This is a genomic window from Aquirufa sp. TARAVU-A1A (assembly GCF_054558675.1).
On record NZ_JBPXKP010000008.1, the window covers coordinates 57672 to 115342 of the forward strand.

Here is a 57671-nt window from a genome sequence, read left to right on the forward strand (position 1 = left end):
ACGAGGTTTTGTGGATTTAGTGAATAAGTCGGAAAGCTATGAAATCTGTTTCGTCCCCGACAATGATTACCGTGGATTCTTGAAGCGTCGCTTGCCGGAATTAGAGGAACAAGTTGCTGGCGGAAATTTCGTGGATGTTGCCGGAAAGGTCATTGGGAAGCATGAGGGATATCCATTTTATACAGTAGGCCAACGGAAAGGTTTGGGTAAGGCATTTGGATTCCCAGCTTATGTGATTGAAATCCGTAAGGAAACGAATGAAGTGGTCATCGGTCAAATCGAGGATTTAAATCGGACGGGTATGTGGGTAGGCCAGTTAAATATGCAGAAATACGCAGAGATTCCTTCAGAAGGATTGGAAACCTTAACGAAGGTGCGCTATAAAGATGCTGGAACAGATGCGATCATTCATCAGTTTGCTGATAAAATAAAGGTCGACTTCCATGATGCCGTAAGTGGCATTGCACCCGGTCAGGCAGCTGTTTTCTATGAAGGAAACGATGTTGTGGGGGGTGGATGGATCCTGAAATCGTATCAGAAAGGCTCGGTCTTTGAAAATTATCAGTCTTTTGAAGTGAATAAAGCGTAAATTGAAGAACGCAGCGGCGTGGAATCACGCTGCCGGAGTCATAGCAGTTTTGCTTCTTCAGGCGTTAATTTTACCTTTATCCGCGGCATTTGAATGACTTCCATGTCAAATATCCGGGAACCATCAATCTTAAATCGGAGTGCCGTTTGTTCCGGGTGAAAGCCATGTTGGCCCGCTGCCCCCGGATTCAAAAAAAGCATATTATTACGCTTCGCATCCCTTTTTACTTGTAATATATGCGAATGTCCACAGACGAAAATCATGGGTAATCCCATGGAAAATGCCTCCAATGCATCCGGTTTGTAATTAGAAGGGGCACCTGCGATGTGCGTCATCGCAACGGTCACATCCTCCACCCGAAAACGCTTGATTTTGGGATACATGTTGCGAATCGTCCGGTCATCGATGTTCCCATAAACTCCTGCGATGGGCTTTCCGTAAGCCGCTAATTTATCGGCTAATTCAACCGAACCCCAATCGCCCCCATGCCAAATCTGGTCACATTCTTTCAAATGTTCATCTAAACGAGGATCCAAATAACTATGCGTATCCGAAAGTAACAAAACCTTAACCATGTTATTCCGCGCGTTTATTTTGCAAGGAAATCAGACGACCCGCGCTAATCAATTCATTTTTCTTCCAAATCACCTTCTCTTGATTCAAGGCATTTACCACCTGCGCATCTTGTTTCACCCAGGCCGGTGAACCCGCATCTTTCCAAGCCGAATACCAAAAAGAGGCAACACGCGAAGAAGCTAATAGCATACGATCAGGAATCGAAGCGCCTAATTTTGCACCATAGGCTTGGATAAAGGCTTTGGTATAATACCGCTGCTTCCGACCGTATTTTTCCACCATCTCAAAAGATCCCTCCTCACCCAAAGCAGCACGCACTTCTTTTTCAGCAGCAAACATGGCTGGTAACATCGCATGCGATTCCAACAAAATATGAAAGATGAAATCTTGCGGCTTAGCAATGTACTGAACGCCAGCTACTTGATTCAAGGCATATCCCTGTAATTGCGCTTCGGGTACTAAACTTTCCCAAAGGACGTGCATGCCTTTTTGGCCAGTCAACTGTCCATCATGGTTACGCGTCGTATGTAGAGGTACGTGTGCATCTGCCACATAATGACCTAAATCCGCCGCATAAAAGAGAACAGAATCACGCTTTTCAGCTTTAAACGCCTCAACTAAGCGACCAAATACTCGAACTACTTCCCAAGGGACTAATCCTTCTTTGCGCAAGCTGTCCAAACCATATTTGGCAATGGCCTTGTTGAAATCATGTGGGATTGATGTCTTATAATCCGTCCCAAAAATCGGCGCATCCAAATCCAAATAATGCTTCGCATCTTCTTGTTTATCATCCTTACGTCTCACATCCGGACGAATGGATTGTTGGACTAAGTATTCCTGATTCGCATAAAAATAGCCAGCCAATTCATCGGGTAATTGATATATCGAAATCTGCTGTAAGGTTTTATGCGCTAAAAAGCCCCAAGAGGCACAAATAATCAGGACGAATACACTAATTTTTTTCATGGTTGATAAGGGATTTTGGCGTTCGGCCATATTGTTTTTTAAATGCTCTTGTAAAATAGGCCGGGTCATTAAACCCAACATGGTATGCTACTTCTGAAATGTTCAAGCTACCTGCTTCTAATAAAACTTTAGCCTGTTGCAAACGTATCGAACGAATAAACTCGTTTCCGGCAAGGGAGGTTAGATTCTTCAACTTCCGATATAACTGCATTTTACTCATATCAAGGCCTTTTTCAAGGTCTTCGACATCAAATTCCGGATCACTTAAATGATCAATGATGAGCTGAGTTGCTTTCACCAAAAATGCATCCTCAAAAATAGGCATTTTCCCCTCGCTTAATTCCTGCTGGATCATTTGTTTCTGCCAATTGTTGCGGAGACGGTCTTTCGCTTCCAACAAGGTATTAACCCGTATTTCAAGGATATCCGCGTTAAATGGCTTACTAACAAAGTCATCCGCACCAGATTGCATACCTTCTATTTGGCTTTCTTGAGAGCTTTTCGATGTCAAAATTACGATCGGAATGTGATTCGTTTTTGGGTTTTGACGTAGGGCCCGACACAAATTAATCCCACTCATACCGGGCATCATCCAATCGGTGATCACCAAATCTGGCAAATAGGTATTTGCCTTTTCCAAGCCATCCTCTCCCCGATCCGCATAAATAACTTGAAAACGGGTATCAAATATTCCCCCAATGAATTCTCGCATTTCCGCATGATCATCCACGACCAATAAGATGGGTTTTTCTTTTTCAATTGCGGATAAACTTGGTAATTCTTGCGCAGGAGCTTTTTGTTGACCTGCTGCTTGTACCCAAGATTGATCAAATGCCTCCAATTCTACTGGAAAATGCAGGATAAAAGCACTGCCTTCTCCCAGTTTACTTTTGACCTGAATATCGCCGCGATGCAACAACATCAATTCCTTACATAATGATAAACCTACTCCCGTACCTACTACCTGAACGGCATCCGGAATTTGATAAAAACGATCAAAGACATGCGGCAAATGCGCTTCCGAAATTCCTCGACCGGTATCGAGTACTCGCAAGGTAACTTTACGAACATGCGATTGCGTGCCAACAAAAACCTGTTCCAATTCCAATTCTACCCCAATCTTACCATCTTCAGCCGTGTGCTTAAAAGCATTCGAAAGCAAATTACTCAAACATTTTTCAAGAATATCTGCATCGTAATAAACCCAAAGCGAATCAACAGGAAAATCGTAACGAAGCTTAATTTGTTTTTGCTGCGCATAGCTCTCAAAACCTTGCAGGATGTGTGTCAACTGCGAAATCATGTCATGTTTCGCAATGACTGGATGCTGCTTCCCAGCCTCAATCTTCGACAAATCTAGCAATTGATTGATCAAGCGTAATAATTTCTGTGCATTCTGATGGATGGATTGCAAGCGGCCTACCTGCTCCTTTGGCATCGTTGTATTTTTCAAAAAATACTTTTCGATCGGGCTAATGATGAGCGTCAAAGGCGTACGCAGCTCATGCGATATATTCGTGAAAAACGAAGTCTTTATTTGTTCTAATTCTCGAATTCGCTCCTTCTCAATTTCCTTCAGACGTATATCCGTCTTAAATGCCTCTCGAATTTGAATCTCCCGCATAAAACCATAGATAATAGCACCCAAAGCTATTGCATACAGCAGATAGGCCCACCACGTTCGATACCAAGGTGGTAATACCTCGATACGCAGTTCCAACGGGTTTTCACCCCAAACTCCATCTGAATTCGTGGCCTTCACTTTAAAGACATAAGAACCTGGACTTAAGTTGGTATATGTCGCCGTCCGTTGCGTCCCCACAAAATTCCATTCCTTATCAAAGCCTTCTAAATAATAGGCATATCGGTTATTTTTAGGTCTTTGGTATTCCAAAGCCACAAAATCCAAGCTAAAAACAGATTGATCAGGTTGCAAAACTAAGGTTTTCAAATCTGGCAAATCCTCCGTCAAAGGTGAATTCTCCTCGCCCACCTGAACCGTTTTATTGAAAATTTTTAAACCTGTTAAATAGACATTCGGGACATCTAAACGCATCCGCAAACTATCCGATTTTAAATAGTTCAATCCATTAACCCCACCAAAAAATAGCCATCCTTGATTATTTTTCGCATGTGCCGTAATGATGAATTCTTTTCCTTGAAGTCCATCGGCATCATCATAATTGACAAATTTGAACGTTTTCGCGTCCATTTTGGAAATACCCCCATTCGTAGTAAACCATAAATCGCCTTTCTTATCTTCCTCCATCCCGCGGAGCGTATTGCTACCCAGTCCATCCGCCACCGTGAATACGCGAAAACCTTTTCCTTCTCCTTGATATAAATGCAAGCCGCCTCCATTCGTCAGCACCCAAATGCGATGTTGGCGATCTTCTTTAATACAGGTAATGTGATTGTATTTTAAACTATTTGACGAATTTGTTCGAACCAAATGCTGCAATTTGTGGCTGTTTAAATCATAAATAAACACGCCATGCATGGTTGTCCCCACCCAAATTTGACTATTCGAACTCTTTAGTATCGTATTAATATTTTTGTTTTTCAGTTCCTGAGAACTGAATTCGCCAAAAGGATTGTAAAAGTTCTTTTTTATCAAATCAAAAGCGAAAATCCCTTTGGCCTGCGAACCCAATAGCAGTCGGTTTTGATCCATCAACAAACTAGTCCATTTCATGCCCGTTTCGTCCAATCGAAATGGATAGGCCTTCAAATCATTCGGCGGAGTAAAATGAAATAAACCCTTACCCCAGGCACATACCCAAACAGAACCATCCGGCATCGCTTGAAGTAAATTCACGTCAAATCCGGAAGTGACATTGAGCTTGTTCACCACCGCCTGATTGATCATGTGTTCCACTTTGCCCGACTTATGTTCAAAATAAGACAAGCCCACATTACTCCCGACCCACACACCTCGATCTTCACCAGCACTCAGCGAAGTAACTTTATTGCTTAATAAACCTTGAAACGTATTGGGCTTATAGCGTAACACAGAAAAGCGTGACCTCTGAAAAAAACTGATATTCAAACCTGCCTCCCACGTCCCTATCCACGTATTCCGATTGGAATCCGTGAACATACTCATGACAGAAAACGAAGTAATCCCTAAATCAGGATCAGGATTTGAAGGAATGTGTTTGGGATGTTTAAAATCCTCCCCCTTTAATGTATAAACCCCATTATCTGTCCCAATCCAAAGATTCCCCAATGCATCTCGTACGAGCGAAGTGATGATATTTTGCCGACTAAGCGGTTCACTTTCCTGGTAGAAAACATTTTGAAATTGCTGGTTTTGCGGATTAAATCGGAATAAACCTTTACCTTCGGTCCCAACCAACATATCCCCATTTTGAGCTTCAAACAATGCACGAACCCGAAAATTTGTGGCATTGCTTTTTCCGGAAAAATCAAACGGAATATAATTATGATTGCTTACAAAAGATATTAATTGGCCCGTTCTAGTCCCCATCCAAATCGAGCCATTCGAATGCTTGTACAATCTAACAATTTCTTTGAGTAAGGGATTTTTCAGTTCGGATTCTTTGGGCAAAAAGACATTTTTTTGTGAATCAAACACCAATAAACCCAATCCATTGACAGAGGCATATATCCGATTCTTCCCTACGGCCAATAAAGAAGAAATCGTCAAGGAAGAGAAATCGATGCCTTTCGGCCCATGCGTAAATCGGGTAATTTCCCCGGTCTTTAGATTAATTTTATTTAATCCAGAACTACGCGCAGCAACCCATAAATTTCCTTCTTGATCTTCCAAAAGTGTCGAAATATCACTTCCACTTAAGGTGTTCGCGTCCCCCGGATCATGCCGATAAATAACAAAGGAATGCCCATCATATCGATTCAAACCATCCGCTGTGGCGAACCACAAAAATCCCCGTCGGTCCTGAATGATTTTATTGATCGTACTCTGTGATAGCCCGGAAACCGTACTCAAACGTTCAAAACGCTGCGTTGCCTGACTGAAACCTGGAAGGCTCAGACTAAACAATAACAAGAAACGGATAAGCTGATATTTCATTTCGAATAGCTAAAATAGAAAAATATTCATAGAGTCCTTGCGGATTTATGTGGTCTATTCAGAATAAAATCCTTGCACAAGCATTTCATATGGCCCCTTTTGCAAGATATATCCATGTATTTGTAAGATTTGTCCCAATCCTTCCACGAGCCAGCCTGTAGATTTGTATCAAGCTTTGAACATCGAATCAATCCGTTTAATTCTTGTAAGCAAATGGTTAAGACATTTATTTCATTTTCGGCGAAGAATGCCGACAATAAGTTGCCAAAATACCAACAACTCATCAATTCGTTGTTGCGCGACATCGAGATGGGTGAGTTGAAACCAGGTGAACGATTGCCTTCGATCAATGAGGCATCGGAAGAATGTTATTTATCACGTGACACCGTCGAACGCGCTTACACGGAATTGCACAAAATGGGTGTCATCACATCTATTTTCCGGAAGGGATATTTTATTTCAGATGCCAAAGTCAAAACGAAAACCAAAGTTTTGTTTTTGGTAGGTAAGATTACAAATACGAACAAAGTCGTGTTTGATTCTTTCTGTGAATCCTTGGGGAAAAATGTGATGGTGGACATTTACACCTATCAATACAAGACGAGTCAATTTCAGGAGATCATGTCTCAGCAATTGGGTAATTACCATTATTATGTGATTATGCCGCATTTGATTGAGGAAGAAGAGGAGAATATCAAATGTCTCAAAAAGATTTCGGGTGACCGATTGATTCTTTTGGACCAAAACTTTAATAGCATTTCGCATGCACACGCGAGTATCGTGACGCAACCGAAAGAGCAATTAATCGCTTTATTAGAAAACCAACTAAACCTGTTTAATAAGTACCATTCATTTAATTTGGTTGTTTCGGAGGAGGATTATTTCGACCCGGCGCTGATTAATGGATGTAGTGAATTCTGCGAAACCCATGGATTGGATTTCCAAGTATTAGATGGCCTCGAAACGGAAGATGTTCGTGCAGGTGTGATTTATTTCACTTTGGACGATCAGGATTTGGTTCGGGCCATCAAATACGCAGAAGCAAACAACTTAGAGATAGGCCAACAAGTGGGGCTCATTGCATTCAATGATTCGCATTTCAAAGAAATATTGGTGGGAGGCATTTCCGTCTTATCGAATCAGCCGATTCGGATGGGCGAAATGGCCGCACAACTCATCAACGAAAACGATAAGGGTAGCCATGAACTCGCGCTACAATTCATCCCAAGAAAATCACTTTAGGGTTTAATTTGCAAAAAGGGGTCATGATATTCATGGCCTCATTTTTTTTGCATGGGCAATGTTGCGGCGAATGCCGCCTAGTTTCGTCCGACTGATCGCTGAATAGCGAAATAGGTTTTTAAACAATTCCTCCGACATATCCTCCCAATCGCTTTTGGATAAGCCAAGCATTTCGGGCAAGGGCTCAAAACGCGACTCCGAATGGGCTTTGGCATGTCGGTTCCACGGACAAACATCCTGACAGATATCACAACCAAAAATCCAGTCCTCAAAGCCTTTGTTCAGTTCGATGGGAAGGTTTTCTTTTAATTCAATCGTGAAATAGGAGATGCATTTCGATCCATCGACCACATAGGGCGTGATAGCTTCCGTGGGACAGGCATCGATGCATCGGGTGCAGGTTCCACAAAAATCCCGAATCGGACCATCTGGCACAGCAGGTAAATCGATGATTAACTCGGCAATAAAATAGAAACTCCCCTGTTTGGGAATAATCAGGTTAGCATTTTTACCTACCCAACCAATGCCTGACATTTTTGCCCAGGCCTTTTCCAATACAGGCGCTGAGTCGACGAACATCCGCCCATTTATTTCACCCAATTCATTTTGCAAATCATCCCAAAGTACCTGCATTTTGTCCTTGATCACCCGGTGATAATCTTCACCCAATGCATATTTGGAAACTTTAAAGGAATCCGACAGAGGTTGAAATTGGGTCGATGGAAAATAATTATAGACCAAAGAAACGACCGTTTGGGCGCCATCAACCAACAAACGAGGATCTAAACGTTTATCGAAGTGATTCGCCATGTAAGCCATTTCCCCATGCATGTGTTGGTTTAACCAGTTCTCTAAATGCGGGGCTTCAGCCTCTAAAAAATCAGCCTTGGATATGCCACAAAAAGCAAAGCCGTGTTGTTGGGCTAATCGCTTAATGACTTGAGAATGGGTCGAAGCTGTCTGATTCATGTGCCATAAAATTACGAAGGTATGGGAATTTATGCCAAACTGTCAGAAAATAGTTTTTGGTCTATGATTTGCGTAGCCAAAATCCGTATTAATTTTGCCTTATGAAAAAGAAAGAGAACGAACAGCCGGAAGTAGACGAAACGAAGATAGATCCAACAGCGGAAGCGCAGACAGCGGAATCAACAACAGAAGAACAAGCGGCGCCGGACGAGTTGGAAGAAATGAAAAAGAAATACCTGCTATTATATGCAGATTTCGAGAATTTCAGAAAAAATAAAGCCAAAGAACGTATCGAATTATTGCAAACGGCCGCATCTGGTTTAATCACCGATTTGTTGCCTAGCATCGATAATTACGAGCGTGCCTTAGCGAATGCGCCTGAGGGAGAGATTTCAGAAGGGATTCAACTGATTTTCAAAGGAATTTTAAACACGCTTCAAAGCAAGGGATTGAAAGAATTGCCAGCTTTGGGAGAGGTTTTCAATGCTGATTTTCATGATTGCATCACGCAATACCCAGCACCTTCTGAGGAGGATAAAGGCAAGGTATTAGACGTATTGGAAAAAGGATATACATTAAACGAAAAAGTCATTCGCTTTGCAAAAGTGGTGGTAGGAAATTAATCAAACAATGGCTCAAAAAAGAGATTATTACGAGGTATTAGGTGTAGCGAAGTCGGCAAGCGAAGAAGAAATCAAAAAGGCTTACCGGAAGTTGGCCGTTAAATACCATCCAGATAAGAACCCGGACGATAAAGAATCTGAGGAGAAGTTCAAGGAGGCGGCGGAAGCATACGAGGTATTAAGCAATAGCCAAAAGAAAGCGCAGTATGATCGTTTTGGTCATGCAGGTATGGGCGGAGCAGCTGGCGGTGGATTCGGAGGCCAAGGCATGAACATGGACGATATTTTCTCTCAGTTTGGCGATATATTCGGCGGTGGAGATGATAGTCCATTTGGCAGTTTCTTTGGCGGAGGAGGTCGAGGCGGACGTCGTCAGCGGAAAGGAACCGATTTGCGCATCAAGTTGAAATTGAACTTGGAAGAAATCGCAAACGGCGTAGAAAAGAAAATCAAAGTAAAGCGCCATGTGGCGTGTAAAGTTTGTTCGGGCAATGGTTCGAAAAACGGAACGGATTTAAAGACTTGTGGCACTTGCCAGGGATCGGGTCAGGTAAAACGTGTCCAACAAACCATGTTGGGCCAAATGGTTACTTCCTCTACCTGCCCTACTTGTTCGGGTGAAGGAAAGAGTGTAGGGGCTAAATGTGATGCATGTTTCGGAGAGGGACGTGTTTTAGAAGAGGAAATCATCCCAATCAAAATCCCAGCAGGTGTTTCGAATGATATGCAATTGTCTATGTCGGGCAAAGGAAACGTTCCCCCACGTGGTGGCGTAGCGGGCGACCTGTTGATCGTTATAGAGGAAGAAGCACATGAAGTATTGCATCGCGACGGAAACAATGTCATTTACGATTTATACGTGAGTTTTGTGGACGCGGCATTGGGAACTTCAGTGGAAGTACCGACCATCGGTGGAAAAGCGAAAATCACGTTAGAAGCCGGCACACAGGGAGGAAAAATTCTACGCTTAAAAGGTAAGGGAATCAAAGAATTGAATGGATATTCGATCGGTGATCAATTAGTTCATGTCAATATCTGGACACCTAAACAAGTCAACAAAGAGGAGCGCGAATTATTAGAAAAATTACGCGATTCGGAAAACTTTGCACCGCAGCCGGGTAAATCAGAGAAAGGGTTCTTTCATAAGGTGAGGGATATGTTTTCGTAGACCTTAGACGTTAGACGTTAGACGTTGGACGTTAGACGTTAGGAAGCTTGTAGAGACGCGATACTTCGCGTCTTTTTTTTGCCAATTTTTCAAAACATTCAGGAAAACCAAAGTCTAAAAACGAATTTCATTCGATAAATCAAATATTCATAACACTAGGTAATATTCTAAATCAACACAATTTAACAAAAAGCTTCCCTTAAATCCTTTTATACTCTACTCAGACAAAACAAAGGTAATAGGCTGAGTGAATCTAGAACGAACAGGCCGACCAGATTGCTTTCCAGGAGTCCATCTAGGAACTGATTTAAGAACTCTTACAGCTTCTTCATCACAACCAAAACCAACAGATTTCAAAACTTGAAAGTCTTGAGCAGTTCCATCCGTATTTACGACAAATTGCACATATACTTTTCCTCCAACATTTGCACGTTGTGCAGCAGAAGGAAGACGTAAATTTTTCTGTAAATAAGACCCAAAGGCGCGTGGTCCTCCAGGAAATTCAGCTTGCTGTTCAACGGCGGTAAATAATTCATCATCTGAATTAGTCGATAAGTGGCTATTGCTGGAATTAGTCAATTTAGTAGTGATAATTTGATTATTCAGCAAGGCTTCTAATTCGGTAGATATTTTAACTTCAAAAGATTCAACACTAGCACCCGAGATTGCGGGTTCAACCTTCATGGATTGTACTTGAAATTTAATCCTATTTGATATTCCATCTTCATTTGAGCAATTTAAACCATCTTTATTTCCTGAAATACTATTTTTCAACACTAACTTCACATTAACTTCACGGTCACCTTTTAAGCTACTGACAAGACTTCTCGCTAAATTTGGTTCAATTTTATAGTTAATTGAACCAAGTTTAGACTTAGATATGAATTCTTCAACTGTAATTGGTTGTTCACTAGTTGATCCAAAAAATCTACTTTTAATTTCTACCCGACTACCATTAATTTCAAAATAAACATCAAATGGCATGTAGGTTAACGAAGGAGAAAAGTCAATTAAATCAAAAGAACGAATTAAAAAACTACTAGTTTGAAAATCATATTCGCTTAATTTACCTCGAAAAGTCACATAATATTCTTTGTATTGATTGACTGGTTGATATTTATTCTGACTTAATTGATTGATAACATTTTGAATATAATCCTGTTTTTGAAACTCATCATACCAATAATAATTTCCAGAAGATTGATTTAATAATCCACCGAAAAAACAATTCAATTGGCTAGTAGAAATGGGATTAAAATTCGATAATAATGAAATCAATTCAGCATTTGAAAAGCTTAGCTCAATAGGTATTAAAGATATTTCATCATATTTTGAAACGACGTTGACATGAACTAAATAATACTCCTCTTGATTTGGTGCATTTTTTCGAGGTCTATTGACACAATAAACAATCTCATCAGTAAGCATTTCCAAAGGAAATAATTGTAAATTCTTTGAACGAGCAACAGGATATTTTTTATTATTTCCATCTAAATATACAATCCCATTATAATACTGATTATCAATATTATTATTGCCAACATGAATCTTCCGAATGATATTCGGTTTGGAAAAAACTGGTACATGAGTGCCAATTATTTGTTTGAAGTCAACTGGACCAGCATATGCTCCACTAGTTAAAGAGAGCCCAATAAAGCATCCAACTAAAGATGATATTAATAATAGCTTTTTCATCTTATTCATTTAGAGTAACTAATTATAAAGAAAATACTTGGGCTAAGAAATAAATAATTTAAAGACGAACAATTTCAAAATTAATACTTTTTAATCTCATGGTATAAATTAAACTTCAGTCAAATCATCTGAAATACGACCGCTTAATAACTAAAAAAAAATTAAACGGTTAGTATAAGTTAACCAATGTCTAAAGTCAAACCTCTAATAGACGCTAAGTATCGCGTCTCTACAGTCCAACGTCTAACGTCCAACAATTAAAAAGCCCCAAGATATCTCCCAGGGCTTATCAAATTCTTCCAACTACTATTTTTCCGGATCAAATATATTTTTCCATTTTAAAAACTTGGAAATAAGCTCTTGATACTGATTCACAGGTAACTTCGATTGTGATAAAGTAGAGGCAATGATTGTCATCTCATAATAAGCAATCTGAATATCGCGATCGTGCGAACGTATACCGCCCGACAAATAATAATCTAAAGCTTTATCATTACGATCCATCATCGTTTTGGCTACAGCTAAAGCTTTTGATGTATCTCCTACCTCAATCAATAAACTCACCATGCTCGCAGAGAATTGATCATAAGGAATAACCTTATCCGGCATTACCTGATCCAAGTGATTAAGCACTTTCTTGGCCAAAGGAATATTTCCCTCACGAATCAATTGATCTGCCAAACGATACGTACTCAAACGTAATGTTACACTCGGGATACCCATGTAAAAGTCTCCATGGTAATAGATCTTATCATCATTCAATCCACGCCAATACATCTTGTTCAACATGTTGTCGGCCATGATTTTTGAATTCACAAAACCATCTTTGGCACCGGAAATCTTAAATGGCATTAATCGGTACGCATAACCTTCCAACTGCATGCTTTCCTTTAAGCCTAAATACTGATCACCTGGCAATGTCGAAGCGAAGTAAATCGGACGCTTCCAACCCTGCTGCGCATTGTTGGAGATAATTTCCAATTGGATTAATTCCCCCTTGAAAATGTTTTTCGCAGGTAATTTCCAAGCCAATTGATTCGACAAAAAACCCACAAATTCTTTCGGGAACCAAGCTGAATTCGCCACCTGTGCTACATTCACAGGAATAATCAAGGAATCCGATGGGAAGGTATTAATCATTTCACCGCCTTGCGTTTGCGCCTGAATCGATGGACTATCACGATGCAACAAATCCAAGAAATCAGGCAATGACATCGCTGCAATGTTTGGACTCTCATTGTACATGATTTGATCATTCACACCTTCCAAGAACTGATCCTTCTTTAAGGCGATTGGTAAAGCCTCCGACTCGTAAGTCTTGCGCTTCATTTGGTCGATGTACCAATCCGTCCCTAATAATGACAAATTACATACCCGAACATCTGTACGGAAACCCTCTACCTCTTGCACATACCACAATGGGAAGGTATCATTATCGCCACCCGTAAACAAAATGGCATTCGGTGCACAAGAATTCAATAGATTCTTCGCAAAATCGATTTGGTGGTAGCGACCGCTACGATCGTGATCATCCCAGTTTTGTTGGGCCAAAATAGCAGGCGCCGAGAAACTTAAAACGCCTAATAAACCCCAACGAACCTGCGGAGATTTGATCAATTTCGTTAACCATTCGGCTAATTGCATGACACCCAATCCAGCCCAAATTGCTAAGAAATAGAAAGATCCCACATAAATATAATCACGCTCACGAGGCTCTGCCGGCGGAGAATTTAAGTATACCGCTAAGGCAACTCCCGACAACACAAACATCATGATGGTCACCAAAAAGTCCTTCTCATCCTTGCGATACAATAAATAGAAGCCTAATAGCACCAAGATGATTGGCAAATAATAGTAATTGTTACGCGCCTTGTTGTTCTTTAATACATCGGGCAATTTGGACGTATCCTCAAAAGGATTTGAAATCGCATAGGCGCCTTCTAGGTCATTTTCCCGACCGATGAAGTTCCATAACAGGTAACGCGTGTACATGTTGCCCAACTGGTGTGTAAACATGAAACGGAGGTTATCGCCAAAGCTCGGTTTTTGACCTGCAGGAATGCCCAACATATCCTGATACATCTGCACATGTGAGCCTGAATTACTCCAAACACGCGGCAACAACATTTGTTGGTCCTTCTGATAAACATATTCTGGCTTATTCGTATAAACCACATATTTACCATCCTTCATCTTGTAAACATCCTCCCCTTTCTTGAAATCCTCAATTTGGGCCGTATAAACAGGACCGTACAACAAAGAACGAGAACCATATTGCTCACGCTTTAGGTATTTCAAGAAGTTCAAAATGTTACTCGGATCATTCTCGTTGATCGGTGGATTATAGCCCGAACGCACCAAGGCAACTGTATATGTCGAATACCCAATCAATAAAAACACAAACGAAAACAAGGCCATGTTCAATAGCAATTTCCCATGTGCATATGAATAACGAATACCAAAAACCACAGCCGCTAAAAGGCAGATCAAGAAGAAAATTGCCCCAGAACCATAACCCATTCCTAAGTTGTTCACAAACTGTAATTCAAACCAGAATGCCACCGATGGCAAACCTGGAATAATACCTGAATTGATAATTCCCAGAATGAATAAACCAGCCATTACCGCAATGAAACCACCTTTGTAGGTAGGCTTGCCCTCCTTCTTAAAATACCACAATAAGGCCAAAGCAGGCAAGGTAACCAAGTTCAATAAATGGACACCGATGGACAAACCAACCAAATAAGCGATGAATAATATCCAACGATTAGCAGTCGCCTCATCTTCCACCAATTCCCATTTAAACGCAGCCCAAACGACAATTGCAGTAAAGAAAGAGGACATCGCATACACCTCAGCTTCTACCGCAGAGAACCAAAATGTATCTGAAAATGCATAAACCAAGGACCCAACAGCTCCCGAAAGCAATAAGATTCCTCCTTCTGATTTCGATAATTCAGCGAAGGGTTTATTCAACACTTTCCGACCGATCATCACAATCGTCCAATGCATGAACAAGATTGTGAAAGCACTGGAAACGACCGACATCATGTTGATCCAGAAGGCTACACGCGTCACATCGCCCATAGCAAGGAATGAGAACATCCGACCAATCAACAAGAAAAGTGGTGCCCCAGGAGGGTGCGGAACTTGTAATTTATACGCACAAGCGATGAATTCCCCACAATCCCAAAAGGATGCGGTAGGCTCAACCGTTAAGGTATACGTGACAAGTGAAATGAGAAAAACAATCCAACCGACGAGGTTATTATTGCGTTGAAAATGCTGCATAGTTTGAAATTAAAACTCAAATAAAAGGGATTGAAATCAATCCATCAGGTTAATTCTTGTTAATTAAATTGGCGTAAGAAACGAACGTCATTTTCCGTAAATAATCGAAGGTCTTTGATTTGATATTTAAGCATCGTAATCCGCTCAATTCCCATACCAAAGGCAAAGCCTGAATATTTCTTCGAATCAATCCCTACGTTTTCAAGGACATTGGGATCCACCATACCGGCTCCCCCAATTTCTACCCAACCTGCTTGTTTACAAACATTACAGCCATCGCCTTTGCAAAGCAAACACGTAATGTCCATCTCAGCGCTTGGCTCCGTAAAAGGGAAATACGATGGACGGAAACGAACTTTGGTATCCTTTCCAAACATCTCTTTCGCGAAATGGTATAAGCTATCTTTTAAGTCTTTGAAACTTACCTCTTCATCCACATAAAGACCTTCTACTTGATGAAACAAGCAGTGTGCACGCGCTGAGATAGCCTCATTACGAAAAACACGACCCGGCATAATCGAACGAATTGGCGGCTTTTGGTATTGCATCAAACGCACTTGGACGTTGGACGTATGCGTACGCAATAAGACATCATCTTGAATTTCACCCTTCCCTTTTTCAATGAAAAAAGTATCCTGCATTTCACGCGCCGGGTGATTTGGCGGAAAATTTAAGGCTGTAAAATTGTAAAAATCGGTTTCAATTTCAGGACCATCTGATACGGAAAAACCCATCCGATTGAAAATCTCCAAAATACGTGCACGAACAATCGTTAACGGGTGCATCGAACCGTGTTGGACCGGATCCGTTAAGGTCAAATCATCCGGAACTTGTACAGATGAATTACTATCTGCAAAGGCCTCTTGTGCCAAGGCAAACTTCCCTTCCGCCAATTGTTTCAAGGCATTCAAGGCTTGACCTACTTCCCGACGATTCTCTGCAGGTACATCTTTTAACCCATCAAACAATGCCGCCAATCGGCCTTTTCTTCCCACATATGCAATTCGAAATTGCTCTAATTCCGATTCATTGCTAATCAAAAATGATTCAACTTCCGCTTGAATCGCTTGTATCTGTTCGTTCATAAAAAATTATAATATTTTCATCCCCAAAGTCGCTTGCCACAAGGAAGCCTTTTGAGAAAAATTCACACCTTGAGGTAAAGGGATTGTCTTAGACAAATCCGTAAAATTACCTTCATATCGCACATCAAGCGTTAAGCCCAACAAATCAATTCCTGCACCCGCTGTGTATGAAAAGTATGCCTTTGTCGTAGCCGCCTGCAAGCTTCCTAAATTCGTACCTATGGCTTCTGCGATCGAATTATCTGCATTTAAACTATATGAAGCCACTGGCCCAGCCATTACGTGTAATGGACCCAAACGATAACCTATCAAAATAGGCACATCCAAACTCACATACTTGATATCCAACTGCAAACTTTGCGTAGAAAGTGACTTTAACACATTGATTGAGCCATTTTTATAAGATACCAATAACTCAGGTTCAATGTAAATTTTACGCCCCAAACGCATGTAGGCACCCGCCACATATCCCGTCTTAGCATTCAAATTTTCTACCACATAATTACCAAGGCCATTGTAAGTCAAACCCTCCGTTTTTAACGAAGCCATATTAACCCCTCCTTTAATCCCTAAACGAAAAAAATTACCCGTAATCTTTTTAGCGGGCATTAAAAATTGAGCCGAAACTTGGGTAGAAATACTACTCAAACTTCCCAAGAGTAGCAGAAAACAAAATTGCTTACGCATAGATTTTGACAGCTTTTAAAATGAAACAGTAAAATTATCCTTTTTCAACCGAAAAAAAAGAAAAAACCAACGAAAAGCGTATTTTTGGAGCTTAATAAAATGTACCTGTGGCTAAAGCTAAAACTTCCTTTTTCTGTCAATCTTGTGGGCATCAAGCGCCCAAATGGTTAGGCAAGTGTCCATCCTGCAAGGAGTGGAATACTTTTGTCGAAGAACTGGTAGAAGTAAGCAGCCATCCCGCAGAAGTTTGGAAGACTTCCACGCAAGCTCGGAGCAAACCCCAACCGAAATTATTACAAGACGTAGACTTCGAAAGCCTACCAAAAATCGCCTGCCATGACACCGAATTCAGTCGGGTCCTGGGTGGCGGAATCGTCCCTGGAAGCCTCGTTTTAATCGGCGGTGAACCAGGCATCGGGAAATCAACCTTGTTGTTGCAAGTTGCTTTATCATTAACGGAAACCAAAGTCCTTTATGTGACTGGTGAGGAATCCGAACAGCAGATCAAATTGCGCGCCGACCGGCTTGAAAAAAAATCAGATAGCTTATATATCCTGACGGAAACGAATACCCAGGCGATTTTCAAGCATTTAGTGGACCTTGAACCTGAGCTAATCATCGTCGATTCCATTCAGACACTTTTCTCGGATCAAATCGAATCCGGCCCAGGATCAGTTTCCCAGATTCGCGAATGCGCTTTGGAATTAATGCGTTTTGCCAAAGAATCGAATACCCCTATTTTTCTTGTTGGGCACATCACCAAAGAAGGATCTATCGCTGGACCAAAAGTCCTCGAACACTTGGTGGATACCGTATTGCAGTTTGAAGGTGACCGACACATGATCTACCGCATCCTACGCACGACAAAGAATCGTTTTGGAAGCACGTCAGAATTAGGCATATATGAGATGTTGGGCTCCGGCTTACGCGCCGTAACGAATCCATCTGAAATCTTATTATCCCAGCGGGACGAACCGGCTTCGGGCGTCGCGATCGGGACATTGATGGAAGGCAACCGCCCCCTATTGGTGGAAATTCAATCATTGGTTTCGACCACATCCTACGGAACTGCACAACGAACCGCCAATGGTTACGACGGAAAACGCTTAAATATGCTACTCGCTGTGATTGAAAAGCGTGGCGGATATAAACTGAGTTCGCAAGATGTATTCTTGAATATTACCGGTGGAATTCGCGTAGATGATCCCGCTTTGGATTTGGCAACCTGCCTTTCGGTCGTTTCCTCGTATGAGGACAAAATTATAGATTCCTCCAAATGCTTCGCGGCGGAGGTGGGCCTAGGTGGCGAATTACGTTCCGTAACGCGCATCGATCAACGCATCGCTGAAGCAGAAAAATTAGGATTCAAGGAAATTTGGATTTCAAAATACAATTTGAAAGGCTTGAATTACAAACCCAAAAGCATTCAGATTAAATCAGCAGCCAGCTTGATGGATGTCATCATGAACATTTGGCGCCAAAACTAGCCTCCGGATAGGTCACTTTCACGAGATGCAAACCATGGGCAGGCACCGCCCGACCGGCTTCTTGTCGGCTTTTCGAGGCTAATATACGTTGTAAATCGGCCGCGGTCCATTTCCCCATCCCGATTTCCATCAGCGTCCCAACAACCGCTCGGACCATCCCACGGAGGAAACGATTACCCTCGATCGTAAAGACTAAATGATCTCCTTGCTCCTCCCAAAAAGCACGCATAATGGTGCATTCAAAGGTATTTACTTCCGTTTTCACTTTGGAAAAACACTGGAAATCCGTGTGAGACAAGAGTAATTGGGCCGCTTCATTCATCGCCTTTAAATCCAAATCCGCCTCATACCAATAGGCAAAATCACGCAAAAATGGATCCTTATGCCGCGTGATTCGGTATTCATAGGTACGCGATGTCGCGTCAAAACGGGCATGAAAATCATCTGCCACCGCATAGATGGCTTGTGCTGTTAATGCCGGCGAAAGCATGCGATTCAAGCGGTAGATGAGATTATCATCGATAGAAACCGATGTATCAAAATGGGCGATTTGATGCGCGGCATGCACGCCGGTATCCGTCCGACCGCTTCCCGTGATCGCAACTGTTTCCCCCAATAAAAGACTTAATTTTTCCTCTAATTCCGCCTGCACGCTGTGTGCATTCGGTTGGATCTGATATCCATGAAACGAGCCGCCATCATAAGCGAATTGCAGTGCATAGCGGCTCATCTTGAATTATTTTGTTAAGGCAGTTTCTAAAGCCGTAAAATAAGAACCCGAAGCCTTCGCTAAGGAACTTACCACTTGGCCATCAACCACCATATCCGTACCTTTTACGGTACCTAATTGGGTCGACTTAACGCCTAAACCAGCTAAATGTGCTTCGAAAGCTGCTTGCTTCGCTGGAGCAACAGATACAATCACACGAGATTGTGCCTCACCAAACCACATCGCATCTTGACGAATACCTGCTACCGATTTTACATCGAAACCTAAACCACGTGGGAATGCAGATTCAGCTAACGTAACTAACACACCACCATCTGACACATCGTGTGCGGATTGGATTAATTTACCTTCGATTAAGCCTAAGATTCCTTTTTGAACCAATTGCTCAGTTGGCAAATCAAAATGCGGTGCTGGCGAAGCCTTCACCTTGCGGTATGAATATAAGAACTCAGACGAAGCGATGTCATTGACAGACTCTCCTACCAAGTAAACTAAATCTCCTTCAGCCTTGAAATCCAAGGTCATCTTGTTTTCAGGTTTCTCCAAGATACCCAACATACCGATTGTAGGCGTTGGGAATACCGGACCTTCATCCGATGATTGGTTGTAGAAACTCACGTTACCACCTGTTACCGGCGTTTCGAACGCCTCACAAGCCTTTTTCATGCCTTTGATCGCTCCTACGAATTGCCAGTAAACCTCTGGAACGTATGGATTACCAAAATTAAGGCAGTTGGTAATTGCCACAGGCGTACCACCCGAACAAACAATGTTACGAGCCGCCTCCGCAACCGCCATCGCACAACCTTCTTCTGGATCTGCGTTCACGTAGCGAGAATTACAATCTACCGTAATCACGATCGACTTGTCTGAACCATGTACTTTTACAACACCTGCATCCGATGGCGCATTCGTGTTGCGATTCGCCCGACCGATTGATGAATCATATTGTTCCGCCACCCACTTCTTCGAAGCGATGTTCGGGTGATTCATTAAGAAATCAAATGCCTTTGGCAATTCTGCCACTGGAATATCTTGTACTGAATTAATGTCAAATTTCTTAAACTCTTGGAAGTAAGCAGGCTCTTTGTATTCACGGTGATATACTGGTGCGCCTCCACCCAATACTAAATCATCCGCTGGAACATCAGCAACTAAAACGCCATCTTGATAGAATTCCAAACGTTTGGTATCTGTTACGGTACCAATTTGCTCACAATTCAAATCCCACTTATCGAAAATCTTCTTAGCCTCCGCTTCACGTCCATTTTCTACGACGATCAACATACGTTCTTGTGACTCAGATAATAAAATCTCAAAAGGCTTCATGTTTGCTTGCCGCGTTGGAACCTTCGAAAGATCGATGATCATTCCGTGCTCTCCTTTGGCAGACATTTCAGAAGTGGAACAGATAATACCTGCCGCACCCATGTCTTGAATACCAATCACACAACCCGCTTCAATGATTTCCAAAGACGCTTCTAGTAATAATTTCTCTTGGAAAGGATCCCCAACTTGAACCGCTGGTAATTTCTCTGTCGACTTTGCTGTAATATCCTCTGAAGCAAAACTTGCACCACCAATTCCGTCTTTTCCAGTCGCAGAACCTACGATAAATACCGGGTTACCTACACCATAAGAGATAGCTGAAGCTTGCGTTCCTACTTTTAATATACCTGCTGAAAAGGCATTGACCAAAGGATTTACGTTGTAGCAATCATCAAATTGCACCTCGCCACCCACTGTTGGGATACCAAAAGCATTTCCATAATCCCCAATTCCTTTCACAACACCTTTTACCAACCATTTCGTTTTGGCCAAATCGATGTTTCCAAAACGCAAGGAATTCAACTGAGCAATTGGCCGAGCACCCATCGTGAAAATATCACGGTTGATACCCCCTACCCCTGTTGCAGCACCTTGATAAGGTTCTAACGCGGACGGGTGATTGTGGGATTCAATTTTAAATGCGCAACCTAAACCATCACCTAAATCCACTAAACCTGCGTTTTCTTCGCCGGCTTTGGCTAACATACGCGGTGAATCTTTTGGTAAAGTCTTCAACCAAACAATGGAGTTTTTGTAACTGCAGTGTTCTGACCACATGACAGAGAAAATCGATAACTCCGTAAAATTCGGTTTACGACCTAAAATCTCCTGAATACGATCATATTCTTCAGGCAATAATCCCAATTTTTTGGCTGTTTCTACGGTTGGTAGGCTTTCGTTAGATTCCACGCTTATATGTTAATTAAGAAATGTTGTTGCATCGACGCAATAAGCCACAAAGGTAATAAATTTCGTTAAGAGAGCCGAGAAAAATGTCTGGTAAAAATCAAAAATGTAGGGAAGTGATGAACATTTATAACCCCAAAACCCTAGGCTAAAGCCTAGGGCTATAAAATAACCCCAGACTTCAGTCTGGGGACTAGACGCGAAGTATCGCGTCTCTACAGTCTAACGTCTAACGTCCAACGTCTAATTCTCATATCCCCCAATATTCCCGATCCTCCGGAACATCGACATCCCTAAACTTATCCGAGAAGTGTACAATTTCACAAAGCATGGGGTTTTGGCGCCAAAATTTACCCAATCCTTGATCTCCGCTCCAATGGGCAAACAAATGCCTCAATGCTGCCGGAATTAATACAGGTGGAGAATTAACTCCCTGGAATGAGGCTACGATGGCTCGATTCGGATTTGCCAACGAAGTCAAATTCCTCAGATGAGCATTTGTCAAAAATGGCAAATCACATAATAAAACCAATACATCGCGAGACATATCTACTGCTCTGAGTCCAGCCGCAAGCGTCTCCCCCATCCCTTTCTCCCATTCAATCACCTGAACATAAGATAAGTTGGGAAACTCTTTTTTCAAATTTTCCACAATTTGAACAGACTGAACCACCTCTGATCCCAGGCAAACCAACACATCTTGACACACAGAAAAAGCCAAGCGAATTGATCGCTCTAACAGACTTTGGCCTTGATAAACCAATAGTTGTTTCGCTTCTCCCAAGCGAGATGATGCCCCTGCGGCTAAAATTATGCCAACCATCTATATCGAACTTAAATCGAATGGAAGTGTACGCACACGTTTTCCCGTAGCTAAGAAAATGGCATTACATAAAGCTGGAGCAATAGGTGGCAAACCGGGTTCTCCTACCCCGCCTGGTTCATCCTGACTTGGCATTACATAAATGGTTGATGCCGGAATTTCACCTTGGCGTAAAACGGTATACTCATGAAAATTACTTTGATCAGTTTTTCCGTGTGTCCGTGTAATTTGATTACAAACCGCAGCGGATAAACCATATACAATATTACTTTCTACCTGCGCTTTAATATTATCTGGATTCAAAGGGAATCCACAATCAATTACAGAATAAACATGCTTAATCTTTACACCACCAGATTTTTGCTTTTCAACAACAATGGCATGCGCGACGATACTCGCAAACGAACGAGCAATGGCAATTCCGATGGAAACACCTTGCTTACGTTTGGTACGATAATCAGAGATTTCAGCTAATTTATTTAAAACCGCCACAAACTTAGGAGCATCGCGCAATAAGTGTAAACGTAAATCCAATGGATCTTTTTCTCCCTCGACTGCCAATTCATCCATGAAGGACTCTTGCGCAAATACGTTGGTTGACGCATATACAGAACGCCACCACAAAACAGGCATTTGAGGATCTATCCAATTAAATGAATTCCGACGAGCCGGAAAAGCATAAGGACTATCCTCTAAATTGATTCCCTCCCCCGCCCAAGGATCCGGATTATTACGCATGTCGGCCTTAAATACTGACGCCATGATCGATGCGCCATTCAAACGATGTTCAAAAGCCAACACATTTCCATCCTTATCCAATCCTCCTTGCATGGCTGATATCATGCCTGGTCGGTAAGGGCCTTGTTGGATATCATCTTCACGTGTCCAAATAACCTTCACTGGCGCATTCACCTGCTTGGATAAATGGGCCGCTTGCATCACGAAATCAAACACCGCTTTCCGACCAAAAGCCCCACCCATAAAGGTGACATTTATCTTGATATTTTCACGCTTGACACCCAAATAGGTAGCTAAATCATTGACCAATCCGTCGGGGCCTTGAATCGGTGCCCAAACTTCTACTTGGTCCCCTTGAACAAATACCGTTGCATTACATGGCTCCATAGGTGCATGCGACATGAAAGGCGTTTGATAGGTACCCTGAACTTTATAATCTGATAATTGTAAGGCCTTCGCAAAATCACCCACTTTGGCATCTTTATATTCATTGCCTTCATGTAATGCGGCAGCTTTGGCCTGATTAAAATATTGCTCTGTTGCCGTTTCGCCAAAGCCTAAAGCATTCCAAGAAACCTGAATGAGTTTCTTTGCTTTTAATGCCGACCAATATGATTCGCTGACAACGGCAATCGCTTCAGCTTTTCCTCTAAGTTTTTGGTCAAATCCATTCGATTCCGAATAAGGACCATGGAAAAACACACGTTCGGTTTTCAATACAAAACGAACGCCTTTAACAGCCATAGCTTTAGTCGCATCATAAGACTGCACCTTGCCATAGATCGTTGGCGAATGCACAATACTCGCATACAACATGCCAGGTAATTGTACATCCATACCAAAAATAGCTGTACCATCTACTTTCGCAGGAACATCCGGACGCATGGATGGTTTCCCCAACTGCGTAAACTCGGTAAATGATTTTAATTTCGGTTTTGTAGGTACCGGTAGATGTGACGCCTCTTCCACTAATTCGCCATAGGACAATTTAGCTTGAGAAAGCTTATTGATGACAAATCCATCCTTTGTAGAACAATCGTCCAAGGAAATTTTCCAACGATTTGCCGCGGCTTGCACAAGCATTTCACGTACCGTTGACCCAGCTGTACGCAAAGGAATCCAACGCGTACGAACAGAAGAAGAACCGCCAGATAGTTGTGAACCAAAACGATCGGAACCATCCGTCATTTGAATCTCTACTTGTTCCAAAGGAATATCTAATTCCTCGGCCAATAACATCGGAAGGATTTGGTAAGTCCCTTGTCCCATATCCGGACGCGGATTAAATAAGGTTACTTTTCCTGCCTCATTAATATTGATATACGGGTTAATCTGAACCCCAGTTGTACTTACCTTTTTTAATAACTTTCCTTTGCTGTCGGAAGAAAAGCCTAATGCCAAAACGAAAGCAGATGTCGTGCTAATGCGTAAAAAATCACGACGTGAAGATGATGTTTTCATGTTTATGATTTTTTAGTGTTTTGAATTTTCTTGGCTGCTGAATGAATCGCTTGACGCATCCGAGTGTAGGTACCGCAACGACAAATATTTCCCGCCATGGCTGTATCGATATCCTCATCACTTGGATTCGGATTTGAAGCCAATAAAGCAGAGGCAGCTAAGATTTGACCTGATTGGCAATAGCCACATTGAGGAACTTGCGCTTCCACCCACGCTTCTTGCACAGGATGGGTAGCCTTTTCCGACAAACCTTCAATGGTCGTAATTTTATCAGTTGGCTTTAACGTAGACACCGGAGTCGAACAAGAACGAATGGGTGAACCATTCAATAAGACGGTACAAGCCCCACATAATCCCATCCCACATCCAAATTTTGTACCGGTATATCCGATGACATCACGAATGACCCAAAGTAAAGGTGTATCAGAATCGACATCGACGCGATGCTTTTTCTTATTAACAGTTAACTGATAAATCGACATATGAATAAGTTTATACAGCTAAATTTACAATAAACATTCTATTTTTGTTGTATGCTTCTACCCGAAGAAATAAAATTCATTCAGGAACATCTACAACAAGACGCGAGTCGTATCGCTTTGTCGGCAAAAAAATATCCCGAATTGGATATCAAAAAACTGGCAGGCCAAATACAGGCTCGACAAAAATTAGCCGAAAAATTACCCGTTTGGACCACTAATCTTGCCATCTGTTTCCCCCAACAAATATCATTGGAACAGGCATCCTCTGAGGCTACTGCCCTTTTCAAGGCAAGGCTTGTTCAAGGGAATTTGATTGACATTACAGGAGGCATGGGTGTGGACACTTGGGCATTTGCTCAAACATGTAAACATGTTACCTATGTGGAGCAACAAGCTGAACTTGCGGAACATACACGATACAACCACCAAGTTTTATGCTTGCAAAATGTCACGCATATTCAAGGGAATGGGTTAGATCATTTGGAGCAAGATTTTGATTGGATCTATGTGGACCCCGCTCGAAGGGATTCGCAAGGAAATAAAGTCATCTTGTTTAAAGATTGCCAACCGAATGTATTAGACCTGCTCGATAAGGCTTCAAATACTTGCAAGATTTTAATTAAAACAAGTCCTGTTTTGGACATCAGCAGGGCGATACAGGAATTAGGAGGTGTAGAAAAGGTGTATGTAGTTGCATACCAACAAGAAGTCAAGGAGTTGTTATTTATCAAGTCGGGACAATCCAGTTTAGATCCTGACATTGAAATCGTTGAATTAGCTAATTCACCTGAATCGTTTTTCAGTGGCAAGCTTTCTGAAGAACGCGAAGCAAACTTGCGCATTGAAAAAGTGGGGGCTTATGTTTATGAGGCACATCCCGCGCTCTTAAAAGCTGGTTTTTTCAAATTAGTACAAGGGGGAGAAATTTGGCAATTAGGTAAGCATACGCATTTATATAGTTCAGATGCTTATCAGTCGGCGTTCCCAGGAAAAAAATTTGAACGAATTGCGACAGGGCCCGTGCAACCCAATTGGTTGAAAGCGCATCTTCCCGACTTTCGTGCCAATATTAGCACAAAGAATTTTCCTTTAAAGGCAGATGCACTCAGGACTAAACTAAAATTAAAAGATGGAGGCGAATTCACTCTATTTGCCATCCAAAACAGTGAAGAAAAAAATGAGTTAATCTTGTGCAAAAAGTGTCCTTAAAGATATACCTTTGCTCATTACATTCCATAAAATCAACGTTCCATGAAAAGATTCATTCTAGCAAGCGTCCTAATTTTTTCAAGCATTTCCCTTTTTGGTCAAGTATTCACGGGTATGGACGAAATTGAAAGAGCTAAAAAAGAAGGATTCTATACCTACATCAATTCAGAAGAAAAATATGTGATTGAATCGTGGAAGAACTATTTGAAAAAGTTTGGTAAGGTAGAAGCCGGTCGAGGCGGTGCGATAAATGTTTATCAAGCGAAGATTTCCGATATTTCAAAGGATGGATTAACCTTGTTATCGAAGACTAGCGAAGAGAAAAACAAGACCAAACTATTTGTTTCTATATCTACAGGACCTGACACCTACATTCAAAATGGGCATGAAAAATACCGCGATGCGAGTGATTGGTTGGAAGAATTTGTCAAAATCATCAATTTAGAAGAAGATGTTCGTACGCAAGAAAAGGCCTTAAACGACTTAATTGCTACAAAAACAAAGCAACAAAAAGCTGCTGAGCGGATGATCCGCGAATTGGATTCCAACAAACGCCAAACAGAATTATTGACAAAGCGTCTAGAGGAAACTAAAATAGAGAAAGAGAAAATTCTTGCGAATCAAGAACAAAATAAACTGGATCAAAAAGCAAATGAAGAAGCGATTATCCAGCAAATGCAAAAATTTGAAGCAGCAAAGAAAAAAGTAAACTAACACGATGAAAAAAATTCGTCTAATTCTTTTCATGTTGGCAGCTCCCCTATTGTTCGGCAATTTTGGGATGGTTGAATATGCCGTATTGCATCCTAAAACAAAAACCATACAAACAGATTCACTTGCACGGAAACAAAAACAGGTTAATCTGTACGCACAGGAATCGGCAACTACGCAAGTTAAATCAGAAGAAGAAAAATCTACTAATTCGCCATGGGGTGCATATTTGATTATGGGTATGAAGGCCATTGGCGGATTCTTACTTAAGATTTTGGCACACTTTTAATGCCGAACTTCCAAATCACTTGTCGGGTCCCTGCCTCCTTACCTTATGTCTGGAGCCAATTTGACCAACATTTATTAGGCAAACTTTCGCCTCCATTTCCGATCGCTCGAATTATTCAATTTGATGGCTGTCAGGTAAATGATGAAGTATGCATTGAATTAGACTTTCTTATTTACAAAACGCGTTGGCATTCCCGAATTACGGCATTTCAAGCAGATGCAACTTCGTATGTTTTTGTTGATGAAGGTACTCGTGTACCCTTTGGCATGAAGACTTGGCGACATGAACATCGAATCGAGTCGATTTCAGCAAAAGAAAGTGCTATCATTGACAAAATTCAATTTCAAACAAATTACAAACTTTTAGATTGGCTATTATTTCCTTTAATTTGGGGAATGATTGTATATCGATTACCTCTTTATAAAAAGTACCTACATCAACCTCAATAACATGAAACTAAGTTTAACGCAAAAAATCATCATTGGATTTGTCTTAGGACTCGCTCTAGGTGAATATTTATTCATCACCCTTACCCCAGAAGTGAGCCATGATATTGCGAGTAAAGTTCAAGTGATCTCCAAGATCTTTTTGCGCTTAATCAAAATGATTGTAGGCCCATTGGTCTTTTGTACCTTGGTCGTAGGTATTGCCAAATTAGGCGATTTCAAGGCCGTGGGACGTATCGGTATCAAAACCATTGGGTATTTCTATTTTGCTACAATTCTTTCGCTTGTGACTGGATTGGTCGTGGTGAATGTAACGAAACCTGGAAGTTTACAATCATGGCCTAAACCAAGCGCAGGGACCGAAACGGGAATTGATGCAAGTAAAGCAAAGAGTTTAGAAGATTTCATCTTACACATCTTTCCCGACAGTTTCTTTAAAGCATTAGCTGAAAATGAAATTCTACAGATTGTGATCTTCTCGCTATTCTTTGGGGTTGCCTTGGGATCCATTGGTGAAACAGGTAAACGCCTAATCCATGTCATTGAAAACTTGGCAGAGGTGGTTTTCAAAATGGTGAATTATGTGATGGAAGTGGCACCTTATGCGGTATTTGCTGCCATGACAACCGTTGTAGCTAATAAAGGATTGAGTATACTTATCAGTTATGGTTACTTAATGATTTGTTTCATGGGCGGCCTTTTGTTCTTTACAACGGTCATCCTGTGGATAATCGCTGCCGTGAACGGAATCAATTATTGGAAGTTAATGAAGGAATTAAAAGAGGCCCTATTGATCTCTTTTTCTACCGCAAGTTCGGAAGCTTCATTTCCTCAGACCATCGCAGCTTTAGAGAAATTTGGTTGTAGTCGTCGGATTGTAGGATTTGTTTTACCGCTAGGTTACAGCTTCAACCTGGATGGTTCGATGTTGTACATGACATTCGCGACGGGATTCATCGCGCAAGCCTATGGCGTCCATTTAAGCTTGGAGCAGCAAATCACCATGTTATTAACCTTGATGATTACGTCCAAAGGTATCGCTGGGGTTCCACGTGCATCCCTTGTTATCATTGCAGGGACCTTAACCATGTTCAATCTACCTGCTGAAGGCATCGCCTTATTATTGGGTGTGGATCCTTTCTTAGATATGGGTAGAACAGTGACTTCAGTCGCTGGAAATGGAGTAGCGACTTGTGTGGTTTCGAAGTGGGAAGGAGAATTTACGCCTACTACTTAATTTCAAACGTCATTTGAACCGCTTTGCGGGCTGGAAAAATGGATGCGATGAAGGTGATGATGATGACGGCAACGGCTGTCCAAACAAAATCCATCGCATGCAATTGAATCGGGTAGGCATCAATTAACGCATTCGGAATTCCTAAAGGAACTATCCCAAATTGTTGCTGAGCCCATGCCAGTGCGAATCCAAACAACATCCCTACGATAGCTCCAGAAAAGCTGATAATCAAGCCCAGAAAAAGAAAGCTTTTAAGTAATTGATTCGGTGTGATTCCCATGGCCATGAGCGAGCGAAGATCTTTTCGCTTTTCGATCACCAATAATGAAAGCGAATAGAAAAGGGTAAAAGAAGCAATTCCCATGACAAAAGCCATGATTAGAAATACGAATAGTTTCTCGATTTTGATGGCTTTCAAGAGCAATTCATGCTGCTCATCACGCGTTTGAACTGTGTAATCTTTACCCAATATTTCACTCAGTCTTGCTTTTACTTGAATATCATCAACATTTTCAGCTAACATGATTTCATAAGCAGAGCGACTTCCTGGTGAACCTACAAGTGATTCCATCCAGGCCAAAGGAACGATTACCGTTTGGTTATCAAAATTCTGTTCCACTTCCAGCACAGCGGACGGAAAAAAGGTCTGACTACGGATCGTATTTTCGCTAATTGCAAAGCGACGCAGGCGATCATGATCCGGATACCAAGCTTGAATCGGTTCCACCGTATTCTCAAAGCTCATCCCCATATTCAAGAACACCCCAATGCCCACGAGTGCGAAAGCCTGGGTAGAATCGCCAATAAAATACTCCCCTTCCACTACTTGCCTTTTAAGACGATTGGCAGCAAGAAATGAGGAATCTACCCCTTTGAAACGGACAACCAATTGTTTTTGATCAAAGCGAATGAGACCTTGATCTTCTAACACAGGATTAATGTAAGCGATGCCCGGGACAGCACGTATAGACGCAACTTGGGAGTCGTTCAATTGTAACCGTTGATGTTCAGCAGATAAAATGCGTAAATCAGGGTCAAAGGTTTTGAAGAGTCCCTTTTGAAAATCCTCTAAACCATTGAAAACGGATAAAATTAGAATAAGTGCCATCACTTCGACTCCCACACTGATCATGGAAATTCGAGAAATGAGGGAGATAAAACTCGCCTTACTTTTTGAAAAAAAATACCTTTTTGCAATAAATAAGGATAGATTCACGGGAAAGCGAATTATAATTCTTCAGATGGAATTCCGTCCGATGGCGGAATAACTAAGCCCTCGAACAAAGCTTCGATTTTAGCAGCATAGGCGGCCGTATCATCCAAATAGAACCCTAAATGTGGAATAATACGTGCTTGTTTCCGGATCCGATTGGCCAAGGCATTTCGAATAGCTTTGTTCTTCTCGGATAAGGCATACATGATTTGATTGACGTTGTCGGCCAACAAGAAACTCAAGTAAACACGAGCAACTGACAAATCTGGACTCACTTTTACATCCGTCACCGTGACCATCGCGTTGCCGAACAGCTCTCTAAATTCTTTTTGAAAGATATCACTTAAATCCTTTTGGATTTGTCTCCCAAACTTTTGTTGACGTTTACTTTCCATATTTGCTCCGATGCTTTTCTACTCAAAAATCTCACAAATTTCACAATAATAATTGGAATCACCGTAATTTAGCGAATTCAAAATTCAATTATGTTCCAATTTCTACGTTCTAACGCATCTATTCCACTAATAATCATGTTGGTGATCTGGGGATTGGCTACATTTCTCTTTGTGCAGGCGGACATTGAACCTTTTTATTGGGAATTAAAGAACCATTTGATCGGGCAAAAACTGAATGAAGGCTTTCGGATGTATCAAGATATTCGGGATAATTCAGGGCCTTTTGCGGTAGGTTTCTTTCAACTGCTTGATGTCCTATCGATTCCACTTTCGATGAATGCATATTGGGCAACAGGATTAATTATTTTTCAAGCTTTTATTTTCCAGCGTACGATACAACGCTTTGAATTAATGCCTCCGATGGGCTATTTACCATTTTTCATCTATGCCGTATTTTTCCATTTCTCTTTGGAATTCATCATACCCTCGGCAGCTCTTCTAGGTTTGACATTTTTGATGTTGGCCTGGCAAGAAATCGTCAAGCAGCAAAGTACCTTAAATGTAGATGACCGTGTTTTCTTGATTGGACTTTTCATTGGCGCTGCGGGATTATGTTACCCGAGCTACTTTCTATTTATCTTTTGGGGGATTTTAAGTTTGGTATTTTACTCAGGGATCAATATCCGCCAAATGCTTTTGGTGCTCGTTGGTTTCCTGATCATCAATATCATAACTGGCTTAGTTTCCACATACCATGGCAATTTCCCCTATTTGATTCAAGTATTTCAGGACTCAGCTATTCAATTTCATGCACCTGCTTGGGAACAAGTAAAAGAAATGGCTTGGGCGTATATTCCTGCCTTAGGCTTTGCCATATTTGGCTTTTGGAAGGTAGTCGAGAATCCTAAGATTAAATCCACAGGCCAAAAAGCTCAACAAACTAATTTGATTTGGATCTTCACAGGCTTCATCGTGATTTTCACTTTGCCAGCTACCTCGAGTAATAATGTACTTTTCTTCCTACCAGCATTAGCCTATTTCAGTTTGAATAGTTTTTTCTTGTTGAAGAAATATTGGGTTCGAGAATTGATGCTTTGGCTTATGTTGGGATTGACATACATCTCCCTTCAATGGGATTGGAAGCTTCAAGAAAATAAACGTATTAAAGCTTCTGAGATTTCAATTCGCAATGAAAAACTGATGGTATTAGGACCCCAAATCGAGGCCTATCGCTACAATCAAATGGCTGGTCCATTTGTCAATTGGGAATTATCCAAATCCATTTTTGATGAATTAGATCAATTTAAAACAATCGTATTGTTGGATCAATACATGACGCAAGATCCTCCTAACTACATCTATGATCCTTCCGGAAAATTTAAGCGCGTGCAAATCTACCTCCCCTACCTACAATCAAGGTATCAGGAAATGAATAATCACCTATATAAACGCGTAAATTAGCAACAAGCAATTTTACCTACACGCCCTGCGTGCCGACCACCTTCAAAAGGCGTATCGATAAATGCTTGCAAACAAGCTTTAGCTTCTTCCAAGGAAATAAAACGAACAGGTAAACAAAGTACATTCGCATCGTTGTGCTGACGAACTAATTGGGCTACTTCCACATTCCAAGCCAATCCCGCACGAATACCTTGGTGTTTATTGGCCGTAATCGCCACCCCATTCGCACTGCCACAAAGCAATAGACCGAAAGTTGATTCGCCCTTTTCCACAGACTCCGCAACCGGATGTGCAAAATCAGGATAATCCACAGAATCAGCGGAATAGGTACCGCAGTCTTTTACCGAAATTCCTTGGGCTTTTAAAAAATCAATTAATTGATCTTTGTAATCGAATCCTGCGTGATCGCCACCTACGGCGAATGATTTTGCTAAGCTCATAAAAAAAGGCGTAAATAATTTTAACAAAGGTAAGCTGATATCCCTTACATTTGCCAATGTTCAAACAGATAAATTATGACCGATCAATGGAGAGAAGATGAAGACCGAATTAAGAAGGTTTTCGGTGACAAAACCTGGGCTCAAATAAAATCAGAAGAGTCTTGGCGAATTTTTAAAATCATGAGTGAATTCGTCGAGGGAATCGACAAACTATCTAAAATAGGCCCTTGTGTAAGTATTTTCGGTTCAGCACGAACCAAACCCGAGGACAAATATTATCAAATAGCGGAACAAATTGCAGCGAAACTTGTCCGTCATGGCTATGGAGTCATCACAGGTGGTGGACCCGGAATCATGGAAGCAGGTAATAAAGGGGCGAAAAGTGAACGGGGACGTTCCGTAGGATTGAATATTGAACTTCCTTTTGAGCAAACGCCTAACCCTTATATTGACCACGACAAGAATATCAATTTTGATTTCTTTTTCGTTCGAAAAGTGATGTTTGTGAAGTATTCGCAAGGATTCATCATCATGCCGGGGGGCTTTGGCACTTTGGATGAAATGTTCGAATCGTTGACACTTATTCAAACGCACAAAATTGGTCGTTTCCCCGTAGTTCTCGTAGGTACTGAATACTGGACAGGCTTATTTGAATGGATGAAAACGACGATGGTCCAACATGGTAATATTCATGAAGAGGATTTAGAGTACTTCTCCATCGTAGATACACCAACGGATGCTGTCCGAATCATCGATGAATTCTACGCGAAATACTTATTAAAACCCAATTTTTAGGCCTTCGCAAAAAAGGCTTTCAGTTCATGTAGCGGTAAGGCATTTAGGGTTAAGGCTTTCAATAAGCCGCCCTTTCTGCCAACCCGAACGCCGTATTCCATGTCCTTCAGTCCTTCGATTTTATGTGCATCCGGATTGATAGAAACGAAGACACCTTTATCCATCGCCTCATAAATATGGCGCCAATCCAAATCCAAACGATAAGGGCTTGCATTCAATTCAATACTTACGCCGTTAGCTTTGCAGGCATCTAAAATCTTGCTTGCATCAATCGGATACCCATTTCTTGTTAATAACAAACGGCCTGTTGGGTGACCTAAGATACTCGTATAGGGATTCTCAATAGCTTTGATCAATCGGCCCATGGCGCGTTCTTGATCCATCACCAATTGGGCATGTACCGAAGCAACAACATAATCAAAGGTTGCCAAAATTCGGTCATTATAATCCAAGCTTCCATCGGGCAAGATATCAGCTTCGATTCCCTTTAAGATCTGAAAATCAGTCCATTGTTGATTCAAGGCATCGATTTCGGCATGTTGGCGGATGATATCTTCTTCCTTCAATCCTCCCGCATAAGCCGCATACTGCGAGTGGTCTGCAATGCCAAAATAGGTCAGACCTAAGTCCCGACAAGCCTCTGCCATTTCCAATAGCGTATTCTTGCCATCGGAATAGGTTGAGTGATTATGCAAACAACCCGTTAAATCAGCTAATTCAATTAAATCCGCATTTTGGTGTTTGGTAGCCCATTCGAATTCCTTGAATCCTTCGCGCATCTCCGGAACGATAAAAGGAAGGTTTTGAGAAGCATAAATCGATTCGACTGATTGAATGTTTTTCTGTTGGAAAAAATTCACCTGTGCCAAATGCTCCGGATTCGAACCTAATTGAAATTGTAAACTACCTAATTGAGTTGCATCCGCAAAATGAATCTCAATGGGAATCAAATGCCCATCCATATGTCCGCGCCAGGTAAACGGCGAGGATTGCTGAAAATCCGTTTGCATACCCGCTATCCCCTCGATCAATCCCTGCGCACCGAACATGTCGGCAGTTTCCGCGATAAATACAAGGCTCGAAATCACTTCGCAATTTCGGCTCAATTCACCTGAAACTGAAATTTGAGGAAATAGTGGCTCCAACAAACTTAAGAGGTGTTGGCTTAATTTACCCGCCTTATCCAGACGTAATTTGCGGCTATTTTCTTTGAGAAATAAAATATAGGTTTTGACATTTTCTTGAATCGCTTTGCCAAATCCTTTAAGTTGTTCAAGCTGATTGGCATGACAGGCCGCCAACAAATCATCTAATTCTGTTATCCCCAATTCGCGCCAGATTACTCCGACTTTTTTAGGACCTAAACCTTTAATTTTTAATATGTCTAGAATCCCCGGAGGTGTTTGCTCAATCATGGCATCCATGTCGGCGCAAGTTCCTGTTTGTGCAATATCTTGTACAATTTGAACAACGACTTTCCCTACCCCAGGAATGGCATACAGCGCATCTTGATCACAATTCGCAATCCGGCCAGCAAATTTATCTAAACCTCGTGCCGCAAAGCTGAGGTTTTTGCTTTTAAACTCGTTGATCCCATGCACATCCCATAATTTAACTAAGAGCTCGAGGGCGTCTACAATTTGTTCGTTCTCCATGCTTAAAATAAAGACATTTGTTGGTTTAATCCGGCATAGCCTTCATGATTCAAAAGCCATTCTTTGCGCCATAATTCACCGGCATAGCCGACCATCGCCCCATTGGAACCGATGACCCTATGACAGGGGATGCGCAATAAAACTGGGTTTTGACCATTGGCATTCCCTACCGCTTGCGCGGCTTTCACTTGGCCGATTTTAAGGGCAATATCCCGATAAGTCCAGGCCTCCCCTGCAGGAATCTCATGCAAGGCATTCCAAACTTTTTCTTGAAATTCGGTCCCCAAATGTGGGGCAACAGCACATTTCCACACATAATTCTTTTGGGTAAAATAGCCTTGTAAATCGGCGAGAATCAATTGCTCAAGCGCGGGATTATCCGTGTGATTCTCTCCCATGTGTTCGACAAATCGAAGGCTCGAAATACCTTGCTGGGTATATTCCACTCGAATTGCCCCGATGGGACTTGCAAAAAAGAGGAAGTTTAATAAAACCATGCCGTAAAATTACGCCCAAAATTGCGGTTTAAATTGTAAAATTTTGGTAATTAACTGAAATTTCCGACTAAGTTTTCAAAATACGTAAAGCCAGAGGACCAATTGTAAATTTAAAATTCTAAATTATTTGCATATCAAGCATTTAATCAAAATATCAAGCGTATGAATTTCACATTTGACCAATACGATACCGAGGGATTTTACGACGAAATGTTCAATGAGAACGGCGAGGTTCGTCAGGGTTACTCCCATTTCAAGGAACGCGTCGAGCAATTAAAACAAGAAGAATTTACCCGTAGGCAGCAATCAGCAGAGCGTGCTTTGATGGCCATGGGTATTACGTTCAATGTCTATGCGGAAAATGAAGGAACCGAGCGCATCATGCCGGTTGATATTATTCCCCGCATCGTGGAAGCCAAGGAATGGGAGAAGATCGAAAAGGGGCTAATTCAACGAATTACGGCATTAAATCTTTTCTTGAACGATATTTATTCGGATCAAAAGATCATCAAAGACGGAATTATTCCCGCAGAAGTCATTGAGTCATCCAAAGACTTTTTAAGGCCTTGCATTGGGATTAAACCTGCCAAAAACATTTATATCCATATCACGGGAACGGATTTAATTCGGGGAGCCGATGGGGAATACATGATTTTAGAGGATAATTTACGTTGTCCGTCGGGCGTTTCGTATATGATGGAAAACCGAGAATTGTTGAAGCAAACCTTTCCAGAGGTCGTTGCAAAAACGCAGATTCGGCCGATTTCAGATTATCCACATAAGTTATTGGAAATGTTGCGATTCATCAGCGACCGACCGGAACCGACGGTGGTGGTGTTAACGCCTGGAATCTATAATTCGGCTTATTTTGAGCATTCGTATTTGGCCCAACAAATGGGTGTTGAATTAGTGGATGCCCGGGATTTGGTGGTTCATGAAGGTTATGTCAAAATGCGAACAACGAAAGGCTTCCAAATTGTGGACGTGATTTACCGTCGGATCGATGATACCTTTTTAGACCCGACCGTCTTTAATCCCGATTCGATGATTGGGATCCCAGGCATTTTTGATGTTTATAAAAATGGGAAAGTCGCGATTGCTAATGCCCCGGGAACAGGTGTCGCTGATGATAAGGTGATTTACGCCTATGTTCCACGCATCATCAAATACTACCTGAATGAAGAACCGATCATTCAAAATGTCAAAACCTATATTTGTTCGGAAGAAGAAGATCGAGCTTATGTTTTGGCCAACATTGAAAAATTAGTGGTTAAAGAGGCGAATGAAGCAGGCGGATATGGCATGTTGATCGGACCCAAGTCGACCCAAGAAGAGCAAGAAAAATTCAAGGCATTGATTTTGGCAAACCCAAGGAACTACATTGCCCAACCTACGATTTCTTTATCACGCGTACCCTGTTTGATCGAAGACCATGCGGAAGGTCGGCATGTCGATTTACGACCATACATCCTGTATGGCGATGGGGTAAAAGTAATGCCTGGTGGGTTAACGCGGGTGGCCTTGCGAAAAGGTTCCCTGGTGGTAAACTCCTCGCAGGGAGGTGGTTCGAAGGATACGTGGGTGCTTTATTAGACGTTGGACATTAGACGTTGAAGTGTAGAGACGCGATACTTCGCCTATTAGACGTTTTGGACACTGGACGTTGGACTTTAGACTGTAGAGACGCGATACTTCGCGTCTCTACAAATTCAAACGGGGCTTTCGCCCCGTTTGATCCTTTATTTAAACAAGCTCATAATACCAGCAGTATCGTAAGCAAGCCACTCTTGTACTATTTTACCCTCTTTAATTAGGTCAACAGCACTAATGACAACTTTAATCGTTTTACCAGCTTTTGTTAAAGCAGCATATTGATATGAAATCACGTAATTGTTCGCCTCTTTCATATTTTTGTTTTTGTGAACATATTCCCAAATAGGGGCTACTTTCTCAAATTTCACAGAAATACCATTCGCTTTTAAGGCTTTAATAAATGCCACATTTTGGTTTAAATTCTTCTCCTCCAGATTATCATGAAATTTTACATCTGCTGAGTAAAAAGATTTGTAGCTAAGCGTGTCCATGGATTCTAAGGCTTTGATGGAATTTAAGACCCATTTGGTATTAGGCGATTGTTCCAAACTGTAACCAGAATTGAAACCAGTTTCAGCATTTCCTTCCTTAGAAATTTGAGTGGATTGAGCGGATGCAAACGCTGAAATTGTCAAAAATGCGAGTACTAATTTTTTCATAAGAATGATGATTTTAGGATGAATAAAGATGCAATTTGAGCACCTGAAAAGGTATTCGTGCATGAATGAGGCTTGATTTTGTTCCAAATTGCGGGGTTGGAACAAAATGATTTATCAATTTTCTTTATCTTGAACCACGAAGACAAAACCTAATTAACCATGGGCATCATTTTCCCTTTGTTCGGAATATTCACTTCCTTTATTCTTATCTATTATCTGAGTTCATTAAATAGGTCGAATGCCTTTTTAGCACTCTTTTTCTTATGTTGCAATGTGGTTGTATTGATCTATTATGGCTTACATTACACACAAGACCCGTTTTGGGAGGGAATTTGTTTTGTCCATTTTCTACCCCTATCGTATTTACTAGGTCCCTTGTTGTTTTACTATGTAAAAACCATGGTAACAGACAATCATAGACTAGAAAAATTTGACCTATTACATCTTATACCGGCTGTATTTATCTTAATTAATTGCCTACCCTTCACAACACTACCTTTTGATCAAAAAGCCCAAATCGCCCACGAAATAATTAATGTAACAGAGAAGTATAGTCTAGATTTCCAATTTGTATCGTTTGAATTCATACTCGTTTCTAGGACTTTGCACTTAGTGGCATATTGCATATTTTCGCTCATCTATTTCAATAGGCATGCCCGAAAAACGAAGGCCATTTTGGGCCAATTGGCCACTAACCATCAAATCCTCAAAAGATGGATCTATTTACTATGTGGAATTCAATTCATCATTTCCAGCAATAGTTTATTACACATGCTGACGGTTGTTGGGATCAATTTCGACTTTCAGAGTGACGCATATACACAAATTTTCACTTCCAAAAAGCATTACTTTGCCGTAGCAGGAGGCGGCTTTTTCCTGCAAAATTTCTTCTTGTTTTTGTTTCCAAAAATCCTGTACGGAAATGTTTCTTTCAATCCCCAAAATGAAAATTCAACTATTTTCAATGAATTCAAATCGGCTATTCCTAAGAAAAGAAAGCACCATGAAATCAATGCAGATATTGAAGAAGAATTACAAAACTATTTACTAACATTCCCTTTTACAAAAAAGGATTTCACATTAGCCCAAATGTCATTTGATTTGAAAATCACCGAAAGAGCATTATCACTCTATTTCAACACGGTTATGGGTATAACATTTAGTCAATGGCGTAAAAAAATCCGCATCGATTACGCCATAGAACTCATGAAAGCTGGAGAATCTAAAAAAATAACCATTGAAGCTATTTCTACAAAAGCAGGCTTTGCCTCTAGATCGAAATTCATTGATGCATTTAAGGAGCAAGTGGGAATCACGCCATCGGCGTATATCAAGTCGATTGAAATATAAATTTGGGACGTTGGACTTTAGACTGTAGAGACGCGATACCTCGCGTCTTTTAGACGTTGGGCTTTAGACATTAGACTGTAGAGACGCGAAACCTCGCGTCTTGTCCCCAGACCGAAGTCTGAGGTTAATTTATAACCCTAGGCTTCAGCCTAGGGAGTAAAAGCTTCATTATATCCAAACAAAAAAGACGCGATACCCGCGTCTTTCCCAAATTACAACTCTTGATTCCTCAACAAATCCTCCATGGTTTCCCGCTTGCGAATGACGCGGGCGACTCCCATGTCAACTAATACCTCGGCAGGTAAAAAGCGAGAGTTATAATGCGAAGCCATGGTAAATCCATAAGCTCCTGCATTTGCCAATGCAATAATGTCTCCTTCTTTGACCTCATTTAATAAGCGTTCATTTTGCTTACCGGCATAATCAAACGAGAATGTATCCGTTTCGCAGATATAACCTGTCACGCGGTATTCCGCTTGCTTGGAGCTATCCTGATTGGATGCATTGAAAATATAGTGGTAGGAACCGTACATCATGGGACGAATCAAATGATTCAATCCGGAATTGATCCCCACAAATGTTTTCATAGGATCATGTTTAACGACATTGGTTTCTGCTAAAAAGGTACCAGATTCACTCACTAAAAACTTACCTGGTTCGACCCAAAGGCGCAATTCCCGACCGTATTTTTGGCAGAATGCACGAAAGGCATCACTCATGATTTGGCCTACTTCTTTCATATTCACACCTGGATCTTCGGGCGAATAAGGAACTTTGAAACCACCCCCTAAGTCGATGATTTGTAAATCCTTGAAATCATACGCAAAATCAAATAGCGCCGAAGCCGCTTGTTCAAAGGTCTTGCCATCCTTGATATCCGAACCGGTGTGTTGGTGCAAGCCAATAACGTTAATATTATATTTTTCAACAAGCGCCAAAATCTCCGCTTTTTGATGAATCGAAATTCCAAATTTAGACTCCGGATGAGCAGTCATAATCTTCTCATTTCCCCCACCAAAAACATGGGGCTTAATGCGAATCAAACAAGGTTGCGACGAACCATAGGTTTGACCGAACTTTTCCAATACTGATAAATTATCTAAGTTGACAATTGCCCCCTTAGAAACAGCATATTCAATTTCCGAAAAATGCACTCCAGATGGCGTAAAAGTAATTTGTCCGCCATCATATCCGGCAATCAATCCCATCTCCAATTCCTGCGGAGACACGACATCCATCTCGACTCCATTCGCACGCATTAGCCTTAAAATCGACAAGTTTGTATTTGCTTTTGCTGCGAACTTAATCGTCAAATTTATACCCTGGAATGCTTGCTGAAGAACCGAGATTTTTTCCCTAATTTTGTCGGCATCGTATACATAAAGTGGTGTACCAAAATCTTTGGCTAAATCGGTTAACGGAATGTTCTGAATTGAATAATATGCCATAGGGAAATTTATAAGCCACAAAGATACTAATTGAACGAACATGAAAAGCATAATCATTGCCTTATTCCTACTGGCTCCCCTAGTTAGCTCTGCACAAATTAAGAGCGGACCTATGTTGGGCTACTCCGAAATGAAGGAAGTCCTCGTATGGATTCAAACAGAAAAATCGGCAGAAGTAAGCTTACGTTATTGGGTAAAAGGGGATAAAAACATCCACAAAACAGATCCCATCAAAACAGATAAATCGCAGGCTTTCATTGCACGCATCATTGCGGATGAAGTTAGCATGGGCAAAAAATACGAATATGAAGTATGGGTCAATGGGAAAAAAGTAAGTTTTGCCTATCCCTTAGAATTCCAAACGCAAGAACTTTGGCAGTGGAGAAAAGACCCTCCAGCGTTCTCATTCATCTTTGGAACCTGTAATTATGTAAATGAAGAAGGAACAGACCGACCAGGCCGTGGATATGGTGGAGCAGACGAGGTTTATGAAGCAATGCATGCCAAGAAGCCCGATTTTATGCTGTGGGGCGGTGATAATTTCTACTACCGTGAACCAGATTATACGAGAACGGGAATGATTCATCGCAATGACCATGCACGTGCTGTGAAATCGATGCAACCCTTATTAGCTAATGTCCACCATTATGCCATTTGGGATGATCATGACTATGGTCCAAATGATTCAGATCGTTCATTTCCTTTAAAACAAACCTCTTTGGAGATGTTCAAAATGTATTGGGGAAATCCCAATTTTGTCTTTCCAAACGAAGGCATCACGGGCAAATTCCAATGGGCAGATGTGGAATTCTTTTTAATGGATGACCGCTGGAATAAGGCACCCAACGAATTAAATGACTCAAATAAAGACTATTGGGGACAGAAACAAATGAATTGGTTATTGGACGCGCTTATTTCTTCCAAGGCAAGCTTTAAAGTCATCGTTAATGGAGGCCAAGTTGTTAGCCCAGCTAAGGTATTTGAAAACATGGCGAATTACGAAGGAGAACGGAATCAATTATTGAAAGAATTGAAAAATCGTAATATACCAGGAGTACTATTTTTAACAGGCGACCGACACATTTCAGATTTAAATAAATTGGAACGCCCAGGCACTTATCCATTATATGATTTGACGGTTTCACCCATGACTGCTGGAAAAGCGGATGCGGTAAAGCTTGATTACAATGAAACCTTGGTTCCAGGTACCCTATTACAAGAGCGTGCTTTTTCGAAAATTGAGGTTTCAGGTCCCTTGAAAGATCGCACAATGACCATCACTCTGTTCAATGTGAAAGGCGATGTTTTATGGACCAAAGCAATTAAATCCACTGAATTAAAATAACATGGAAGTAGTATTAAATCGATTAGATCAAGATTTTCATTTTGAGGCCAAAGGTTCCTCGCCTATTTCGGTTCATATCGATGCCGCAGAGGGAATCGGGGGACATAATGCCGGTGCACGTCCCATGGAATTATTATTGATGGGATTAGGTGGTTGCACGGCCATTGACGTGATTTTGATATTAAAAAAGCAACGCCAAATTGTCGAGGATTTCCAAATCCGTGTACAAGGCGACCGGGAAAAGATAGAAGGAACTGAGAAGACTCCTTTTAGACAAATCAATATTCAATTTGAATTGACAGGCCAAATCGATGGGAATAAAGCGTTAAAAGCCATCCAATTATCGATGGATAAATACTGTTCAGCTACGGCTCAATTAGAACCCAGCGCAACAATTACCCACAGTTTACTTTTAAACGGACAAACCTTCGAAGCCTAACATGCAAGCATATTTAGATTTACTGACGCATATCAAAGAAAACGGAACCTTCAAATCCGACCGGACAGGTACAGGGACAACAAGTGTATTTGGCTACCAAATGCGCTTCAACCTCGAAGAAGGCTTTCCTTTGGTTACAACAAAGAAAACGCACCTTAAATCCATCATTTACGAACTTTTATGGTTCTTAAAAGGAGAAACCAATATTCAATACTTGACAGACAACAACGTCAGCATTTGGAACGAATGGGCCGATGAAAACGGCGACCTGGGTCCTGTGTATGGCAAGCAGTGGAGAAGTTGGGAAGGCGCCAACGGCGTTGTCATTGACCAAATCAAAGAAGCCATCCACACACTGAAAACCAATCCCGATTCCCGTCGGATTATTGTCAGTGCTTGGAACGTGGCAGACCTCCCTCAAATGGCTTTAATGCCTTGCCATGCCTTCTTTCAATTCTATGTGGCAGATGGCAAATTATCTTGTCAGTTGTATCAACGCTCAGCGGATGTATTCTTAGGGGTTCCCTTCAACATCGCTTCCTATGCCTTGTTGACGATGATGATCGCACAAGTATGTGATTTAGGCTTGGGTGATTTTGTTTGGACTGGCGGCGACACGCACCTTTACAGCAATCACATGGAACAAGTGGAATTGCAATTATCTCGTACACCTCGTGCCTTACCTACCATGAAAATCAATCCAAATGTGAAAGACATATTGGATTTCCAATACGAAGACTTCACGCTAGAGGGATATGATCCTTATCCGGGGATTAAGGCGCCGGTGGCTGTTTAGACGTTAGACGTTAGACGTTGGACATTAGACATTAGACGTTGGACGTTTGTTCTTTGGCAAACCTTCCAGGATTGCCAAAGTTTGAGACGCATGGAATGCGTCGATTCCTTTTGTAGAGCCGCGATACCTCGCGTCTATTAGACATTTGACTTTAGACGTCAGACTGTAGAGAAACGAAGCCTAGCGTCTATTTTAATTCAACTATTTACAGAAATTTTACTCAAAAAAAGAGACGCGATATTTCGCGTCTCTGAACAATATAAAATTCCAACGACTAAAGTCCAAAGACCAACGTCCAAGGTCTAATTATCAATCACCCCCCCACTCAACACATTACAACCCTTGTACTCATCATCGATATAAATAAACACATCCTCTTTAGCCTTCAAAAACCAGCTTTCAATCGCATCGTTTTTCTTACGTGTTAAGGCAATGTTTGCAATCTTTTGGTAATCATCCTTCAAATTCGCGTAATGTGGCGGGTATTTCGCTTTGTAATACAAAATACGAACCGCCGACCGACCATCATCTGTACGGTAAGGAATCGGAGTAGAAATGGTTCCCACTTTCATCGAATCTAACGAGAAATACAATCCCGGCTCCATCGTACCATCGAATGGCATACGCGTGGAACGTGATGCCATATCCAACATCAAACCTCCTGCATCTTGCGTTAATTTATCTTCTGAATACTCACGTGCTGCCTTATCAAATGTCAACGAATCGCGTTGAATAACGATACGCAAACTATCCAAGAAATGTGTCGGCTCTGTCAAATCCAATTTTTGATAATCCGGACGAATCAAAATGTGACGCGCATGATACTCTTGTCCACGAACCGCCAAAAGTTGAATTAAGTGATATCCAAATTCAGATTCCACAACGTCCGACAATTGATTCGGCTTTAGTTTCAAAGCAGCGGCTTCAAACGGAGCCACCATTTGACCACGCTTTGAGAATCCTAAATCTCCACCGCGCTTTCCACTTCCTAAGTCTTCCGAATACAATTTGGCCAATTCCTCAAAGGATTCACCTTTTTCAATTCGCCGACGATATTCCATCAAACGACCAACCAACTCAGCCTTTTGTGTCTTGTTAGGCTTAGCCAATCGAACGATATGACCTACTTCCACTTCAGAAGGTAAATAAGGCAAGGAATCCGTAGGAATACGAGCAAAAAATGCCGCCACTTCCTTCGGGGTGATTTTCACATCACTCGTGATTTTATCTTGCATTTTACGGCCCGTCAACTGCTCTTTCAACGATAAACGCAAATCTTCTTTGAGCGTCACAATCGACTTTCCGTATGCTTCAACAATGTTCTTTGCTGAACCATATTGAGCTTCCATTTGATCCATGCGTGAATTTAATTCGCTATCAATTCGCTTTTCATCCACAATGACAGAGTCGATTTCTGCTTTGGCCAACATCAATTTGTTCACGACCAATCCTTCTAAAATCTGGCAACGATTTGGCGTATTTGCTTGGCCGCTCGTTAAATATTGGCTGTATTGCTGTTCTACCTCCGACTTCAGGATAAAATGGTTGTCCACTTTGGCAATGATTTTATCAATCAATGTACCCTTGTCTGCCTCTTGTGCTTGTGCGCCTGCAGAAACGCAAAGCATCACAAATCCCAACAAATACCCTTTCAATTTCATATATTTCATGTTTCTATTGCATAATGCGATTCAACTCCTCCGTTTGTAATACCACGGGAAAACGTTGCTTCAAATTCGTTAACCAATCCTTCTCTAATTGCGCCTGTAGTTCGCGAATAATCGAACTACGTGATTCATCAAAACGCTTCAAACGCTCAGGCTCCAAAGCACTAATTTCGATGTAAATATGTCGGCCTGCCAATTCCTTCGTCTGCTTCCCTACTTCCCAAGAAACTCCATCCAAAATCGTATTTTGACCTTTGATAAATAAACCTTCCTCAGCCACCAAACTCTGCGGTTTAATCGCGTTAAATCGCTTTACCACATCTTCCATCGATTGCGAGTAAAACTTAATGGCAACACGTGCATTTTTAGCCTTATCCGTTTTAGACACGGGTTTCAAGGTTCCCTCTACTTTCTCGATAATGCGCGTTGGGCTAATTCCTTTTTTAACTAAGTATTTCACCAAATGATTAACGCGAGCCTCAGACAAACTATCCGCTTCTGAAGCATCATGATAGCCTGCTAGTTCAATCACATAATCCCGATTTTTTGCCAACAGAATGAATAATTCTTGCGCGATTTTCGTCGCACTCTCAAGCATATCAGATTGCCCCAAAGCAAAGCCTATATCTGGCAAACGCTTATTCATCGGATATGGCGATTTCGCTACCAATTCCAAGGCATCTGCTAAGGTCTTTGGCGTATCCGCATCGATGATTTTAGCCTTCGCGCGTGCTGGCATGGTAAATTGTGCCGCATGCGATTGGAAGTAGGCTTGTTGGCGCAAACTATCCAATGACTTCTCAAAGATCTCCTGATCAATAATTTTACTGTACAAATTCCCCTCAAAAAACTCCTGCATCTGCTCCTTAAAAGCTGGATACTTCGTTTCTAAATTCTTCTCCTCTTCTTCCAACGTATGAATATCCACAAATTCCTCCAACCACGTCCGCTCCGAAATTGTAGGTAAATAACCCAAAACCTTTAATTTCTTCTTTTGTTGGGCCACAATAAACTGATAAAAATCTTGAATCGTCCAGGTTTTATCCGACACCTGCAATAAAGGCATTTTCAAATAATACTCATCCCCAATACGGTCTTGCGCAAAGCGCTCAACAGCGATTTTTTCAGCAGCTTCTAACACAACAACCTTATTTTCTGCTTTGACACGCTTCATAAAGGAAGCACGAATCAACGCACTTCGCTCGGGATCTGTCACTACCTTTTGGCGCAAATACTCGGCCATTTCATCGTAGCTCAACAAGGGTTTTTTGTCTAATAGTTTGAATATCTGCCAACCTAAATTCGTGCGAATCGGCTCGGTATAATCCCCTAAACGTTGGATCGTAAATAATTTACTTTGTAATTCCTCCGACAAATCCGATGAATAATACCAGCGGCGTAATTCCCCTCCTCGACCTTTTGAATAAGGATCTTCGGAATAATTCTTACAAATCAACTCAAAAGACTCATCGCCTTTCTCCAGGTATTTTTGCACTTGTTCGATGCGATTCTTCGCATCTACCTGCAAGTTGGTCGCTGCATTCACAGGAACTGAAACCAAAATATGAGCCAAACGAATCTTTCCTTGATTCGGGCGAACATCTAAGATCTTAATCAAATGATAACCGGCTGTTGTACGCACAATACCCGAAACACCTCCTTTTTCAAGCGCATAAACGGCATTCTCAAATGCATACTGTGTCTGCAAACTTGTCACAAAACCTATGTTTCCGCCTTTAACTGCCGACAAATCATCTTCGGAAAACTTCTTCGCTAAATCTTCAAATACCTCGCCAGCCATTATGCGTTTGCGGATATTATCAATTTTCTGATAGGCAATCAAAGTATCTGCGGTCGTTGGATTGGCAGGTATTTTGACCAAAATATGAGCCACCTGCTTTTCGAATTTTAATCGTTGGTAGGCTTCCTTGACTAGCGCCTCCGACTTATCCCCATCGATGAGATAAGGACTTGCCAACTCCTTGCGAAAGCTTTGGTATTCGTCCTGAAAAGCAGCAGATTGAGGGATTTTAGCATCTTCAGCCGCTAAAATTTTGAGTTGGTAATCAATGTAATCCGATAAAAACTTCTGCTTATTATCCGCCTTGATACTATCGCTTTCCAATAATCTACGATAATCTTTCTCGAATATGGCCGCAGAAATCTTTTTGCTTCCCAATTGAATAGGCGCATCCTGCTGAGCTCGCAAAGAAAGCGGCAACAGACAACATAATCCAAGTAAGTATTTAACGGGAAACTTAAAATTCATTTTCTAAACTAATTACACACAAGTCGACAAAATTACATAAAAACCTGCAATTTACCGGCCATATTCTTTATTCATTTACATGGATTCGATAAGCATAGCCATACTGATAGGCGTCCAAACCCGCTTTTCCACCTTTCCAATTTCCCCGCTTAAATCGCGTAGCCTTTCCTTTGGGCAAAGCTGACCAATCCCATTGCAATTCCGATACGCCCAGCAAATCCCGACCATCCTGCTTCGACCAATAATGTAAACCTAAACTACCCAATCGCGCTCCCCATAAAAACCAGGAAATAGGATTGCTAACGGCACTCCACTCAACCAACATTAAAGGAACTTGCAACATGCCACCCCATTGATTGACTTGGTTCAACAAATGTTGATCCTTTGTATAGTCATCCAACTCCCAAAGAGAAACCTGTAAACCCAATAGCTCTCCGGGGTTTAAAAGGATTCGCAAGGCAGGAATCGTATCCAAGGCGATTTTATCTCCTTGTCGAACACCACCTAAAAATCGCGAAGCCGTTTCCATGCGAAGGATTTTACCATCCTTGATGGCTACCAAGTTATATTCTACCCAAAGCTCATCCTTCAAATTCACGTTTTCTTGAATATCGTAGGCTGTAACAGAAGCCAGTTGCAAACTAATTTCGCGCGGTTTTTCTTGGGTATGAACAACAGGATTTGCCTGAACTGGAGAAGGTCCAGTCGTTCGCCGACAAGCCATCATCGAGAGCAAAGCAAGAAAATAAATGAATTTACGCATGTTTAGCAGCCGGCTCTTGTTGGGTCAAGCAGTGGAAACTCCCCTGCCCCCAAATAATTTTCTTCGCCGAAAGTCCAATAACGGGACGATCTGGAAAAAATTGTGCTAAAGTCGCTAAAGCAAATGCATCCTGCGGACAATCAAAGGTTGGCACCAAAACACCCGCGTTGCAAATGTAAAAATTCGCATAAGAACCTGGAGCACGGAACTCATCAATCACGACAGCCGCTGGCATAGGAATCTCCACGATGTTCAAAGGCTTGCCATTCGGTAAGCGCATGGCTTTCAATTCTTGTAGGTTCTGAGCTAACACCGCATGATTTTCATCTAGCTCATTCGGCTCGACCATCGCAATGACCGTGTCTTCATTCACAAAACGAACGGTATCATCGATATGTCCATCGGTATCATCACCTACAATCCCATCAGAAACCCAAAGAACTTGTTCGACGCCGTAATAATCACATAAATATTGCTCGATTTGAGCTTGACTCAAATGTGGATTCCGATTAGGATTCAATAAGCATGAGCGGCTCGTTAACACAGTCCCTGCTCCATTGAAATCGACCGAACCACCTTCCATGATTATACCAGGACTTACTTTTTTAAGTCCCAAAATTTCCGCTACACGAGTTGGGGATTCATTATCCGAATCAAATGGCGGATATTTTCCACCCCAAGCATTGTAGCCCCAATCGACGATTAAGCGCTCATTAGTCGATTGATTAAGTAAAATTGCTGGCCCATGATCCCGACACCAAGCATCATTCGTAGGCTGAATATGTAAACGAATTTGCGCCGCATCAATTCCATAAACCGAATATTGAGACTCGATAAATTTGGCTAAAGCTTTATCATTAACCTGAATATTAACCACTTCTCCTTGGGAAATAGCTTTGATCAACCCAAAATACTCGGGATACATTTCAGCTAATTTGTCCCCTTGCCAAGAATGATCATTGTGCGGAAAGGTAATCCAAGTAGACGCATGCTGCTCCCATTCTGCAGGAAAATAAAAGCCTAATTCTTTCGGTGTTTTCATTTTATAATTGAGCGATAATCCGCAATCCTTCTAGCGTAATCAATTTGTTAACTTCATCAAAATATTGCTCCAAAGGGGTCAAAATAGACGATAATCCACCAGTAGCAATGACTTTTACTTCCACATTTCGTTCTGTTTTCACCCGTGCAATCATTTCTTTCACCATCCCCACATATCCCCACAAAATACCGGATTGAATGGCAGAAACCGTATCAAAACCCAAGGCTGATGCGGGCATCTCCAAAGGCACTTCAGGCAATTGAGCGGTTTGAGAGAATAATGATTTCACCGCCGTTTTTAATCCTGGAGCAATAGAAACTCCTTGCATCTTTCCGCTTTGGTCTACCAAGGTAAAGGTCAAAGCTGTCCCAAAATCCACAATCAAAACCTCGGATTCATAATGATGATGTGCATAAACCGAGTTAGCAACCAAGTCGGCACCAATTTCATCCGGACTCACCACTTCAATCGGCAAGGATTTATACAAATCGGGACCCATGATTTTCACCGGAAATCCCACCCAATGTTCCAAACCTTTTTGAATTTGAATTAACACCGGCGGAACCACGGAACTAATCAATACAGATTCAACCTTCACCCCTTCAAATCCCTTTTCCGCCAATTCTTTTTGAATCCAATGTTCCAATCGAATAGCCGTCCAAGGCTGATGCGTAGGCGTTCGCAAATGAACTTGCCAGCCTTCCGCTGTGTAAAACCCACAGACGATATCCGTGTTCCCAATGTCAACGACTAAATGCATATAAATTATTGTGGTAAATCTTTTTCTAAACCAGCCGACAAAATCGGGAAACGCAACCACGATTTCGGATCTAAACTGTAATCATCTACATGGAAACCTGGCGCATAACGCTCTCTTTTCCACTGATTTCGCGCCCATAAACGGAAAAAGCGATGAATAAATCCATCCAATTGTTCAAGGCTATAATGCGCACCATAAACGTGTTTCAAGGATTCCAAACAAGCGGCTGGGCTTTGGTGTTCATAAAACGACCAGCGTTCAAGCGAATTTAATATCGGATAAGGCATCAAATCTTCCTCATCCACCTGCTTACTATCCAAAGGCCGTAATTCTGCACTCGGCTCTAATTGATTGACATACGCCAAACCAGCCACTCGCCATTGACCTCCCAATCCTTCTTTCTCCATCCAACTCAACCATGTTCGCAAATACGCTTTATCAATACCGGCAATCGGTGAAATAGAACCCGAGGTATCACCATCCATCGTGGCATAACCCACACTCGCTTCCGAGCGATTCGAGGTGGCTAATAGGAGGGCATTTTTGATATTGGCCAACATCCATACGCCCGGGGCACGAACACGAGCTTGCACATTTTGCAAGGTGATATCGTCTTGTTCCCAAGTCAAAGGACGCTGAATTGTTTGCTCAATCAGTCCCCGATAGCCTTGAACCAAGCCATCAATTTCAATTTCATGATGTTCTGTTCCAATGCAGGCTGCCAAAGCCGCGGCAGATTCGCGGGTATCTGCCGACGAGTTGACCGTTCCTTGATAGATGGTCGTCATCAACTGAGCAACCAAATCCTTCTCGTTTGCACACGAATTAATCCAAGGAATATAGGCCAAACGCTTTTTAACAGCCTCCCAACCCAATTCTTCCACAGCCATATGAACGGCAGTAGCACATAAAGACGCAATCGCGGAAGAATCTGCTCCTCCCGAAAGGGAAATAACATATCCATACGAAAAGGATTTTCGCAAATAATCCCACAAACCCAAGGCAATGGAACGCGCAAATTCTTCTTCTTTGATATGGCTTGAAGATTCCCAGGCGTCTATTTGAGGATTAATAAATTGGCCAGTTTTGCTCTTCAACTCACCCATTTGAATCAAATCCTCTGCTTGGGATTTAAATCCGTTCACATCTAACGTTGAGCAAATTAGTTGCGAATCCTGAAACGAAAAACGCTTCGTTTGGGCTAAAATATGGCCATTTTGAGCAATGTAGGCATCTCCATCGAATATCGTCCGACCGGATTCATTGCCGAGTAAATTGGCAAATACATATCCCCCTTGAATAATTTCCGCTCCTTCGATAGCTAATTGTTGGCGCACCTTCGATTTCCCAAACGAAAAATGCGAGGCCGTCGGGTTGCAAATAAATGAAACCCCACGTTTCCCTAAAGCATGCGCAGGCCGCTTCTCTCCTTCCCAAGCATCTTGACAAATCTCAATTCCAAACGTGATTTCCCCTAAACCAAGGCGATAATCCCCAAAGGGAATGTTATCAATCCTGGTTCGTACACCCGCAGGCCAAGCCGTAAACCAGCGCGCTTCGTAATGCAGACCTTCGTTAGCCAAATGCTGTTTGGGAATATAAGCCTGAATTTTGCCTTGATAGAGAACGGCAACGACATTGTATAATCGAGATTCGAATGTCATGGGTAGACCCACCAACAAAACTAAATCCGTGGAATATTCGAGTAATTTATGTACGGATTCCTGCGCTTTTTGCTGTGTAAATGGAGAAAAGAATTGGTCTTCACAACCATAACCCGTCAAACACATTTCCGGCAAACACAATAGATTTGCACCAGCGTCTTTCGCGACTTGAATCGCCCCAATAATGCGTTGGAAGTTACCTTCCCAATCCAGGGGAGTTTGATTTAATACCCCAGCGGCCACATGAATTTTTGGCATATTATCTAGGCTTTTGAGCTGAAACTTTGGGACTAGGCTTAAATATCCGATTCCAAATCTGCTTCGGTTTCGAGGATTTTGTCGCTAATTCGGCATAAGAAACGGTGCGAACATGTTTGTAGCGCGGTGTCCACATCCAAGAAAAGGCTTCATGCGGACGGTAATAATTATCCCCATGCCGATGTTCTACACGTACATGACACGTGGCACGCGGGCAACGTGCCGACCAGCATCCTGCTAAACTAAGGCAAAAAACACAGCCCAAGCATAGCAACAAAAAGGTTCTGGAAAAAGATCTATATACCATGTAACATCAAAAAGAATTCATCAATTAGAACGAATCCTAATTAGTTAAATTACAAATCAACCCGTATTTTTACATTGAATTTAGGCCAACATGGAATTAAACACCAAAGATATAAAATCGGAATTAAAAAGAGGTGATTTTGAATACCCCGTCATGGAATCTTTTTACACGATTCAAGGCGAGGGTAAATACCAAGGCCATGCTGCTTATTTCATTCGATTGGGCGGTTGCGATGTAGGTTGCCACTGGTGCGATGTCAAAGAATCCTGGCCAGTAGACACGCATCCCATAAAATCTATTGACACATTACTATCAGAAGCCCTCGCTTTTCCGGGCCGTCTAGTTGTAATAACAGGCGGAGAGCCTTTGATGCATGATTTAGGTCCATTGACAGAGGCTTTTCAAGCAGCGGGATTTCGCACACACATTGAAACATCGGGAGTTTGTGAGACATTCACGGGTTCTTGGGATTGGATTTGTTTTTCCCCAAAGAAATTCAAAGAACCGAATCCAGCCATTCTTCCTCATGTGCATGAATTGAAGGTGGTTATTTTCCATCCCTCTGATGTTGCTTGGGCGCAAGATTGGGCAGACAATATCAATTCGAACGCGCATTTATACATGCAACCTGAATGGTCTAAGCAAGCAAGCATGAATCCACTCATTGTAGAATTTGTAAAAGCCAATCCAATTTGGCAAATTTCGGTTCAAACCCATAAGTTCCTACAAATCCCTTAAGGTATGTTGGCCTGGCTCATTCCTTTCTTGACTTTATTTGAGCCTTCCGATTCACTTGCCGTGGTATCCGTGGATCCCGTGATCAACGCGTATCGAACGCAATATTTTCCTCAGTTTTTACCGAACCAACAAAAACTGTATTTCACGGTTCGGAAAGAAATGAATTCGGACGAGGAAATTTATTATGCCAATTGGAAAGAAGGGCATTTTGAAACAGCACTACCCATCAGCGAATTAAATCAAGAGAACAACGAGGGAACGCCTACATTTTCGGCTGATGGATTGCACATGATCTTCTCGGGTTGCGAATACCCGAATTCCTTTGGAGGCTGCGATTTGTATGAAACGCACTGGATCGATGGATCATGGACAAAGCCCAAAAACCTAGGTTTTCGAGTGAATAGCCATGATTGGGAAGGGCAACCGCATCTAAGCAACGATGGCAAGAAACTGTTTTTTGCATCTGACCGACCGGGAGGGTTCGGGAAACGCGATTTATGGGTTTCCACCAAAGACGAAGCCGGTCAATGGCAATTTCCGGTCAATTTAGGAACAAGCATCAATAGTGCAGAAGATGAACAGGGGCCTTATTTATTAGCCAAGAAAAACCGCTTCATCTTCTCCAGCAATAAAAAGGGAGGTTTAGGCGGTTTAGATTTCTACCAAATCCCCTACCCGATTTCCGATCAGCCAGCGAAGTCAATCCAACGCATAAACACGGATTACCATGATGCGGGAATTACACCGAGCGAAAAAGCGGAATTCTATTACATTTCACGCAGACTCAATAAACCGAATCAAGATTTAGGCATTGTTAGAGTATACATCCCCGATTCAACCTTGGAGGATTCTAGTCCAGTCATTGTGTTTGAGCAAATCAAATTCGACGACATTGAATTTGAAACCAATGCATGGCAGTTGGATTCGATACCAGCTAGCTTAAGCCAACTGATTACATACCTCACGCAAAATCCAACCAAACAGGTAGAAATCCAAGGACATACTGATGAAGTGGGTGGAGCTGAAAAAAACCTATTACTCTCAGAGAAAAGAGCATTGAGTATCAAAATGGTTTTGATTCAACACCAGATTAAACCAGAACGCATCAAAACAATTGGATTCGGTAATACCCAGCCTAAAATTAAAAATCCGACAGCTTTGGATCGAAAACAAAACCGTCGGATTGAGATTATCGTACATTAACGCTTCTTGCGTTTCTTGGCTTTCCGTTTTTTGTGTTTTTTCTTTTTACTTGACTTTTTACGAATTGGCGTGGGATGTTCTTCCTTTGCAAGCGAATCTCGTTTGAATAAAAAGGTCTTCAAAGAATCGGTCAGTTCCTCCGATGTCAACGCGCGCACCTTCACTTTCGAAATTCCATAAGACACCAATCCCAATTCTTGCGCGGCTACTTTGGAAACATCAATGACACCTCCTCGTAAAAATGGCCCGCGATCATTGACACGAACAATCGTCTTTTTTCCTGTTTTAGGGAATTCCACCTCGACCCAAGTTCCCATGGGAAAAGAGCGATGCGCGGCTGAAAATACAAAAGGATGATAAGGTTCTCCGGATGTTGTTTTACTACCCCAATGGCTTATATGGTAAAACGTTCCGAGTCCTTGCTGCGTTTGAGCATGAAGGCTGGTGAAGGCCAACAAGCCAAGCAGGAAGACATGTTTTATTTGCTTCATAGCTGGCAAAATTAGTCCCTTAATGTCTATAAAACAAAAAGGCCCTCACGATGGAGGGCCTTTTTAACAAATCTTAAAACGATTTAACGCTTGTTAATATCAACAAATGCACGTGGCGTCGCACCTACATAAATTTGACGAGGACGGCCGATTGGCTCTTTATTCGTCATCATTTCTTGGTGTTGTGCAATCCAACCTGGAAGACGACCGATTGCGAAAAGAATCGTGAACATATTCGTTGGGATTCCTAAAGCACGGTAAATAATTCCTGAATAGAAATCGACGTTTGGATACAACTTACGAGCAACAAAATACTCATCGCTTAACGCAGCTGCCTCTAATTCTTGTGCGATTTTCAAAATCGGATCTTGAACGCCTAAAGCTGTCAACACATCATCAGCCGCTTTTTTAATGATACGAGCGCGTGGATCAAAGTTTTTGTAAACACGGTGACCAAAGCCCATTAAACGGAAACCTGAATTCTTGTCTTTCGCCATGGCGATAAACTTCGCAGTATCACCGCCAGCATTTTTAATTTCTTCTAACATCTCAATCACGGCTTGATTTGCACCTCCGTGTAATGGACCAAACAAGGCCATAATACCACCTGAAATACTAGAGAACAAACTCGCATGAGATGAACCAATCAAACGAACTGTTGAAGTAGAGCAGTTTTGCTCGTGGTCAGCATGTAAGATCAATAATTTATTCATCGCTTTCGAAACGATCGAATTTACCTCATAAGCCTCACCTGGTTTTGCAAACATCATTTTCAGGAAGTTTGAGCAATAATCCAATGATTGGTCTGGAGCAACGATACCTTCGCCGATGCTTTTTTTGTAATTCCAAGCCGCATAAATAGGCAATGCAGCTAATAAACGTAAGATATTATCTTCTTTCTCGTCCGTTGAATATTGACCTTCCATCAAACCAACCAAAGCAGACAATTCGCTCATTGGGTGTGTAGAAGTTGGGATAACATGTGCAATGTTCAACAAAGCTTGATTAGCTACTGTATATTTTTGAACGGCAGCTTCAAAAGCATCTAATTGCGCTTGAGTAGGCAATTCACCGTGCAACAACAAATAGGCTACTTCTAAGAAACTAGCTTTGTCGGCTAATTCTTCAATGCTATACCCACAATGTCTTAAAATTCCTTCTTCGCCATCTAAAAATGTAATAGCACTTTTCGTAGCGCCTGTATTTTTATAACCCGGATCGTAGGTAATATAACCTGTCAAATCACGTAATTTGGCGATATCGATGGCTTTTTCGTGTTCTGTACCTTCCAAAGTAGGTAATTCAAAACTTTTACCATCCACATTGATCACTGCATTTTGAGACATAATCTTAATAAATATAATGTATAAGGTCTAGCAATTTAGAGACAGTTTAGTACTGTTCACCAAATTCAAGCCTCTAAGATAATACGATATTTTGAAAGGTTGCTTACCTTTATTAATCCAATTAAAATAAATTTATTTAACACAATTTTTTCTTCGCATATTTCAAAAAATATTGATTTTATGGCTCTCATCTCTGAATTATTCAAAAGCTACGCATTTAGCGCTCAAGAGCGATTTCTTCAATACGTACAAATTGATACGCAATCCGATCCTACATCGTCTAGTAGTCCTACCACATTCAAACAAAAAAACCTAGGAAAGGTTTTGGTGCAGGAATTAATTGATTTGGGTATTCACAACGCTGAATTAGATGAATTCGGATATGTATATGCATCACTTCCGAGCAATGTTAGCCATGAGGTGCCGGGCATTTTCTTCTGCTCGCACATGGACACTTCGCCAGATTGTTCTGGGGAACATGTAAAACCCATCGTTCATCGAAATTATCAGGGCCAAGACCTTGTTCTGCCAGATGACCCATGCGTGGTTATCCGATTGGCAGAACACCCCGATTTAGCGGAACAAATTGGAAATGATATCATCACAGCTAGTGGCTTGACATTATTGGGCGCCGACAACAAAGCCGGAGTCGCAGAAATTATGGACGCGGTGGCATTTTGGATGCAACATCCCGAAGTTCCGCATGGCCCTATTACCATTGTCTTTACGCCGGATGAGGAAGTGGGTCGTGGGACCGACAACATCAATCTTACAAAAATCAATGCCCAATTCGGCTATACCTTAGACGGCGAAAAACGTGGACATCTAGAAAATGAAACCTTTTCTGCTGATAGCTTTCATATCTACATTCAAGGGATTTCTCAACACCCCGGTTTTGCCAAAGGTCGGATGGAAAGTGCCTTAAAAATTGCAGCAGAAATAGTTTCCAAACTACCCAAAGACACCTGCAGCCCTGAAACGACAGAAGAAAAAGAAGGTTTCATTCATCCCACGGATATTCGAGGTGATGTCGAAACAGCTCAGATAGACTTTATTTTAAGGGATTTTGATGCCACACGATTGAAAACCTATGGCGAAGAGCTACAGAAAATTGCTTCTCAGGTCATGAAAAGCTACCCGAAATCAACGGTACGTTTCGAACAAAAAGAACAATACCGAAACATGTACGAGGTTCTTCAGCATCATCCGCATTGCATGGATTTAGCGATGGAAGCGATGCGCTTAGCCGGCTTAAATCCAGAAACACGTTCGATTCGTGGGGGTACAGATGGTTCACGACTAACATTTATGGGTCTCCCCTGCCCGAACATCTTTGCAGGAGAACACGCCTTTCACAGTCGGCAGGAATGGGTTTCCGTCCAGGATATGAATAAGGCGACGGAGACGGTGGTGTATTTGGCGGGGTTGGTGGCTGAAAAGACTAGACGCGATACTTCGCGTCTAGTCTTTTTGGCAAACCTTTAAGGATTGCCAAAGTTTGAGACGCATGAAATGCGTCGATTCCCCAAACATATCCAGGAAAAAGACGCGAAGTATCGCGTCTCTACAAACAAAAAAAAGCGCGAAATTCGCGCCTTTCAAATCTATTCCCACTCAATCGTTGCCGGTGGTTTCGACGAAATGTCATATACCACGCGATTAACGCCTTTGACCTGATTAATAATTTCATTCGAAATACGACCCAAGAACGGATAAGGCAAATGACACCAGTCGGCAGTCATGCCATCCACACTCGTCACCGCACGCAATGCAACAACCTGCTCATACGTCCGCTCGTCGCCCATCACACCCACAGATTGCACCGGCAACAAAATAGCACCGGCTTGCCACACTTGGTCATATAAACCTTCCGACTTCAATCCATTGATGAAAATGGCATCTACTTTTTGAAGAATATCCACCTTCTCTGGCGTAATATCTCCCAAAATACGAATCCCTAATCCCGGACCTGGGAATGGGTGTCTTCCTAAAATATCTTGTGGAATGCCTAAGGTTTTACCCACCAAACGAACTTCGTCCTTAAACAAGGCGTCTAAGGGTTCTACGATCTTCAATTTCATGAAATCAGGTAAACCACCCACATTGTGATGCGACTTAATCGTTGCACTTGGCCCCTTCAAAGAAACCGATTCAATTTTATCGGGATAAATCGTTCCTTGTCCTAACCAAGAAACGCCCTCAATTAAATGCGCCTCTTCATCGAATACCTCAATAAATGTTTTACCAATTGCCTTACGCTTTAATTCAGGATCCGATA

General features: G+C 41.7%; 50 protein-coding genes (2 of these 50 cut by a window edge). 20 read left to right on the forward strand and 30 right to left on the reverse strand.

From position 1 onward, the window contains the following. Positions 1–589 carry the 3' portion of a tRNA 2-thiouridine(34) synthase MnmA gene (mnmA, locus tag V7S75_RS11085; protein WP_459513907.1) on the forward strand. 560 nt of this gene lie to the left of the window's left edge, so 589 of the gene's 1149 nt are visible here — the last part of the coding sequence; the start codon falls outside the window, past its left edge; its stop codon occupies positions 587–589. Positions 590–627: 38 nt separating this feature from the next. On the opposite strand, the gene V7S75_RS11090 is transcribed toward mnmA, so the two are convergent. Genes V7S75_RS11090 through V7S75_RS11100 form a run of 3 tightly spaced genes read right to left on the reverse strand, consistent with a single transcriptional unit; the run spans position 628 to position 6191 of the window. Then, on the reverse strand, positions 628–1164 hold the full coding sequence (locus V7S75_RS11090; RefSeq protein ID WP_459513908.1) for a metallophosphoesterase family protein: 537 nt from the start codon (positions 1162–1164) through the stop codon (positions 628–630). A gap of 1 nt (position 1165) precedes the next feature. Then, entirely contained in the window at positions 1166–2134 is a 969-nt protein-coding gene (locus V7S75_RS11095) for a zinc dependent phospholipase C family protein (RefSeq protein ID WP_459513910.1), read from the reverse strand. Next, complete coding sequence (locus tag V7S75_RS11100) at positions 2121–6191, reverse strand: hybrid sensor histidine kinase/response regulator transcription factor (RefSeq protein WP_459513911.1); 4071 nt, start codon at positions 6189–6191, stop codon at positions 2121–2123. The genes V7S75_RS11095 and V7S75_RS11100 overlap by 14 nt, the downstream gene beginning before the upstream one ends. Before the next feature lie 213 nt (positions 6192–6404). Between V7S75_RS11100 and V7S75_RS11105 the strand changes: the two genes are divergently transcribed. Further along, on the forward strand, positions 6405–7433 hold the full coding sequence (locus tag V7S75_RS11105; RefSeq protein WP_459513913.1) for a GntR family transcriptional regulator: 1029 nt from the start codon (positions 6405–6407) through the stop codon (positions 7431–7433). Between the two features lie 30 nt (positions 7434–7463). Here V7S75_RS11105 and queG read toward each other — a convergent pair whose 3' ends face one another. After that, positions 7464–8402 (reverse strand): tRNA epoxyqueuosine(34) reductase QueG, encoded by a 939-nt coding sequence (gene queG / locus V7S75_RS11110; RefSeq protein ID WP_459513915.1) that lies wholly within the window; start codon positions 8400–8402, stop codon positions 7464–7466. Between the two features lie 101 nt (positions 8403–8503). Between queG and V7S75_RS11115 the strand changes: the two genes are divergently transcribed. Together V7S75_RS11115 and dnaJ are read left to right on the forward strand one after the other, a co-directional pair. Continuing rightward, a complete protein-coding gene (locus V7S75_RS11115; protein ID WP_459513917.1) occupies positions 8504–9025 on the forward strand; it encodes a nucleotide exchange factor GrpE in 522 nt (173 codons plus the stop codon). 7 nt (positions 9026–9032) lie between these two features. Beyond that, complete coding sequence (gene dnaJ, locus V7S75_RS11120) at positions 9033–10193, forward strand: molecular chaperone DnaJ (RefSeq protein ID WP_459513918.1); 1161 nt, start codon at positions 9033–9035, stop codon at positions 10191–10193. Positions 10194–10409: 216 nt separating this feature from the next. Here the strand turns inward: dnaJ and V7S75_RS11125 are convergent, their stop codons facing one another. The 4 genes from V7S75_RS11125 to V7S75_RS11140 all read right to left on the reverse strand — a co-directional run bounded on the left by V7S75_RS11125 (position 10410) and on the right by V7S75_RS11140 (position 16951). Beyond that, on the reverse strand, positions 10410–11888 hold the full coding sequence (locus V7S75_RS11125) for an energy transducer TonB (protein ID WP_459513920.1): 1479 nt from the start codon (positions 11886–11888) through the stop codon (positions 10410–10412). A gap of 306 nt (positions 11889–12194) precedes the next feature. Beyond that, positions 12195–15179, reverse strand: a complete 2985-nt coding sequence (locus V7S75_RS11130) for a glycosyltransferase family 117 protein (protein WP_459513921.1) — start codon at positions 15177–15179, stop codon at positions 12195–12197. A gap of 59 nt (positions 15180–15238) precedes the next feature. Further along, positions 15239–16264 (reverse strand): phenylalanine--tRNA ligase subunit alpha, encoded by a 1026-nt coding sequence (gene pheS, locus V7S75_RS11135; RefSeq protein ID WP_459513923.1) that lies wholly within the window; start codon positions 16262–16264, stop codon positions 15239–15241. A 6-nt stretch (positions 16265–16270) separates the two neighbouring features. After that, positions 16271–16951 (reverse strand): porin family protein, encoded by a 681-nt coding sequence (locus tag V7S75_RS11140; RefSeq protein WP_459513924.1) that lies wholly within the window; start codon positions 16949–16951, stop codon positions 16271–16273. 107 nt (positions 16952–17058) lie between these two features. Between V7S75_RS11140 and radA the strand changes: the two genes are divergently transcribed. Then, positions 17059–18438, forward strand: a complete 1380-nt coding sequence (gene radA / locus V7S75_RS11145; protein ID WP_459513926.1) for a DNA repair protein RadA — start codon at positions 17059–17061, stop codon at positions 18436–18438. Here the strand turns inward: radA and truA are convergent. The 5 genes from truA to V7S75_RS11170 form a co-directional block, all read right to left on the reverse strand. Next, complete coding sequence (gene truA, locus V7S75_RS11150) at positions 18413–19168, reverse strand: tRNA pseudouridine(38-40) synthase TruA (RefSeq protein ID WP_459513927.1); 756 nt, start codon at positions 19166–19168, stop codon at positions 18413–18415. The genes radA and truA overlap by 26 nt on opposite strands. A 6-nt stretch (positions 19169–19174) precedes the next feature. Then, positions 19175–21406, reverse strand: a complete 2232-nt coding sequence (purL, locus tag V7S75_RS11155; protein WP_459513929.1) for a phosphoribosylformylglycinamidine synthase subunit PurL — start codon at positions 21404–21406, stop codon at positions 19175–19177. Positions 21407–21653: 247 nt separating this feature from the next. Beyond that, the gene (locus V7S75_RS11160) at positions 21654–22226 is read right to left on the reverse strand and encodes a nucleotidyltransferase family protein (RefSeq protein ID WP_459513931.1); all 573 of its coding nucleotides are present in this window, start codon (positions 22224–22226) and stop codon (positions 21654–21656) included. Next, a complete protein-coding gene (locus V7S75_RS11165; RefSeq protein ID WP_459513932.1) occupies positions 22227–24425 on the reverse strand; it encodes a xanthine dehydrogenase family protein molybdopterin-binding subunit in 2199 nt (732 codons plus the stop codon). A gap of 2 nt (positions 24426–24427) precedes the next feature. Further along, a complete protein-coding gene (locus V7S75_RS11170) occupies positions 24428–24907 on the reverse strand; it encodes a (2Fe-2S)-binding protein (protein WP_459513934.1) in 480 nt (159 codons plus the stop codon). A gap of 51 nt (positions 24908–24958) precedes the next feature. Here V7S75_RS11170 and V7S75_RS11175 point away from each other — a divergent pair, with 51 nt between their 5' ends. From V7S75_RS11175 to V7S75_RS11195, 5 genes are read left to right on the forward strand one after another with little or no spacing between them, the layout of a single operon-like run. Then, complete coding sequence (locus V7S75_RS11175; protein ID WP_459513936.1) at positions 24959–26116, forward strand: class I SAM-dependent methyltransferase; 1158 nt, start codon at positions 24959–24961, stop codon at positions 26114–26116. A 42-nt stretch (positions 26117–26158) separates the two neighbouring features. Continuing rightward, positions 26159–26830, forward strand: coding sequence for a hypothetical protein (locus V7S75_RS11180; RefSeq protein ID WP_459513938.1), 672 nt, complete (start codon positions 26159–26161; stop codon positions 26828–26830). A gap of 4 nt (positions 26831–26834) precedes the next feature. Next, positions 26835–27116 carry a hypothetical protein gene (locus tag V7S75_RS11185; RefSeq protein WP_459513940.1) on the forward strand — a complete coding sequence of 94 codons (282 nt, stop codon included), beginning with the start codon at positions 26835–26837 and terminating at the stop codon, positions 27114–27116. Then, on the forward strand, positions 27116–27565 hold the full coding sequence (locus V7S75_RS11190) for an SRPBCC family protein (RefSeq protein ID WP_459513942.1): 450 nt from the start codon (positions 27116–27118) through the stop codon (positions 27563–27565). The genes V7S75_RS11185 and V7S75_RS11190 overlap by 1 nt, the downstream gene beginning before the upstream one ends. 1 nt (position 27566) lies before the next feature. After that, positions 27567–28799 (forward strand): dicarboxylate/amino acid:cation symporter, encoded by a 1233-nt coding sequence (locus V7S75_RS11195; protein WP_459513943.1) that lies wholly within the window; start codon positions 27567–27569, stop codon positions 28797–28799. Here V7S75_RS11195 and V7S75_RS11200 read toward each other — a convergent pair. After that, positions 28792–29931, reverse strand: coding sequence for an ABC transporter permease (locus V7S75_RS11200; protein ID WP_459513944.1), 1140 nt, complete (start codon positions 29929–29931; stop codon positions 28792–28794). The two genes, V7S75_RS11195 and V7S75_RS11200, sit on opposite strands and share 8 nt — an antisense overlap. 95 nt (positions 29932–30026) lie before the next feature. Continuing rightward, a complete protein-coding gene (rbfA, locus tag V7S75_RS11205) occupies positions 30027–30407 on the reverse strand; it encodes a 30S ribosome-binding factor RbfA (protein ID WP_459513946.1) in 381 nt (126 codons plus the stop codon). 90 nt (positions 30408–30497) lie between these two features. Here rbfA and V7S75_RS11210 point away from each other — a divergent pair, with 90 nt between their 5' ends. Then, entirely contained in the window at positions 30498–31868 is a 1371-nt protein-coding gene (locus V7S75_RS11210) for a DUF6427 family protein (protein WP_459513948.1), read from the forward strand. Here V7S75_RS11210 and rpiB read toward each other — a convergent pair. Beyond that, positions 31865–32308, reverse strand: a complete 444-nt coding sequence (gene rpiB / locus V7S75_RS11215; protein ID WP_459513950.1) for a ribose 5-phosphate isomerase B — start codon at positions 32306–32308, stop codon at positions 31865–31867. The genes V7S75_RS11210 and rpiB overlap by 4 nt on opposite strands. 75 nt (positions 32309–32383) lie before the next feature. Between rpiB and V7S75_RS11220 the strand changes: the two genes are divergently transcribed. Beyond that, on the forward strand, positions 32384–33103 hold the full coding sequence (locus tag V7S75_RS11220) for an LOG family protein (protein WP_459513952.1): 720 nt from the start codon (positions 32384–32386) through the stop codon (positions 33101–33103). On the opposite strand, the gene V7S75_RS11225 is transcribed toward V7S75_RS11220, so the two are convergent. Both V7S75_RS11225 and V7S75_RS11230 read right to left on the reverse strand, forming a co-directional pair. Further along, positions 33100–34758: a PHP domain-containing protein gene (locus V7S75_RS11225; RefSeq protein ID WP_459513953.1), complete on the reverse strand. Its 1659-nt coding sequence runs from the start codon at positions 34756–34758 to the stop codon at positions 33100–33102. The genes V7S75_RS11220 and V7S75_RS11225 overlap by 4 nt on opposite strands. Positions 34759–34760: 2 nt before the next feature. Beyond that, positions 34761–35255 (reverse strand): methylated-DNA--[protein]-cysteine S-methyltransferase, encoded by a 495-nt coding sequence (locus V7S75_RS11230; protein WP_459513955.1) that lies wholly within the window; start codon positions 35253–35255, stop codon positions 34761–34763. A gap of 162 nt (positions 35256–35417) precedes the next feature. On the opposite strand from V7S75_RS11230, the gene V7S75_RS11235 reads away from it, so the two are divergent. Further along, complete coding sequence (locus V7S75_RS11235; RefSeq protein WP_459513957.1) at positions 35418–36848, forward strand: circularly permuted type 2 ATP-grasp protein; 1431 nt, start codon at positions 35418–35420, stop codon at positions 36846–36848. 146 nt (positions 36849–36994) lie between these two features. Here V7S75_RS11235 and V7S75_RS11240 read toward each other — a convergent pair whose 3' ends face one another. Next, a complete protein-coding gene (locus V7S75_RS11240) occupies positions 36995–37507 on the reverse strand; it encodes a hypothetical protein (RefSeq protein ID WP_459513959.1) in 513 nt (170 codons plus the stop codon). A gap of 159 nt (positions 37508–37666) precedes the next feature. On the opposite strand from V7S75_RS11240, the gene V7S75_RS11245 reads away from it, so the two are divergent. After that, positions 37667–38857 (forward strand): helix-turn-helix domain-containing protein, encoded by a 1191-nt coding sequence (locus V7S75_RS11245; protein WP_459513961.1) that lies wholly within the window; start codon positions 37667–37669, stop codon positions 38855–38857. Positions 38858–39069: 212 nt separating this feature from the next. On the opposite strand, the gene lysA is transcribed toward V7S75_RS11245, so the two are convergent. Then, positions 39070–40305, reverse strand: coding sequence for a diaminopimelate decarboxylase (gene lysA, locus V7S75_RS11250; protein WP_459513963.1), 1236 nt, complete (start codon positions 40303–40305; stop codon positions 39070–39072). 40 nt (positions 40306–40345) lie between these two features. Between lysA and V7S75_RS11255 the strand changes: the two genes are divergently transcribed. Genes V7S75_RS11255 through V7S75_RS11265 form a run of 3 tightly spaced genes read left to right on the forward strand, consistent with a single transcriptional unit; the run spans position 40346 to position 42885 of the window. Next, the gene (locus tag V7S75_RS11255; protein ID WP_459513965.1) at positions 40346–41650 is read left to right on the forward strand and encodes an alkaline phosphatase D family protein; all 1305 of its coding nucleotides are present in this window, start codon (positions 40346–40348) and stop codon (positions 41648–41650) included. A gap of 1 nt (position 41651) precedes the next feature. Further along, on the forward strand, positions 41652–42089 hold the full coding sequence (locus V7S75_RS11260) for an OsmC family protein (protein ID WP_459513967.1): 438 nt from the start codon (positions 41652–41654) through the stop codon (positions 42087–42089). Position 42090: 1 nt separating this feature from the next. Continuing rightward, positions 42091–42885 (forward strand): thymidylate synthase, encoded by a 795-nt coding sequence (locus V7S75_RS11265; RefSeq protein WP_459513969.1) that lies wholly within the window; start codon positions 42091–42093, stop codon positions 42883–42885. A 302-nt stretch (positions 42886–43187) separates the two neighbouring features. Here V7S75_RS11265 and V7S75_RS11270 read toward each other — a convergent pair whose 3' ends face one another. The 7 genes from V7S75_RS11270 to V7S75_RS11300 form a co-directional block, all read right to left on the reverse strand. Beyond that, positions 43188–44546, reverse strand: coding sequence for a peptidylprolyl isomerase (locus V7S75_RS11270; protein WP_459513970.1), 1359 nt, complete (start codon positions 44544–44546; stop codon positions 43188–43190). A gap of 13 nt (positions 44547–44559) precedes the next feature. Next, positions 44560–46821, reverse strand: a complete 2262-nt coding sequence (locus tag V7S75_RS11275; protein WP_459513972.1) for a peptidylprolyl isomerase — start codon at positions 46819–46821, stop codon at positions 44560–44562. Between the two features lie 67 nt (positions 46822–46888). Then, on the reverse strand, positions 46889–47584 hold the full coding sequence (locus V7S75_RS11280; RefSeq protein WP_459513974.1) for a hypothetical protein: 696 nt from the start codon (positions 47582–47584) through the stop codon (positions 46889–46891). Then, positions 47577–48626, reverse strand: coding sequence for an agmatine deiminase family protein (locus V7S75_RS11285; RefSeq protein ID WP_459513975.1), 1050 nt, complete (start codon positions 48624–48626; stop codon positions 47577–47579). Before V7S75_RS11285 ends, V7S75_RS11280 begins: the two co-directional genes overlap by 8 nt. 1 nt (position 48627) lies before the next feature. Next, a complete protein-coding gene (locus V7S75_RS11290; protein WP_459513977.1) occupies positions 48628–49386 on the reverse strand; it encodes a type III pantothenate kinase in 759 nt (252 codons plus the stop codon). Between the two features lie 5 nt (positions 49387–49391). Further along, positions 49392–51308, reverse strand: coding sequence for a nitrilase-related carbon-nitrogen hydrolase (locus tag V7S75_RS11295; RefSeq protein ID WP_459513979.1), 1917 nt, complete (start codon positions 51306–51308; stop codon positions 49392–49394). 1 nt (position 51309) lies between these two features. Beyond that, the gene (locus V7S75_RS11300; RefSeq protein ID WP_459513980.1) at positions 51310–51615 is read right to left on the reverse strand and encodes a hypothetical protein; all 306 of its coding nucleotides are present in this window, start codon (positions 51613–51615) and stop codon (positions 51310–51312) included. Positions 51616–51705: 90 nt separating this feature from the next. On the opposite strand from V7S75_RS11300, the gene V7S75_RS11305 reads away from it, so the two are divergent. Continuing rightward, a complete protein-coding gene (locus V7S75_RS11305; RefSeq protein WP_459513982.1) occupies positions 51706–52353 on the forward strand; it encodes a 7-carboxy-7-deazaguanine synthase QueE in 648 nt (215 codons plus the stop codon). A 3-nt stretch (positions 52354–52356) separates the two neighbouring features. Then, positions 52357–53556, forward strand: a complete 1200-nt coding sequence (locus V7S75_RS11310) for an OmpA family protein (protein ID WP_459513983.1) — start codon at positions 52357–52359, stop codon at positions 53554–53556. Here V7S75_RS11310 and V7S75_RS11315 read toward each other — a convergent pair. Beyond that, a complete protein-coding gene (locus V7S75_RS11315; protein ID WP_459513985.1) occupies positions 53553–54047 on the reverse strand; it encodes a septal ring lytic transglycosylase RlpA family protein in 495 nt (164 codons plus the stop codon). The genes V7S75_RS11310 and V7S75_RS11315 overlap by 4 nt on opposite strands. Before the next feature lie 83 nt (positions 54048–54130). Beyond that, entirely contained in the window at positions 54131–55393 is a 1263-nt protein-coding gene (locus V7S75_RS11320; protein ID WP_459513986.1) for a citrate synthase, read from the reverse strand. 180 nt (positions 55394–55573) lie between these two features. On the opposite strand from V7S75_RS11320, the gene pepT reads away from it, so the two are divergent. Then, positions 55574–56878: a peptidase T gene (gene pepT, locus V7S75_RS11325; protein WP_459513988.1), complete on the forward strand. Its 1305-nt coding sequence runs from the start codon at positions 55574–55576 to the stop codon at positions 56876–56878. Between the two features lie 119 nt (positions 56879–56997). Here the strand turns inward: pepT and guaA are convergent, their stop codons facing one another. After that, on the reverse strand, positions 56998–57671 hold the end of the coding sequence (gene guaA, locus V7S75_RS11330) for a glutamine-hydrolyzing GMP synthase (protein WP_459513989.1). 850 nt of this gene lie beyond the right edge of the window; the window shows 674 of its 1524 coding nt (coding positions 851–1524); the start codon falls outside the window, past its right edge; the stop codon is at positions 56998–57000.

Coding starts and splice junctions, on each gene's coding strand:
- V7S75_RS11225 (WP_459513953.1), bottom strand. CDS start 34,758: ATGGAGAACGAACAAATTGTAGACGCCCTCGAGCTCTTAGTTAAATTA.
- V7S75_RS11090 (WP_459513908.1), bottom strand. CDS start 1,164: ATGGTTAAGGTTTTGTTACTTTCGGATACGCATAGTTATTTGGATCCT.
- V7S75_RS11175 (WP_459513936.1), top strand. CDS start 24,959: ATGCTTCTACCCGAAGAAATAAAATTCATTCAGGAACATCTACAACAA.
- V7S75_RS11240 (WP_459513959.1), bottom strand. CDS start 37,507: ATGAAAAAATTAGTACTCGCATTTTTGACAATTTCAGCGTTTGCATCC.
- V7S75_RS11140 (WP_459513924.1), bottom strand. CDS start 16,951: ATGCGTAAGCAATTTTGTTTTCTGCTACTCTTGGGAAGTTTGAGTAGT.
- lysA (WP_459513963.1), bottom strand. CDS start 40,305: ATGGCATATTATTCAATTCAGAACATTCCGTTAACCGATTTAGCCAAA.
- V7S75_RS11190 (WP_459513942.1), top strand. CDS start 27,116: ATGCCGAACTTCCAAATCACTTGTCGGGTCCCTGCCTCCTTACCTTAT.
- V7S75_RS11305 (WP_459513982.1), top strand. CDS start 51,706: ATGGAATTAAACACCAAAGATATAAAATCGGAATTAAAAAGAGGTGAT.
- rpiB (WP_459513950.1), bottom strand. CDS start 32,308: ATGAGCTTAGCAAAATCATTCGCCGTAGGTGGCGATCACGCAGGATTC.
- V7S75_RS11265 (WP_459513969.1), top strand. CDS start 42,091: ATGCAAGCATATTTAGATTTACTGACGCATATCAAAGAAAACGGAACC.
- V7S75_RS11285 (WP_459513975.1), bottom strand. CDS start 48,626: ATGAAAACACCGAAAGAATTAGGCTTTTATTTTCCTGCAGAATGGGAG.
- pepT (WP_459513988.1), top strand. CDS start 55,574: ATGGCTCTCATCTCTGAATTATTCAAAAGCTACGCATTTAGCGCTCAA.
- V7S75_RS11165 (WP_459513932.1), bottom strand. CDS start 24,425: ATGAAAACATCATCTTCACGTCGTGATTTTTTACGCATTAGCACGACA.
- truA (WP_459513927.1), bottom strand. CDS start 19,168: ATGAGCCGCTATGCACTGCAATTCGCTTATGATGGCGGCTCGTTTCAT.
- V7S75_RS11290 (WP_459513977.1), bottom strand. CDS start 49,386: ATGCATTTAGTCGTTGACATTGGGAACACGGATATCGTCTGTGGGTTT.
- V7S75_RS11130 (WP_459513921.1), bottom strand. CDS start 15,179: ATGCAGCATTTTCAACGCAATAATAACCTCGTCGGTTGGATTGTTTTT.
- dnaJ (WP_459513918.1), top strand. CDS start 9,033: ATGGCTCAAAAAAGAGATTATTACGAGGTATTAGGTGTAGCGAAGTCG.
- V7S75_RS11100 (WP_459513911.1), bottom strand. CDS start 6,191: ATGAAATATCAGCTTATCCGTTTCTTGTTATTGTTTAGTCTGAGCCTT.
- V7S75_RS11185 (WP_459513940.1), top strand. CDS start 26,835: ATGAAAAAAATTCGTCTAATTCTTTTCATGTTGGCAGCTCCCCTATTG.
- V7S75_RS11275 (WP_459513972.1), bottom strand. CDS start 46,821: ATGAATTTTAAGTTTCCCGTTAAATACTTACTTGGATTATGTTGTCTG.
- V7S75_RS11220 (WP_459513952.1), top strand. CDS start 32,384: ATGACCGATCAATGGAGAGAAGATGAAGACCGAATTAAGAAGGTTTTC.
- V7S75_RS11315 (WP_459513985.1), bottom strand. CDS start 54,047: ATGAAGCAAATAAAACATGTCTTCCTGCTTGGCTTGTTGGCCTTCACC.
- V7S75_RS11235 (WP_459513957.1), top strand. CDS start 35,418: ATGAATTTCACATTTGACCAATACGATACCGAGGGATTTTACGACGAA.
- V7S75_RS11245 (WP_459513961.1), top strand. CDS start 37,667: ATGGGCATCATTTTCCCTTTGTTCGGAATATTCACTTCCTTTATTCTT.
- rbfA (WP_459513946.1), bottom strand. CDS start 30,407: ATGGAAAGTAAACGTCAACAAAAGTTTGGGAGACAAATCCAAAAGGAT.
- V7S75_RS11195 (WP_459513943.1), top strand. CDS start 27,567: ATGAAACTAAGTTTAACGCAAAAAATCATCATTGGATTTGTCTTAGGA.
- V7S75_RS11295 (WP_459513979.1), bottom strand. CDS start 51,308: ATGCCAAAAATTCATGTGGCCGCTGGGGTATTAAATCAAACTCCCCTG.
- V7S75_RS11270 (WP_459513970.1), bottom strand. CDS start 44,546: ATGAAATTGAAAGGGTATTTGTTGGGATTTGTGATGCTTTGCGTTTCT.
- V7S75_RS11200 (WP_459513944.1), bottom strand. CDS start 29,931: ATGATCAGTGTGGGAGTCGAAGTGATGGCACTTATTCTAATTTTATCC.
- V7S75_RS11230 (WP_459513955.1), bottom strand. CDS start 35,255: ATGGTTTTATTAAACTTCCTCTTTTTTGCAAGTCCCATCGGGGCAATT.
- V7S75_RS11180 (WP_459513938.1), top strand. CDS start 26,159: ATGAAAAGATTCATTCTAGCAAGCGTCCTAATTTTTTCAAGCATTTCC.
- V7S75_RS11310 (WP_459513983.1), top strand. CDS start 52,357: ATGTTGGCCTGGCTCATTCCTTTCTTGACTTTATTTGAGCCTTCCGAT.
- V7S75_RS11280 (WP_459513974.1), bottom strand. CDS start 47,584: ATGCGTAAATTCATTTATTTTCTTGCTTTGCTCTCGATGATGGCTTGT.
- pheS (WP_459513923.1), bottom strand. CDS start 16,264: ATGAACGAACAGATACAAGCGATTCAAGCGGAAGTTGAATCATTTTTG.
- V7S75_RS11260 (WP_459513967.1), top strand. CDS start 41,652: ATGGAAGTAGTATTAAATCGATTAGATCAAGATTTTCATTTTGAGGCC.
- V7S75_RS11160 (WP_459513931.1), bottom strand. CDS start 22,226: ATGGTTGGCATAATTTTAGCCGCAGGGGCATCATCTCGCTTGGGAGAA.
- V7S75_RS11170 (WP_459513934.1), bottom strand. CDS start 24,907: ATGTCGATTTATCAGTTAACTGTTAATAAGAAAAAGCATCGCGTCGAT.
- V7S75_RS11210 (WP_459513948.1), top strand. CDS start 30,498: ATGTTCCAATTTCTACGTTCTAACGCATCTATTCCACTAATAATCATG.
- V7S75_RS11115 (WP_459513917.1), top strand. CDS start 8,504: ATGAAAAAGAAAGAGAACGAACAGCCGGAAGTAGACGAAACGAAGATA.
- queG (WP_459513915.1), bottom strand. CDS start 8,402: ATGAATCAGACAGCTTCGACCCATTCTCAAGTCATTAAGCGATTAGCC.
- V7S75_RS11095 (WP_459513910.1), bottom strand. CDS start 2,134: ATGAAAAAAATTAGTGTATTCGTCCTGATTATTTGTGCCTCTTGGGGC.
- V7S75_RS11255 (WP_459513965.1), top strand. CDS start 40,346: ATGAAAAGCATAATCATTGCCTTATTCCTACTGGCTCCCCTAGTTAGC.
- V7S75_RS11320 (WP_459513986.1), bottom strand. CDS start 55,393: ATGTCTCAAAATGCAGTGATCAATGTGGATGGTAAAAGTTTTGAATTA.
- V7S75_RS11105 (WP_459513913.1), top strand. CDS start 6,405: ATGGTTAAGACATTTATTTCATTTTCGGCGAAGAATGCCGACAATAAG.
- V7S75_RS11300 (WP_459513980.1), bottom strand. CDS start 51,615: ATGGTATATAGATCTTTTTCCAGAACCTTTTTGTTGCTATGCTTGGGC.
- V7S75_RS11125 (WP_459513920.1), bottom strand. CDS start 11,888: ATGAAAAAGCTATTATTAATATCATCTTTAGTTGGATGCTTTATTGGG.